The following is a 57,671-nucleotide window of genomic DNA, read 5'->3' as shown; positions in this document are numbered from 1 at the left end:
TTGGTAGTTGATCCACGGTCAAGCCACTATCATTAAAATGAAAAGGCGCATCAATATGAGTTGCGGTGTGGCAACTTGTTGTGAATTGGCCAATATTAACGGAGCCTGTCTCCGCTTTTGAAGCGGTTAAATCATAAGAAAAGGGCTCATCTTCAGGCCAAGTTGGTGTGTCTGCATTTAATGTTCTGGAAATATCGATCATTTTGGTCACTCTCCTTAAGCAATGACGTCGCGTTCATTTTGGTATTGTTTATACGTTTCGTTCGTCATAATATCTTTTAAAATCTGGACTGCTCGGTAAATGTCATGATAAGACACGTAAAAAGCAACAGGTGCCAAACGAATCACATTAGGAGCGCGGAAGTCAGGCGTGATATCACGCTCTTTTAGTGCTTTACAAATACTCGCAGCAGCGTCATGTTCTAAGCAAATATGGCCGCCACGACGCGTGGCTTCTCGTGGATTACCGATTGTGAAACCGAAGTCACTTAATTCGTGTTCAACTAAGTACATAAAATAAGCTGTTGCTTGTAGAGATTTTTCACGCACGGCATCAATTCCGACTTCCTCAAACAAAGCTAATGACCCGATTAACGGTGCAGCGCTAAATACATGAGGCGTGCCGATCTGAAAAGCTCCAGCGTCTTGAGCCTTTGTAAAAGTGTGTTCCATATCGAATTGCTTATCTTTATCTGAACCGAACCAACCTGTTAATCCAGGCGTGCGGTCGAAATGGTTTTCATGAATAAATAATCCAGCGACACCACCTGGCCCGCTATTCACATATTTATAATGGCACCAATAGGCAAAATCAACACCGTCTTCATGGAAATTATGTGGGATTGCGCCAACTGAATGACAGCCGTCGAATCCAATCAGAATGCCTCTCTCATGGGCGGCTTCTGTTAGTTTACGGATATTTAATAGCTGCCCACTACGATATAAAACAGTCGGGAGCACGATTAAGGCAACATCCTCTGTCATCGCTTGAATAATATCGTTTTCATCAATCGTCCGGCCATCACGACTGCCTACTTGAATTAAATGCTCATCAGGGTCATAGCCGTGCAAGTTGAGTTGGCTTTGCAAAGCATAAATATCTGATGGGAAATTAAGTTCATCAGCTAAAATTTTCGTGCGGTTACCCTCTGGTTGATAAAAGGTACTTACAAGTTGGTGAAGATTAGTCGTTGTTGAACCTGTGACGACCACTTCTTCTGGCTTGCCACCTACTAAGGGAGCCACACGCTCACCTAAGCTCTCTGATAAATAGAACCACGGATGTTCACTGTTCATCCAACCACCAATCGCTTCTTCTTTCCAAGTATCCATTACTTGTTGTAATGATTCTTCCGCTCGTTTTGACATGAGGCCGAGCGAATTGCCATCTAAATAAATATGGTCTTCACTTATATAAAATTCTTGTTTATATTGATTGAATGGGTCGTTTGCATCGAGCTCTTGTGCAAATGCTTCTGTCGGTTTATACATGTTCATCCCTCCTTTGTTCAATATATCATAAATGCCGTTCAGGTGAGCGAATTTTCTGTTAAAATAGAGTGAAATACTAAAGTAGGAGGCAACTGATGAGACAACCAACAGATAAAACGGTCATGCATAGTTATCCGGGCATGGTCGCGATTGTCACGGCAACATATAAGGGTCAAGACAATGTCATGGCTGCTGGGTGGCATTCGTATATTTCATTTGATCCGCCGATTTATGGCGTGGCGATTGGCCGTGAGCGTTATACATATGAGTTGATTAAACAGTCAGGTGAATTCGCGGTTCATTTTTTACCAATGGACCGAGCAGAATTCATTCAACAATCAGGTAGTTTTAGCGGGAGTGATGTGAATAAATTTGAAGTGGGTGGCATGGGATTCGATCGAGGCCAGACAATTAATGCTCCGATTTTACACGATGCATATGTGGCTTACGAGTGCCAAGTAATTGATGTGAATACATATGGTGATCATGACTGGTTTGTCGGGGATATAACACAATTTTATCGTGATGACGACTTATTTTTAGCAAATGGACTGCCAGATGATGCTCAATTAGAGATTCCATTATATTTAGGTCGTTCGATGTACACGACAACGGGTGAACGAGTGGAAAAACGAGTAGATAAAAACAATTCATTTAATCGTTAAATAACAAATAAAGGAGAGATGAGGTCATGATTGATTTACGAAGCGATACAGTAACAAAACCAACGCAGGCGATGCGAGAAGCGAGTTTTCATGCCAAAGTAGGGGACGATGTGTATGAGGAAGATCCTACTGTCACGAAACTAGAAGAAAAAGCTGCAGACATGCTAGGCAAAGAAGCAGCATTATTCGTGACCAGTGGTGTGCAAGGTAATCAGATTGCGGTCTTAACGCACACACAACCTGGGCAAGAAATCTTGCTTGAAGAAGAAGCGCATGTATTTTATTACGAAGGCGCTGCGATTTCTGCTTTTGCGGGTGTGCAGCCACGGACGATTAAAGGAACGCGAGGTGTGATGGCACCAGCAGATCTAGAAGCAGCCATTCGGCCTGAAGATGTTCATTTGCCTGAGACGGGACTTATTTTACTCGAAAACACGCATAACAGAGCAGGTGGCGCGGTGTTGCCGTTAGAGACGATGGAAGTGACCTATCAGATGGCTCAAGCGAACAATATTCCGGTTCACTTAGACGGCGCGCGGTTATTTAATGCCCAAGCAGCAACTGGTATTTCAGCAAAAACATACGCTAATCAAGCCGACACGGTACAAATCTGTTTATCAAAAGGGCTTGGTGCACCAGTTGGGTCGATCATCGCGGGTTCTCATCAATTTATCAAACAAGCACGGAAATGGCGGAAACGCTTAGGTGGTGGCTTGCGTCAAGTCGGCGTGATTGCAGCCCCAGCTATGATTGCTCTTACGGAAATGTCGAAACGATTAGATGAAGATCACAAACACGCTACGAAACTAGCGAACGGAATCGAAGAAGCGGGGTTTGAATTGGCTTATCCAGTTGAAACCAATATCGTGATTATGGACGTAGCCTCAGCTGGGATAAGTGGTGCCGATATGATGACGAGACTTGCTGATGATGGTATTCAAGCCGTTCAGTTCGGTCCAACACTCGTCCGTTTTGTGACCCATTACGATGTAAGCGAAGAAGAGATCGATGAAACGATTCTAGTGCTGAAAAAAATCAAATCTATGCTATAATAGAGTTAGAGATTTGTCGACAAAGTAAGAGGAGTGACCAATATGGTCGATTCGCGGATGTTTGAAGCGGTATTAGGCTATCAACGCGCCATGCAAAATAGCCCGTTTCAAGCAAACCAACAAAATAATCTATCGAATCAAGGCATGAGTGGTGATTCGTTTCAGCAGCTATTAACTGCCAATATGATGCCTAGTCTGGCGAGTGGTAGTGGGTCGAGTAGTGGATCAATGGCTGACGCGCTCATGCCGATGGGTGGTTCTGCCTCATCATCTAGTGGTCTAGGGTCTATGGCTAATATGATGATGCCGAATGCTATGTCTGGCAGTGGTTCGATGGCTAGTATGATGCCGGTTAGTTCTAGTAATCAAGGCATGATGACTGATATGTTTTCATCCCAAACGAATCAAATTAAACAAGCCTTAGCACAAGCTGGTGAAGAGGATCTATCAGTTGATACAAGTGATGTTGAACCATCACAGTTCGACGACATGATTCAAAGCGTTGCTGAGCGTTTTAATTTGGATCAGGACTTACTTAAATCTGTGATCAATGCAGAATCTGGTTTTAACCCGCAAGCCATCAGTGATGCAGGTGCTCAAGGACTCATGCAATTAATGCCACAAACGGCTGAAGCCTTAGGGGTGACGAACCCGTTCGATCCGCAGCAAAATATTGAAGGTGGCGCGCGTTATTTGAGTGACATGCTCAATCGTTATGACGGGAATTTAGAAAACGCCTTAGCAGCTTATAATGCTGGCCCTGGTAATGTTGATCAACACGGTGGTGTGCCGCCATTTGCGGAGACTCAAAATTATGTTTCTAAAATTCTAGGATAGGTAATAAAATAGTGGATGAATGGTGTAATTGTGTTCACTTACAGTGGGGTTAGGATGAATTTTATAAGCAGCGTACTAAATTATATAACATTTAGTGCGCTGTTTTTTATGGTTGTAACTTTGCTTTAAAAGGAAAATGCTATGTCATCATCGAAATGAGAATAGAAGTAATTAAATTTTAAGGGGTTTCAACGATGAAAGATTATTTTCACATGTATTTAAAATCTCTCAAAAAGAATTTTATGTTAGTAATCATAGCATTGGTTTTGTTAATACCCACCTTTTTTATCTGGGCTGGTATTCCTATCTTTATCATTGGGGGAGCAGTGGAAAATTTAACGACTAACTCTTCGCTAATTTATCTTAGTGTGTCACTTTCGGGAGGATTTCTGTTTTCCTTATACTTCTTGCCATTTAACTTAAAAGTGGCCAGAAATATGGCGAGCGCAATGCGTTATAACATGGTAAAAACGTTTGTTTACATACAAATATTCATTATAACGGTAAGTGCAGTCATGTTTGGAATAGCGACAACCCTCATTTTTTCATAATTATAGGTACTCAATTGAAATATGATGGGTGAGAATAGCTATAATTTATTGAATCGCGAGGTGAGTCATTTGATTTTAAATATCATAATAACTGTATTGGCTATTACTGTCATTTCTGGATCAATTTATGGGTTATCAACGGGTGAACATGGGCTTCAACCTTACATCCAACTACTTTCTGGGGTTATGTTTTTTGGTTTAGGACTAAAAATATTTCAACAGAATCAAAAGACAACGGCCATTTTCATCTTTCTTGTATCTGGATTTATCTTGTTCGTGAGTATTTATGTTTTAGTTGACTAATTGAAAAGTCGATAAACGTATTGGATATTTATATAAATGTTGAAGATTGAGTGATTAAAGAAACGAAAAGGTAAAAAAGTGTACAAATATTGATTGCGTTGTATGATTAATATAGACACATGATAAACCATACAATATTAAAGACCGCCCATGCTGTTACATGGAGCGGCCTAAATAGACCGAACCCCATCAAGAGGGGCTAGTAGGCAGCTTAAGGCAAAAATAATCTCTCAGCGCCAGTCAAACGCATGTGAGGGATTATTTTTTATGCTTAAATCCTTGTTATAAGGCTATGAATCTAGTGTTTCTATTATTTGATTCACACTTGTTCTAACGCCTGATTCAAGTCTTCCCAAATATCTTCCCATGCTTCTAAGCCGCAGGACATTCGAATTAGTGAGTCCGTGATGCCCATGTGTTCTCGGCTTTCTTCAGGAACAACTGAATGAGTCATTGTCGCTGGATGTTGAATCAGTGATTCCGCATCGCCTAAACTAACAGCGAGTTTAATAAACGATAGTTTGTTTAAAAAGGCTTGCGCTTCAGCTTTACCGCCTTCTAATTCAAATGAAATCACGCCAGCGCCTAGCTTCATTTGTTTTTGAGCGATGTGATAGTGTTCATGGTCAGGATCAAATGGATAATAGACACTTTTAATTTTCGGATGTGTTTTTAATTTATCGACGATTTTTTCGGCGTTGTCGGAATGACGGTCCATTCGTAATGGTAATGTTTTTAAACCTCGTAATAGTAACCACGCATCAAATGGTGCCATAATCCCACCAATATCTTTTTGAGTGGTCATCGCAACTTCAGAAATTAAGTCTTCTTTACCGACTAGCAATCCACCGACGACATCGCCGTGTCCGCCGATATATTTAGTTGCGCTGTGTAGGACAATATCACAGCCTAAATCAATTGGACGTTGTAAATACGGTGATGAGAACGTGTTATCGACGACAACGGGAATGTCATATTCTTTAGCAACACGCGCAACCATCTCAAGATCAATCATTTTCATGGTCGGGTTAATCGGTGTTTCGATATAAATCACTGCTGTATTGTCTTGGATCATCTGGCGGATGACGTTTTCGGATTCCATAAAGCTAAAATCTGACTGAATATTATATTTATCACGCATGATATCGAGTAATCCGAATGTACAGCCATAGATGCCGCGTGAGCATAAAATATGGTCGTTTGCTTTCGTTAAGGCAATTAGTGTGGCTGAGACAGCGGCCATACCCGATGCAAAGGCAAGCCCAGCTTCAGCATTTTCTAACTTAGCAATCCGCTCTTCTAGGTGTCTAACGGTTGGATTGCCAAGGCGCGAATAAATAAAGCCGTTATCTTCTCCTGCAAAACGTGCTTCCCCTTGTTCAGCATTCGCGAACGTATACGTTGATGTTTGGTAGATGGGTGTCGCTAAACTGTCGAAATGGTCCTTTGAGTCATACGCATGATGAATCACATCTGTTTCAAATCGATTTGTCATGAACAAGCTCCCCCTTAATCCCTTTGATAAAATTATAACACAAAATATGAAAGCGCTTTCTATTATTTGGGTAGAAATTTTACAAACGGGACACAACAGTAATTTTTGAGCTTAATAATTGAGTTATTAAATAAATTAATGAACTTTTGAAATAAATGAGCGTGATTATTTCAAATGTAGTGAGTAGCCTTAATTCATAAAACAAAACTAAGCGGGCATGATAAAGGACGATAATAGAGAGGAGTGTTTTTAATGGGTGTATTATCAACATCACCAACGAATATGGATGCGTGTATTGAAGCGTGTCAGAAGTGTTTGAGAGCTTGTGAGGAGTGCTTGACTGCTTGCTTGCAAGAGCCAGACGTTCAAGCACGGATCAATTGTATTCAGACGTTGCATGATTGTGCGGATATTTGTGGTCAAGCTACAGAGTATATGGCACGGAATAGTTCATTTTCAGTTACGCTTTGCGGCGTGTGTGCGCAAGTGTGTGAACAATGTGCTGTTGAGTGTGAGAAGATGCAAGATGATCATTGTCAAGAATGTGCGCAAATCTGTCGTGAATGTGCTCAAGCATGCCGACAAATGGTAGGTTAATCTCAATTTAAAAAGGCGAAGGACGTCGAGGGAGAGGATTCGACGTATCTTCGCCTTTCTACATATAAATTTTTAATTCAACTACGTCCATTATCCGGCTTGTCGTAAATGTTTCACGCGTTCGTATGTGTATAAAATAAGCCCGAGCCAAATCAATATAAACGTCACGGCATGGACGGATGTGAATGGTTCATTGTATAAGAAGACGCCGATCAATAACATAAGTGTTGGGGCGAGGTATTGCAGGAATCCAATTAACGATAATGGTATTCGTTTAGCCCCTTGAGCGAATAGTAAAAGAGGGATCGCAGTCGCTATACCTGCTCCAATCAAAATTAGCGTCGCTCCCCATGAAGTACCTAAAGCACCCCCGCCGGAGAACTCTAATCCTGTAATATAAATAAACGCAATAGGTGCCACAACCATTGTTTCAATAGCCAAGCCGAAAATGGCATTCAATTGAACGACTTTCTTCAACAATCCATAAATACCAAATGTCATAGCGAGTGCTAAAGCAGCCCATGGAAAAGACCCTAAATTAATCGTCATGTAGCTAACGCCAATAAACGCAAGGGCAATCGCTACCCATTGGATCGAACTAAACCGTTCTTTTAAGAAGATAAGGCCAAATAAAATACTGATTAATGGGTTAATATAGTAACCAAGACTTGCATCGAGCACGTGATCAGAGTTGACAGCCCATATGTAAATCACCCAATTTAAACTAATCACGATGCCTGCCGCACTAATCCCAAGTGCAGTTTTAGCGTTAGTAAATAAAGATTTTACTTCAGCTACGAGTAAGTGCCAACGCCGGATCACTAAAATAAATACAATCATAAAAACGAGCGACCAGAAAATTCGGTGCGCTAGAATCTCCCACGCTGGGACGTTTTCGATTAATTTCCAATAAAGAGGAAGTAGTCCCCACAATAAATAAGCGAACGTTGCATATAGAATTCCGATCCGTTCCTCAGTCATGTTGTCACCTCATTCAATCTTTTAGCGCGTTAAGGCGTTCATGAAATTTTACGATACCCGAAACAAATTTGCAATGGTTAAAGTGGAATAATTTGTTGTTTAAGCGTGTTTTCGGTACACTAACAGTAAGAGACTAGAAGGGGGTTTTAGCATGAATATTAACATAACAGATGAAGCGGTTAACTGGTTCAAAGATGAGATGGATTTAGAAGAAGGCGATGCGATTCAATTTTATCCAAAATACGGAGGCGACAGTGCGTTTCAGTCAGGCCTTTCGATCGGTATGGCCATTGGCAGTGCTAACGAACCACAGGTCACGACGGAGAAACAAGGCATTTCTTTTCAAATTGATCAAAAAGATGTTTGGTTTTTTAACGATAAAGATTTGCATGTCGGTTTGAAAGATGGCGAAGTCGCTTATTCCGACGAACCATTGAATTAAGAAAGGGAGAGTTACATGAGTTGGACACGCGAACAAGCGTATGATTTATTGAAAACCGTGTACACCGATGATGTCATGCAACAAGAGAAGCGACGTGTCTTTAAATTATTATACAATCAATTGTATGAACGTTTGGATGATTTGGCCATTAACCAAGCTATTTCAGAACAGGCAGAAAAACAATTGTATTTATTTAAAAATTTCACTTTCATGCCAGGGGATAATATTTTCCAATCGATGCGCTATATGTTCTTAATCGCAAGAGGCGAAAAAGAGCTAGATCGACAGACAACTCGAGATCATCTCGATCGGATTTATAAATCACTCTATCAGCCAGCTGGACTCAAAAACCCTGTGATTCCCGACCATTTTTGGGAAACCCCAATCGGGATCGCCTGTCACATTGCTGAAGAAGGCGTAGAGGCAGTTTATCCATTATTAGACGAGATGAACGAAACGAGCACTCCTTAAAAACTAAGGAGTGTTTTTTACGTTTCGTCATTTGATGTTCATCAAATATAACATTTGACATATATATGGTATTGTTATACAGTGCAAATAAACATTCGATTAAATTCAAAAAGGAGATTCGATAAATATGAAATATACAGTTACATTCTTAACGATGAATGATTATTTGATGTTTTTATATAGGTTGGCAAATTCCGGGAATGAAGAAATGGATGACCGGTTACAATCGATTATTCAAAATAACGAGGTAGAAAAGTGGTTACGAGACATTCAAGCCTCATTGCCTTCATCACTAATGGATGAATTGAAGGTATTCTTTCAAGCAGATAGTATGATGGCTTTATCTTTAGTGCCGACGTTATATAAACAAGGTGCCCTTGAGTCGTTGGCTGGTTTGACGAAAGGAGTGGAAAGTCTTAACGACAATGTCATACAACAAGTGGTCACTACCACAGGTTTTATTGATGAAAAGGTCGAAAAACAATCAGTCGAGAAACGGATTCAATCACTTGCAGTGCCTGAACAGGAAAAGTGGAAGTTACTCTATTTTGTGAGTAATCCAGAAGAATTGAAACAACGTTTAGTATCGCTGCTGAATAATATGTGGTCATATTACGAAGAGCACCAAAGCATGATTGAAACCTTAGGCCATGAAGCAGAGGAAACGTTTCAGTCAGAAGAGTACCAACAGTTTGCGATGGATCTAGCCGAACAATATGTTGTTAATACAGGTGACCCCAAACAATTAATCGCCATGCCATCCTATAGTTCTAATTTAGGTTTTAGCGTTATGGAAGGTGATGGTGTCATATTACTAACTGTTGGCATGGCACGATATCAAATGATTCGTAAATTTCATAACGACAAGGAAGTATTAGAATTATTAAAGCTCTTAACGGATGAAAGACGTTTTCAGATGCTTAGGCTATTGAAGAAGCGGCCTCATTATGGTTATGAAATTGCACAAGCACTTGGTGTATCGAATTCAACGGTCTCGCATCACTTAGCGTTATTACTCAACCAAGGATTTGTGAAATCAGATCGTGATGAAAATAAAGTCTATTATACATTGAACCAGGCAGAGTTAAAACAGGTGATTGAGGCATTGAATCAATTGTTTTTAGGCGAAGAATAAGGGGATGAGAATGGTGAATGAAACCAATGCTGTTTCATTAATAAGAAATAAGCTGTTCATTTATTTTTTCTTAACATTATTAGCATCGACATTAAGTGTATCGTTTTATTTATTTACGGTTAATTGGTACGTCGTTGATGAATTGCAATTAGAGGCGAAACTTGGTCTTGTATTTTTTGCTAGTTCGGTTCCACGTTTAGTATTTATGTTGATTGGTGGTGCGATTGCGGATCGTGTGAATAAAGCGACGGTTATGTTGTTATCAGATTTAACTAAAGGACTGTTATTGGTTGCTGTGATTGTTCTTTTGTTAGTTGATTTATTCTCAATAGGCATTCTTATCGGATTGTCGTTTGTGTTCGGATTATTAGACGCGTTTTTTTGGCCGTCTAGTTCATCTCTAATGCCGAGTTTAGTTAGTCGTGATCAATTAACGAGGGCTAATTCGATTGTGCAAACAACCCAACGAGCATCCACGATAATCGGTCCTTTATTGGCAGGGCTTGTGATCGGATTTGGTTCATACGAAGTGATGTTTGCGTTTGTAAGTGCCATGTTGCTATTAGCTGCTATTGTTGATTTAATCATCCGTAAAAATGTGAGTTATGATCAGGATGAATTGAATGAATCATCGTCTGTTTGGCACAATATTAAGGAAGGATTCGCCTATTTAAAACAGTCTCCATTTATGCTCGCACTGATGTTATCATCTGTATCGATGAATTTGTTTTTAAGTGGCCCTATGCAAGTAGGGTTGCCTTTATTTGCCCGTGATATTTTAAATGGTGATGAGTTTACTTATAGTTTGCTAAGCGGGATGCTTGGTGTCGGTACACTTGTTGGCGCGTTACTAATAGGTGTATTAAATGTGAGACAGAAGCGCGGTATGGTTGCCTTAACCGGTATTATGTTGTTAGGGTTGTTCATGGTTGCCTTTAGTTTAACAGATAGCTTGCTATTAAGCTTAATGTTTATTAGTTTAATTGGTTTAGTAATCTCAACGATTGATGTGCCGATTATATCGGCCATTCAAGCTCATACTGAAAAGAAGTATATTGGACGGATGATGAGTCTCATGTCATTCGCATCAATGGGATTAATTCCAGTGTCGTATTTATTAACATCATTTTTGATTTCACTCGGTCTTACAATTGATACGATTTTATTATCTAGTTCCGTTTGTTTGATGGTAGTCGGTGTTTTTGTTTTAGTATTTGCTAAGTCACTAAGGACAGTCAACTAATCAATTGATCAGGTTTAAAGCTATACAGATCACGGGAACTGATATATAATGACTAAGGCAGGAAATTTATCGAAAAGAAATGGAGCGTTTTTATGCAAGAGCAAAAAGATATTCGTAACATCGCGATTATCGCGCACGTCGACCACGGGAAGACAACATTAGTGGACCAAATGTTGCACTATTCTGGCACGTTTCGTGATAATGAAAATGTCGATGACCGTGCGATGGATACGGATGATTTAGAAAAAGAGCGTGGAATTACGATTCTCGCTAAAAATACCGCGATTAATTACGGTAATACGCGGGTCAATATCTTAGATACACCAGGTCACGCTGACTTCGGCGGTGAAGTTGAGCGGATTATGAAAATGGTAGACGGGGTTATGCTCGTTGTTGACGCTTATGAAGGAGTCATGCCGCAGACGCGATTTGTCCTCAAAAAAGCATTAGAGCAAAACTTGAAGCCAATGGTCGTACTCAATAAGATTGATCGTCCTAATGCCCGCCCTCAGGAAGTGGTCGATGAAGTATTAGACCTATTTATCGAGCTTGGCGCTGATGATGAGCAATTAGAATTCCCTGTTGCTTATGCATCAGCATTACAAGGAACTTCTGGTTATGAAGCAGATGATCAGCAAGAGACGATGGAACCGGTTTTCGAGACGATCTTAGATTATATTCCAGCACCAAAACCACTTGCAGATGAACCGTTACAGTTCCAAGTGACGTTGCTTGATTATAACGACTTCGTTGGTCGTATTGGTGTCGGTCGCGTATACCGTGGACGCATGAAAGTCGGCGATCATGTCGCAGTCATGAAGAAAGACGGTTCTGTGAAAAACCAACGTATCAACAAATTATTCGGCTTTATTGGCTTAAAACGAGTTGAAATTGAAGAAGCAGAAGCGGGTGACATTGTCGCGATCGCTGGCTTGGAGGATATCAACGTTGGTGAAACAGTCTGTGACATGAATCATCACGATCAATTACCGATTCTTCGTATTGATGAGCCAACGCTACAAATGAAGTTTGTCACTAACAATAGTCCATTTGCAGGTAAAGAAGGTAAGCATATTACCTCCCGTAAAATCGAAGAACGTTTATTAACTCAACTTGAAACAGACGTAAGTTTACGTGTTGAAGAAACAGAATCGCCAGATGCTTGGATTGTATCAGGGCGCGGTGAACTTCACTTATCGATTCTAATCGAGAACATGCGCCGTGAAGGTTACGAATTACAAATATCAAAACCACAAGTCATCATCCAAGAAATTGATGGTGTGAAATGTGAGCCTTATGAGCATGTACAAGTCGATGTACCTGAAGATTATACAGGACCTGTTATGGAATCACTTGGTGCTCGTAAAGGTGAAATGGTCGATATGATTAACCAAGGTAATGGCCAAGTACGAATCGAATTTAAAGTACCATCCCGTGGTTTAATCGGTTACTCAACTGAGTTCATGTCACAAACACGTGGTTATGGAATCTTAAACCATTCTTTCGATTCTTATGAGCCTGTTGTTCAAGGATCAGTTGGTGGCCGTCGTCAAGGTGTACTTGTCTCACAAGAAAAAGGGAAAGCAACACCATATAGTATTATGAACTTAGAAGACCGTGGTACTATTTTTGTTGAACCCAATACGGAAGTCTATGAGGGTATGATTGTCGGTGAGCATAACCGTGATAATGACTTAACCGTCAATATTACAAAAGCAAAAGAACTGACAAACGTTCGTTCAGCAACGAAAGATAATACCGTCACACTAAAAGGTACTCGTAAATTAACGTTAGAAGAAGCAATCGAGTATTTAGATGATGATGAATATTGCGAAGTCACACCTGAATCAATTCGCCTACGTAAGAAGATCTTGAATAAAGGCGAACGTGAACGTGAAGAAAAACGTAAAACAGGGAAATAAAAGCTAACTATAAAAGCACCGATGAGAACTCAAATAAATGAGTTCTCATCGGTGCTTTTTATTTGGGTGCATTTTATATATTCCTTGAAACATAAAAAAAGGCTGGCGCAATGCCAGCCTTTTTTAAAGACGTTGGTTAATAATTAGTTGTTAATTTCAACGTTCTTAAGCTGATGGATACCTAATGGATCTACAGAGTAGTTCTCTAAGTTCTCACTCGCACCTTTAAGGTGATCTTGGTGGTGAATGTAAACCATTGGTGCAATATCAGCTAGAAGCTCTTGTGCTTCTGAGTAAATTTCTTTACGTGCTTCTTCGTCTGTTTCACGACGACCTTCATCAAGTAATTGGTCAAGTTCTTCGTTTTCTACGAAAGAACGGTTACCTGTTGAACCTTGTGCACTTGAATGGAATAGAGCGTATAGACCATAGTCAGGGTCACCAGTAACAGTTGACCAACCTAGAACGAACATGTCATGTTCACCGTTAGCTGTACGCTCTAAGTAAGTACCCCATTCTAATTCTTCAACTTCTACATCGATGTTATACTCACTTAATTTATCCTGTACGTAAACAGCTGTTTCAACACGGGATTCGTTGTCGTTAGTCCATAGTGTTGTTTCGAAACCATCTTCATAACCAGCTTCGTTTAATAATTCTTGTGCACGGTCTGGCTCATGTCCAAGACCTTCAACACTATCGTCATAACCGAATACACCAGGAGCTATTGGACCAGTTGCTACTGTACCATTACCTTGGTAAATACCATCGATAATTTCTTCTTGGTTAATCGCTAGGTTAATAGCTTGGCGAACTTTCTTGTTATCGAATGGTTCTTTTTGCATGTTAAAACCAATATAAGAAAGGCTAACTGAAGGTTCTTGTTCTACACGAATACCTTCTGCTTCTTCAACACTAGATTTTTGTGTTGGTGTGATATCCGCAACGTGTGAATCACCAGTCTCTAGCTCAGCCATACGAGCACCAGGTTCAGGAACAACCTTGAAAGTTACACTATCAAGTGTTGCGTTGTCACCCCAATAATCTTCATAACGAGTAAGTGTTGTTGATTCACCTGATGAGCGGGAATCAAATTGGTAGTAACCAGTACCATAAGGGTTTTCTTGTACGTGAGTACCTACAGTTTCAGTGATTTCTCCTGAAACCTCTTCGAATTCGTCGCCACCTTCAGCGCGTAACTCGTAATACTCATCTACTGACATGTCTACTTCAGCTTCTGATAAAGCATTTTCGTAGTCAGCTGTAATAACTTCTTCACTAATCATACCACCAGCATCGTGAGCTAAGTGTGCAAGTAGTGGTGCGAATGGATATTCAGTTGTGATTTGTACTTCATAGTCACCTTCAACTGAAACATCCGTGATCATTTCATAAAGGAAAGTACGTGGAGACGCCTGTGCTGGGTCAAGTACACGCTCAAGGTTTGCTTTTACAGCAGATGCTGTAAATTCAGTACCATCATGGAACTGAACGCCTTCACGTAATGTGAATGACCAAGTTGTATCATCCACTTGTTCCCAGTCAGTTGCAAGACCTTCCTGAATTTCCATATCTTCATTTTGCGTTACAAGTGTTTCGTAAATATTACTACGAACGTTACTTGATGGAACGTCGTTGTTACCGTGCGGATCTAAAGATACAATGTCTGCTCCCATTGCAACTTCTAGGTCGTTACCGCCTGAACCAGAAGCTTCTTCATCACTGCTTCCTTCGTCACTACTTCCTTCATCACTGCTTGAATCTTCGCTTGAGCCTTCGTCGCTTGAACCGTCTTCATCGTCGGAACCGCCACCAGCACAAGCTGCTAGAAATAGTGAAAGAACTAGCATTGCAGCTACGAGCCAAAGTGTTTTGTTTGACTTCATGCTTGTGTTACCCCCTTGAAAAATTGTTTTTAATGAGTCGAACCTAAATAAATTTTTAGGTAAGCTCTCAAAGATACTATAAACCATTTTCAAACTATTAGCAAGGTTATATTTAATCTAAAATATTATTTAGCATGCAATTACAGTATAATAATATGGATAAATATCAGTTTTAATGAATAAAGTTATTATTGTAACATTATTCTGAATAGACTTAATTCAAGGTAAATTCTTGTCAGGATATGAAGATACGTTTATGATAGTTAAGAAGAAAGTAGACTCGTCGAACAAGCTTTCCAAAAACTGTTTTTACTGAAGCGCTTACAGATGTGTTAAAATGATGATTATTCAGCCGAAATTTTTGTACTATTTATGAAATTTGTAATATTTACGCACTAAAGAATATAATGGAAGCTTCTGCTTAAGCCAATCGGTTAGATCATCAAAGAAAATAATAGGTTATGAAGTTAGAAGGGGGTATATACTATGTCGAATCAACAAGTAGAGGCAGCGCCTACACAACCAAAAGTCGAAAATCCTCGTGTTAAAGCGATGAAAGATTTTTACCGACGTTTGAAAAAGAACGTTCCTGCCTTAATTGGATTTTACACGATCTTAATTTTAGTAATTTTTTCATTTATTGGACCGTGGATGCTGTCGGCAGATCCATCTGATACAGATGTTATTAACAAATTCGCTGGACCATCAGCAGAACACTGGTTTGGAACAGACCACTTAGGCCGTGATATCTTTACTAGAATTGTTCACGGTATGAAACTAACATTAGGAATTGGTTTTGCTTCTGTCTTTATGGGGGCAGCAATGGGGATTCCAATTGGTATTATTGCGGGGTATTACGGTGGTAAGATCGATGCCGTTATTATGCGTTTAATTGATATTTTACTCGCGTTCCCTGGTATTCTATTAGCACTAGCAATCGTTAGTATTTTAGGTGGTAATTTAATTAATGTAACAATTGCCGTTGCGATTTATGCTATACCTGGATTTGCAAGAATTATTCGTGGTTCTACATTAGCTGCGAAAAATCTTGAATATGTCGATGCGATTAAAGCATTGGGTGCTGGAGATGGACGTATTATCTTCAAACACATCTTACCAAACGTTTTATCACCAGTGATTGTTAATGCGACACTTTATATTGCAACAGCGATTCTAACAGCAGCGGGTCTATCATTCTTGGGTATGGGTGCACAGCCACCTCGACCAGAGTGGGGTGCCATGTTAAACGATGGTCGAAGCTATATGCGGGACGCAGGACATATTGCGTTCTTCCCTGGTATGGCAATCGTCATTGTCGTGTTGGCATTTAATATTTTTGGTGACGGTTTACGTGACGCGTTAGACCCGAAAATGAAAAAATAGGAAAGAGGTGCAAACAAGATGACTGTATATATAATTCGTCGAGTGTTGCAGCTGATTCCGGTATTACTCGGTGTATCAATTCTAGTGTTCTCTTTAATGCACCTAACTCCGGGTAACCCGGCTCAGTTGATGGCTGGTGAAAGTGCGCCACCTGATACAATCGAACAAATTGAAGAAAGTTTAGGTTTAAATGATCCTCTCCCAGTACAATATTGGGATTATATTTCCGGTGTGGTACAAGGTGATTTAGGAACTTCGATGCGCTATAATACACCGGTAGCAGATGAAGTTTGGCCTAAATTTGTAGTGACCCTAGAACTATCAATCTATTCAACGATTTTAAGTATATTTATGGGCTTGTTAGCTGGTATTATTTCAGCAGTACGCCAGTATTCAATCTCGGATATTACCATTATGATTGTCGCGTTATTTGGACTTTCGATGCCGAACTTCTGGTTAGGGTTAATGCTGATCCAATGGTTTGCGGTTAATCTTGGTTGGTTCCCGCCAACAGGTTGGGAAGGTCCAGGAAGCATTGTCTTACCAGTTATATCACTCGGTACAGCAGGTGCGGCTATTATCGCCCGTATGACACGTTCGAGTATGCTTGATGTCATCTCACAAGATTATATTCGAACAGCTCGTGCCAAAGGTGTAAAGAGACGTGTTATTATCTATAAACATGCACTGAAAAACGCCTTAATCCCAGTTGTTACCGTAGCTGGTTTGCAATTCGGTGCTTTATTAGCTGGTGCTGTATTAACAGAATCAGTCTTTGCGATTAACGGAATGGGACGTTTACTAGTCGATTCGATTATACAACGTGACTTCCCTGTTGTTCAGGCATGTATTCTTATTATTGCCGTTGTTTTCGTTCTGGTAAACTTAGTTGTCGATATTTCATATAAATTCCTTAACAAGCGAATTGACCTTAACGATTAATGAAAGAAAGTGAGGTGTAACAAGATGAGCCAAGAAACAATTTTAGAAGTTAATGATCTACGAACGTCATTTTTCGTAGAAGGTAATGAGGTAAAAGCTGTTGATGGTGTTACTTTCGATGTTCCTAAAGGTAAAACATTAGGAATCGTAGGTGAGTCCGGATCAGGTAAAAGTATTAGTGCGTTATCGATCCTGCAATTGATTGATTCTCCAGGTGAAATTGTTGGTGGAGAGATTAACTTTAAAGGCGATAACTTATTAAAATATAATGATAATCAAATGCGTAAAATCCGTGGTAACCAAATTTCGATGATTTTCCAAGAGCCGATGACATCGTTAAACCCGGTTTATACAGTGGGACAACAGTTACGTGAAGCGTTAAAAATTCACCGCGGCTTAGGTAAAGAAGCAGGTACAGAAAAAGCTGTTGAATTACTTGAGTTAGTTGGAATCCCATCACCACGTAGTCGTGTTACACAATATCCATTTGAATTGTCAGGTGGTATGCGTCAACGTGTTATGATCGCAATGGCCTTAGCGTGTGACCCTGAACTATTAGTTGCTGACGAGCCAACTACAGCACTTGATGTGACCATTCAGGCACAAATTTTAGAGTTGTTAAAAGAATTACAAGATGAATTTAATATGTCCATTATTATGATTACTCACGATCTCGGTGTTGTTGCCGAAACATGCGATTATGTTGCGGTTATGTACTGTGGTAAAGTGGTAGAATACGCTGATGTTCATACCCTTTTCAAAAATCCACGTCATCCATACACAGTTGGACTTCTTAATTCATTACCTCGTAGTGATATGGACCAAGAAGAATTAGAGCCAATTCGTGGTACAGTACCAGCACCACATGAGATGCCAGTTGGGTGTCGATTTGCGCCGCGTTGCCCATTTGCGACGGACTTATGTCATGAGAAACTACCTGAACTTGAAGATGTCGGTGATGAAGAACAAGTTCGTTGCTGGATTTACACTGATGAATGGGACGGCGATCCGGAGGTGAAAGTATATGAGCCAGAAGCAAGAACTGCTAAAGATTAATAATTTAAAACAATACTTCCCGATTAAAGGCGGCGTTTTAGGCCGAACTGTGAACCATGTTAAAGCGGTTGACGATATTTCTTTTAATATCTATGAAGGTGAAACAGTCAGTTTAGTAGGGGAATCAGGTTGTGGTAAATCAACAACAGGTCGTGCTATTTTAAGACTTGATGACCCAACCGATGGAACAGTTGAATTTGACGGACAAGATTTACTTTCGATGAGTAAGAAAGAAATGCGCGATATGCGTAAAGACTTACAAATCATATTCCAAGACCCATATGCTTCATTAAATCCGCGTATGACTGTACGCCAAACATTAAACGAAGCAATGGAAATCCAAAAAGTTGTACCACAAGATGAGCGTAATGATAAGATTGCAGAATTAATGGAAACAGTTGGTTTACAACCACACCAAGTAGACCGTTTCCCTCACGAATTTTCAGGTGGTCAACGTCAACGTATCGGTATTGCACGTGCTCTTTCGGTTAATCCGAAACTAATCGTCTGTGACGAAGCAGTTTCAGCACTAGACGTATCGATTCAAGCACAGGTATTGAACTTGCTTAAGAAATTCCAGAATGAGATGAACTTGACTTACTTATTCATTGCCCATGACTTAGGTGTCGTTCGTCACATTTCTGATCGTATTATTGTTATGTATCTTGGTAAGATTGTTGAAATGGGCGATACGAAATCCATTTTTGAAAACCCACAACATCCTTATACAAAAGCATTATTATCAGCAATTCCAGTACCAGATCCAGAGAAGAAAACAGATCGTATATTCTTACAAGGTGATGTACCTTCACCTATGGATCCGCCTAAAGGTTGTCGCTTCCACACACGTTGTCCATTCGCGACAGAAAAATGTGCAGAAGAAACGCCTGAATTAAGAAATGAAGACTATATGGAAGGCGGTCACGTAGCTGCATGTCACTACATGAAAGACATTGAAGCAGGCGTGCACCAACCAACTAAAGATACAACTACAGTACGTGGCTAATGGTTATAAAAGCAGGGAGTTTAAGACTTCCTGCTTTTTTTATGCGCAAATTAATTCGTATCACATCTACTGAATAGCTAAAGCTAATGCTTATGGGGCTATAAACTGATTAAAGTGGTAACTCAATTTATAACCCACAAAAAAACAAAACATGTTATCATATGTATGGAGTGAAACTAGCTTAGGAGGGACATTATGCCAAGTGAAACATTAGATCAATTTTTACAACAAAACTTACAAGATTTAAAAGATCAAGGACTCTACAATGAAATCGACCCTGTAGATGGTGCGAACGGTCCTGAAATAACAATTGATGGTCAAAAACTGATTAATTTATCATCGAATAACTACTTAGGTTTAGCGACGGATGAACGTTTGAAAGAAGTTGCTAAAGATGCTGTTGATTCACACGGTGTGGGTGCAGGAGCAGTCCGCACAATCAATGGAACATTAGATTTGCACGTGAAATTAGAAGAGAAAATTGCAGAGTTTAAAGGGACAGAAGCAGCGATTGCATATCAATCAGGGTTTAATTGCAACATGGCAGCGATTTCAGCTGTAATGGATAAAAATGATGCAATCTTATCCGATTCATTAAACCATGCTTCGATCATTGATGGTTGCCGCCTATCAAAGGCAAAAATTATTCCATTTGAACACAGTAATATGGAAGACTTACGTCAAAAAGCAAAAGAAGCAACAGAATCAGGCCAATATAATAAAATCATGGTTATAACGGATGGCGTCTTCTCAATGGATGGTGACATTGCGAAGTTACCGGAAATTGTTGAAGTTGCTGAAGAATTTGACTTGATTACTTATGTCGATGATGCGCATGGTTCAGGTGTTCTTGGTAAAGGCGCTGGAACAGTTAAGCATTTCGGCTTACAAGATAAAATTGACTTCCAAATGGGGACATTATCGAAAGCGATCGGAGTTGTCGGTGGTTATGTCGCTGGTAAACAAGAACTAATCGATTGGCTTAAAGTCCGCTCTCGTCCGTTCCTATTTTCAACATCACTGTCACCAGCAGATGTTGCTGCATCACGTAAAGCGATTGATTTATTAATGGAATCGACGGATCTTTACGATCAAATGTGGGAAAACGGTAATTACTTAAAAGCAGGCCTTAAAGAGTTAGGCTTTGACATTGGCCAAAGTGAAACACCTATCACGCCATGTATTATTGGGGATGAAAAAACGACGCAACAATTTAGTAAACGGTTGAACGAAGAAGGCGTTTATGCGAAAGCAATCGTCTTCCCAACAGTACCACGTGGCACAGGCCGTGTCCGTAATATGCCGACAGCAGCCCATACCAAAGAAATGTTAGATCAAGCGATTAAGATCTATGAAAAAGTTGGTAAAGAATTAGGGGTAATCTAAACGAGAAGTAGAACATAACGGGAGGAGAACCGGAGATGAATAAAATATTAATTACCGGATCATTAGGTCAGATTGGTTCGGAATTAACGATGGCTTTACGAGAACGTTATGGCCATCAGCAGGTGATTGCAACAGATATTCGCGAAGCTGACCATCCTGTTGTGACAAGTGGTCCATTCGAAACACTTGATGTAACAGATGGTGATGCGATGCAGGAAATAGCAGACCGTTACCAAGTAGATACGGTTATTCATTTAGCGGCATTATTATCAGCCAAAGCTGAAAACAATCCGCAGCTAGCATGGGATTTGAATATGAATGGGTTAATGAATGCGCTTGAAGTTGCTCGAAAACGAGAAGCGAAATTTTTCACGCCGAGCTCAATTGGTGCATTTGGTCCAACCACACCAAAAGATCAAACGCCTCAATTAACAGTCCAACGTCCAACGACGATGTATGGGGTGAATAAAGTCGCTGGTGAGTTATTGTGTGACTATTATTTTGAACGATTTGGCGTAGATACGAGAAGTGTTCGTTTCCCAGGATTGATTTCGTATGATACAGAACCAGGTGGCGGAACTACAGATTATGCGGTTGAAATGTATTATGAAGCGTTAAAACAAGGTCGATACACATCTTATATAGCAGCAGGTACTTACATGGATATGATGTATATGCCAGACGCTGTAAAAGCCATTATTGATTTGATGGAAGCGGATCCCGCTCGTCTCAAAAATCGAAATGCTTATAATGTAACAGCTATGAGTGCTGCACCAGAAGACTTTGCACGTGCAATTCAACAACATATCCCAGCGTTCGAATTGGATTATGATGTTGACCCAGTACGCCAAGCCATTGCTGACAGTTGGCCGAACTCCATTGATTCAAAAGCTGCAGTGAATGAATGGGATTTCACCATTGATTATGATCTCAACAAAATGACAGAAGATATGCTAACCCAGCTCAAACAAAAGCTAGTGTTAGACTAATTTATTCTCCCCACGAGCGTAATTACACTCGTGGGGATTATTTAATGCTCAAAGGACTAATGTGTTATGTGGATTTTGAATGTTTTAGCACTTAGTTGTTGAATTGTGAGGAGCGAAGGTGGCGACTCCTGCGGGAACAGCACGTGTCTCGAGACCCCGCAGGCCATGCTTTTTGGCCGAGGAGGCTCGAGCCGTGCCCGCGGAAAGCGTCCACCGATAGCGGATCACAATATCAACAACGGACATTAATACTGCGAATTGCTAAAAAATTTAGCCATAATCCTCATAACTTCTAAAAAGTAGCAAATAACAAGACTAGAGGATAAATAGAGCGACATACTATAGGTCAGCTATCGACAGCTTTAAAATTCGTACGTATTGCCTTAATCACTTTGCTATAAAATTTTTGACGAATAAACTCGATTAGACTAAAATTTAAGAATAATTGTGTAAAACATGTCACAAAAAAGACACAGCACACAATTCACCAAAATTACAGGAGGACAAGGATGAAGAAAAAATACTATTCCGAAGAATACTTAGGAACAGGGACGCAGTGGGGACCGTTCGCGATTAGCGGAGGATTCTTGTTATTATTTCTTATTTTAGCGTTTTTCACTCCGGATTTTGCGTCAACAGCGGTTAACAATTCATTTGATTTTTCCGCTAAGTATTTCGGTTTATTCTGGCAACTACTAATGCTTGCCACGTTAATTGTTAGTTTAATTTTAATGTTTTCACGCTATGGCCGTGTTCGATTAGGTAATAAAGAAAAGGCTCAATACGGTAATTTCCGTTGGGTCGCGATGATTGCGACGACTTTACTCGCTTCTGGTGGTGTGTTTTGGGCTTCTAGTGAGCCGATCTCACACTTTGTGACAACGCCACCTTTATTCGCGGAAGAAGGATTAAGTGATTGGAATCGCGCTGTGCCAGGTTTAGCACAAGCCTTTTTCCACTGGGGTTTCTCAGCTTGGGCGATTTTAGGTACTGTCGCAACAATTGTTATTATGTATGCGCATTACCACAAAGGAATGCCACTTAAGCCAAGAACGATGTTATATCCCGTATTTGGTGATAAGATTTTCCGTCGTTTTAATATATGGGGTGTTTTAGCCGATGTCACATCAATTATTGCTGTTGCAGCAGGTACTATTGGTGCGATTGGCTTTTTAGGTATTCAAGCTGCATACGCTTTTGAAGATGTTTTTGGTGTTCCAAGTACATTGTTCACACAAATTTCGTTTATCATTATTCTCGTAACGATTGCGAGTATTTCTGCAATCACGGGTGTTGACCGAGGTATTCAGTTATTAAGTCGATTTAATGTGAGTTTTGCGATTGTTTTAATGATTATTATTTTAATCATTGGGCCGACGATGTTTATATTAGATGCTTTCATCACAGCTGAGGCATTCCAAATGCAAAACTTCTTAATGATGAGTTTAACTCGCGGAGATGGTGCATGGCTGAGCTGGTGGACCGTCTTCTTCTGGGGTTGGTTCATTGGCTTCGGGCCGATGATGGCGATTTTCATTGCTCGTATTTCCCGTGGTCGTACAATCCGGGAACTTGTTGTCGCTGTTGCGATTATGGCGCCATTAGTGAGTAACTTCTGGTTCGCGACATTGGGTGGTTCCGGACTATCCTTTGAAATGGATAATCCAGGTGTTATTTCTGACCCGCTTAACAATGTCGGACAAGAGGCCGCTGTTGCAGCCATATTAGAACAATTGCCATTTAGTACATTCTTGGCTATTTGTTTCTTGATTATTACGGTGATATTCGTTGCGACAACAACAGACTCTATGTCTTATGCATCAGCCGTTGCTATTACAGGTAATGATGATCCAAGCAAATATGTGCGTGTATTCTGGGCCATTATTTTCGGTGCAGTAGCAGCTACACTTATTGCGATTGGAGACGGTAGTGGTGACAGTATCGGTATGTTACAGAACTTTATTGTTGTGTCTGCCGTCCCTGTTTCACTCTTACTATTACCACCTGTTTGGGACTCCGTAAAAGTTGCCAAACGTTTGGCAGAAGAACAAGGTATTAAAAAGAAAGATTAATTTAAAAAGGTTTGTGGGGTTTCCCTGCAAACCTTTTTGTTTAACTGAGTATTATACGTGTCAAAGAAGCTTACGCGTGATATAATATGAACGGTTTTCTCAAGAATAAGTAATTGAATATAAAGTGATATTCAACTAAATTTATAAATAAAGGATGATGATCATGGAAGCGAAACCGTGTATTCAATCATTAACGGTCAAAAATTCGTTCGTCCTACCACCAGATACGAACGGTCACGGAACATTATTTGGTGGCCAATTAATGCGCTACATGGATGATGTTGCTGCCATTGCAGGAACACGTCATGCGCGTACACCAGTTGTGACTGCTTCGACAGATTCTGTAGACTTCTTAGCGCCGGTGCATGAAGGTAGTACAATTTGCTTAGAGGCATTCGTTACTTGGACATCAACAACGTCAATGGAAGTGTTTGTTAAAGCAATCACAGAAAATTTACTAACAGGTGAGCGTACTGTTTGTACCACAGCGTTCTTAACAATGGTTGCCGTCGGTGAAGATGGTGTACCAGTTGAAGTGCCTCCTGTTTACCCAGAATCCAGTGAGGAAAAGTGGCTAAATGCAGGAGCGTCTGAACGTGCAGATTACCGTAAAAAACGTCGTAAAGAATCGAAAATGTTGGCTGAACGTTTTGGTGCCGACTTCCCTTGGGACCCAACGCATAACCACAAAGATTAATGAATAGTTTTAAAATGAAACGCTACTTGATGGCTTATCGAGTAGCGTTTCATTTTACATTGACTTATTTTCAAAATTGTTTTACAATTTTATTAGAAAAGTGGATGAAATGATGGTGTTGTGAATGGTTGACCAACCACATCGGCCGATTGGCAAGTCTGCGCTTCAATTAGTATTAGCCACTAGTGAAGAGCAAGAAGCGTTAGTCGAAACAATCGAGTCCGCTGGTTATCAGACGTGTTTAGGTAAGACAGGATCAATGGAATTACAAAAGGTTGTTTCAGCCATCGAAACCGCAGCTAAGCGCCAAGGATTGATTGATCAATCCTTATATCGTGAAATGCACGCATTGTATCACGCGATTTTAGAAGCCGTTCAAGGTGTTACTCGCGGGCAAGCTCAGCTTGGTGATGTGATGCGGACAGTTGGACTTAAATTTGTCATCGTCCGTGGAATAGCCTATGAAAACCAAGCTGAAGGTGAATGGATTGCTGTTGCTTTGTATGGAACAATTGGTGCGCCAGTGCGGGGCTTAGAGCATGAAACAGCTGGTTTAGGAATTAATCATATATAAATGGAGCCCATAAGTTATTAGCGAAAAGGGGGCTTATTCTTAGTATGTCTAAGAATAAGTCCCTTTTTATTATGTGTTGGAGGTGATGACATGACCATTGAGTTAAAGGGATATGATCTGACATTAGATGATATTGAAAGAATCGTGCAAAATGCTGAACCGGTAGCTATTTCAAGTGATGCCTATACCCGATTAATGAAGAGTCGTGCTCATGTTGAGGAGGCGCTAGCAGGCCATCAAAAATTGTATGGCATTAATACAGGCTTCGGTAAATTTAGTGATGTGGAAATTGATGAAACCGATTTAGATGATCTACAAAAGCATTTGATTTACTCGCATGCTTGTGGTGTCGGTGAACCGTTTTCTAAGTCGGTTAGTCGAACGATGGTATTACTACGTGCGAATGCCTTGTTAAAAGGTTATTCAGGTGTGCGTCCAGTTGTCGTCGAAACGCTTTGTCAATTGCTCAATAAACAGATCACACCTGCTATCCCGTCGCAAGGTTCGCTAGGTGCGAGTGGTGATTTAGCACCGCTTGCTCATTTAGCACTAGTGCTTCTTGGCGATGGGGAAGTATTGACAGATGACGGTCACAAGTCGGCCAAACAGGTATTAGCCCAATACGATATTCAACCTATTAAACTACAAGCCAAAGAAGGATTAGCTTTAATTAATGGAACCCAAGCCATGACAGCAGTAGGCGTCCAAACGTATTTGCAAGCTGAGCAATTGCTAAAACAATCTGAACAAATAGCTGCGATGACAATAGAAGGACTTGAAGCGATCATTGACGCCTTTGATGAGCGCATTCATGTAGCGCGGGGGTATAATGAACAAACCGCTGTAGCTAGAAGGATGCGAGATCTACTCATAGACAGTCAATTAACGACATCTCAAGGTGAAAAACGTGTTCAAGATGCTTATACAATTCGTTGTCTACCACAAGTTCACGGTGCTTCATGGCAAACAATTGAATATGTCCGGGATAAGTTAGACATAGAAATAAATGCAGCGACGGATAATCCACTCATTTTTGAAAATGGCGATGTCGTCTCAGGTGGTAATTTCCACGGGCAGCCGATAGCGATTGCCATGGACCTATTAAAAATCGGCGTATCTGAAATCGCTAACATTGCTGAAAGACGGATTGAACGACTCGTTAATCCACAACTTAATGATTTGCCCCCGTTTTTAAGTCCTGAACCTGGCTTGCAATCTGGGGCTATGATTATGCAATATACGGCAGCGTCACTCGTTTCGGAAAACAAGACATTAGCGCATCCAGCGAGTGTGGATTCGATCCCGTCATCTGCGAATCAAGAAGATCATGTGAGTATGGGAACGATTGCCGCTCGGCATGCTCAACAGATTACTCATAATGTCCAGCGTGTTTTAGCGATTGAGTTAATTTGTGCGATGGAAGCCGTCGAAGTGAAGGGCGTTAACCGAATGGCTCAGAAGACGCGCCAATTATTTGATGAGGCGAGGGAGGTCGTTCCTTCGATTACAGAAGATCGACCATTCTCATATGACATCGAAGCATTAACAACATGGTTAATGGATGATTCAAAACGTAAGGAGGTCATTTAATGGTAAAGTCAATTAAAGCACCACATGGAAAGGAATTAAAGACAAAAGGCTGGGTACAAGAAGCAGCGCTCCGCATGTTAATGAATAATTTAGATCCAGATGTCGCAGAAAATCCAGATGAACTCGTTGTTTATGGTGGCATAGGGAGAGCTGCTCGAAATTGGGATAGTTATCATACTATTGTGCGTGAATTAGAACAGTTAGAGAATGATCAAACGTTAATGATTCAGTCAGGGAAACCTGTTGCCGTTTTTCAATCGCATGCTGACGCACCGCGTGTGTTACTCGCTAATTCTAACTTAGTACCAGCTTGGGCGAATTGGGATCATTTCCGTGAATTAGATGAAGCTGGTCTCATGATGTATGGTCAAATGACAGCGGGAAGTTGGATTTATATTGGGACGCAAGGCATTCTGCAAGGAACTTATGAAACATTTGCAGAGGCTGCTAGACAACATTTTAATGGCTCTTTACGTGGGACATTGACGTTAACGGCTGGATTAGGAGGAATGGGTGGCGCACAACCTTTAGCTGTGACAATGAACGATGGCGTTGTGATTGTGGTTGAAGTCGATGAAGCTCGGATTAAACGGCGAATCGAGCATCGTTATTTAGATCAGATCGCTCATTCTTTAGATGAAGCCTTGAAAATAGCTAATCAAGCCCAATTAAATGGTGATGCGCTATCAATTGGACTTGTTGGTAATGCGGCTGAAGTGTTTCAGGCTATGGTGGAACGCGGGGTGACACCTGATTTAGTCACTGATCAGACGTCAGCGCACGATCCCCTTAATGGTTATGTTCCGATTGGCTATTCATTGGATCAAGCAGCGCTTAGACGTCAAGAAGATGAAGCGCAGTATTTAACCGTATCAAGACAAAGTATGAAGCAACACGTAGAGGCGATGTTGACATTACAAGAACGGGGTGCGGTCACATTTGATTATGGAAACAATATTCGCCAAGAAGCTTATAATGTCGGTTTAAATCAAGCCTTCGATTTTCCTGGTTTCGTTCCAGCCTTTATTCGCCCGCAGTTTTGTGAGGGGAAAGGTCCGTTCCGTTGGGCGGCATTATCAGGTGATCCAAACGACATTTACCGAATCGACCAAGCTTTAAAAGAGACGTTTCCAGGCAATGATCATTTACACCGTTGGATTGATATGGCGCAAGAACGTGTGCAATTTCAAGGCTTGCCGGCCCGTATTTGTTGGTTAGGATATGGTGAGCGAGCACGCTTTGGTCAAGTGATTAATGATTTAGTCGCATCAGGTGAGGTATCAGCTCCCATTGTTATTGGTCGCGATCATTTAGATGCTGGTTCTGTTGCTTCACCAAACCGCGAAACAGAATCTATGTTAGATGGGAGCGATGCCGTGGCGGATTGGCCAATTTTGAATGCGCTAATTAATAGTGTGAACGGTGCTAGTTGGGTGTCTGTGCATCACGGTGGTGGTGTCGGCATGGGTTACTCACTTCATGCTGGGATGGTCATTGTAGCTGATGGAACAAAGGAAGCAGAAGCTCGGCTTAACCGAGTATTAACCTCTGACCCAGGCATGGGCGTCGCTCGTCATGTTGATGCTGGTTATGAAAAAGCAAAAGAAACAGCGCGTCAAAAAGGCGTTCACATTCCGATGATTGATCACAATTAAGGGAGGGTTCTCTATGAGAATATTACTTTATCAAATCGGACAATTATTAACGATGGATGACCACGATGGACCTGTTCGTGGCAAGGCCATGCAAAAGCTATCGACGTATGAAGGTTATGCTATTTTAATAGAAGATGGAAAAGTGGTAAGAATCGCTCCAAGTGATGAGTTGGAGCAAGTTACAGCAGACGAAAAGATAGATTGTCGTGGTAAGCTTGTGACACCAGGCATTGTCGAGCCGCATACCCATTTAGTGTTTGGTGGATCGCGGGAACATGAAATGGCTTTAAAACAGCAGGGGGTCCCGTATTTAGAGATCTTAAAACAAGGTGGCGGCATTTTATCGACAGTCCGTTCGACGCGTGAAGCATCGGAAAAAGACCTTTATGATAAAGCAATGTTTCACTTAGATCGCATGGCGCAATTCGGAATCACAACGGTCGAAGCTAAAAGTGGTTATGGCATGGACCGCGAGACCGAACTTAAGCAATTACGTGTGGCTCAAAAGGTTAATCAGGATCATCCATTAGAAGTTGTGTTGACATTTTTAGGCGCACATGCGATTACAGAAGATTATCGTGATAATCCAGATGCTCTCTTGGATGAAATGGCGAAAATGTTTCCGCAAATTAAAGAAGAAAGCTTAGCTGAATTCGTTGATATTTTTACTGAGACGGGTGTGTTTACCGTTGAACAATCCAGACGTTATTTAAACGAAGCGAAGAAATGCGGTTTTGATATTAAATTGCATGCGGATGAAATTGACCCATTAGGTGGAACTGAATTAGCAGTTGAATTAGGCGCTGTGTCGGGTGATCACTTAGCCGTAGCGACGGATGAAGGCATTCGAAAACTCGGACAATCAGAGACAATTGGGGTGCTCTTACCAGGAACGATATTTTATTTAGGTAAGGGTGACTACGCTCGAGCGCGTACCATGATTGAAGCGGGCGCTGCGATTGCCTTGTCGACTGATTTTAATCCTGGAAGCTCGGTCACAGAGAATATTCAACTCATCATGTCCTTGGCAGCTTTAAAGATGAAGATGACACCTGAAGAAATATGGTATGCCGTCACAACGAACGCGGCTCATGCGATTAATCGTGGCGATACAGCTGGAAAGATCATAGAAGGTAATCAAGGCGATATAGTGATTTGGGATGCACCTAATTATCAATATATTCCCTATCATTATGGGGTTAATCATGTGAATACAGTTATGAAAGCTGGACGTATCTTATACCAGAGGGGTGGTTTAATTGGCTGATCACTTAAAGCCTGCTGGTCAGGCTAAATTTAAAGACCAGCACGTCACGAAATTTGATGAATTGCTTATTGAAGCGGACGGCCAGCACCGGCGATACGGGCTGGTTGGGGCACCTTTATCCAAGCCATCGATTAGTCATTCTGGGGCAGCCTTTGCACCAGGGGCTATTCGTCAGGCAATGAGCAGTTACTCGACCTATTCCAATGGATTAGGAATTGATTTCAATCACGAACAAGTGACTGATTTTGGTGATATCAATATGCATCCAACTGATATCCCAGGTTCACAAGACCGAATAACAGAATCTATTAAAACAATATTAAACCGTCAAGAAGTCGATGAACTCTTCTTATTAGGTGGCGACCATTCAGTGACGTACCCTTCATTAAAAGCGTATCAACAACAAGTAGGGACAATTGGTGTGATTCAATTCGACGCCCATCATGACCTTCGAAATTTACAAGATGGTGGTCCGACTAATGGAACGCCATTCCGCCGTGCGATAGAGGATCAAGTTTTAAGAGGGGATCATCTCGTTCAAATTGGAATCCATGATTTTACGAATGCTGCTGCTTATGATCAATTTGCAAAAGATCATGGTGTAACAGTTTTTACGATGGATGATGTGAAAGATCAAGGCGTTGAGGCATTAGTTGACCAAGCGATTCAGCATCTTATTGACCAAGTTAATCTAATTTATTTATCAGTCGACATGGACGTCCTCGACCAAGCATACGCACCAGGCTGTCCAGCAATTGGACCAGGTGGTATGACGAGTCATGATTTGCTTACAGGTGTGGAGCGAGCTTCAGCCTTTGAAGCCGTAAAAGCTGTGGATATCGTTGAAATAGACCCAACCATTGATTTCCGCAATATGACAAGCCGTGTGGCAGCCCATGTTATCTTTTCATATTGGAAAGGAAAAATTAAACCCTAGCAGGATTTTGTCAAAAGGTATAGAATAATATATGTAAGCATATAATGATAGTAGAATATTGGGTAGAGGTGTCAAAATGAATAATGTCAGGTGGCTGTTAATAAGTCCCCTTTTGATCATTGTCGCTTTTATGGGTTATTTTGTTGTGGATGCGAACAGTGACAAGGGTGAGTTTGTCAATGTAAGTCATACAGGTGCTCACGCCAAGGTGTTTAATGAATATCTCGATGTCTATATCGGTCACACATACAAATGGACAGGAGAAACCCTGCCAACTATTGAAGGGTTAGAAATTATTAAGGATGATGGGTCTGTCTTAACTGAAGCCGATCCTAGTATCTATATTGAAACATTCATCGACCCGAATAATCAGACGGATCTATATTACGGATTCAGTCCTGACATGCGAGAAGTCGTTGGCGAATATGAACAACCAGACGATTTCACCATGACTGAGGATGAAATGACAGTCGTATTTAAAGTAACGATCCATGAACAAAACTATCAATTTGATTTAAGTGACTTGAAGATTCAATATCAAATCAACGACGAATCCAAACAACAAACTGTCCCACTTAAAAGTTTTGTTTTTCACCATTAAGAGTCTATGATCAAAATTAATCGTGTTCCGTGCTTATCTTAATTAATGAGATGTAGCACGGATTTTTTTGCTTAAAAACGTATGAATTGCATGAAAAATCACATATCCGTTACAATAGAGTTGATTTTGTGATTGGAGTGAAAACAATGACTAAAGATGAAATTCAAGCTCAAATTGATCAATTAAAAATGGATTATATTCGAATTCAAGGCGATTTAGATAAGTTGGAAGCAAACGGAGGCAACGTCACGATGCTAGAGAAATCACTTAATCGAATTGAGGATGAACTAGCAGAATTACGCCAACAACTCGAACGAGCGCAATAATCCCACGGAAACGGATAAAACAGGTTCTAAGAGCCTACGTTAAATCATTTAATGGTTTAACGTAGGCTCTTTTTTTAATGTTTTGTTCTTTATAACGAATAAATAGGCGGAATTTTAAGAAAAAGTTAGCAAGTTGAAGTAAATAGTGTGATTTTGTTCATTATTGAGAACATAAGAGGCTATATTCAATTTTTCAAAATTATAACAAAGATATATACTTTGAATTGTTCTTAATAAAGAACATACGCATATAATAAAACGTTGAAGTAATTTAATGTGGTGGTGAAGCCCTTGAGACAAACACGTTTGACGATCAAACGACGACGGCAAATGAAACGGAATTTGTATATAAAACCGCTAGTCACGGTGTACATTGCATTTCTACTATTAGCCTTGACGGTTGATGGAACAGCAGCGAAATTTAATGATATCACATCCGTTGAAGGGGCATTTCAGGTAGGGGAATGGACGCCGGATATACCGGATGACGGTGAGGGTTGGGATAAAAGTTCACTGACTTTCGAAGGAGGGGCTAATGGAAGTTGTGAGCAAATAACGGCTACGGTTAAAAACACAGGTGAAGATATGACATCCCCTTGGAAGTATCATGTGTATCGTGCGGCTAACCTTAAAGGGAAACCGGATTGGCAGCGGATCTCAGGTTTTGAAGGCAAGACAGAGTTACTTGGTAAAGACGATACAGATGAACTGACTTTTAACCCTGACAAAAATGGTCGTTATCGCTTTAAGTTTGTTCGACCAGACGGACATCCAGGCGGTGACAACGGTGGTAAAAGCGGAGCAATTAAACTTAAAGATTGTGAAGAAGAGCAATCAGCAAATAGCAAAGATGAACGCCGTACGGATAAAAAAGAAAACAATAATGGCAATGGCCAAAAAGATAGAGATAACAATAACGAACAAAAAGAAAACAAAGTATCATCTAATGACACATCTAAATCTAAAAATAACCAAGAATCCGATGAAGAAAATGTAACGAACGAATCAGGAAATGATAGTAAAGAAAACACTGAAGACAAACAACAAGAGTCAAAAGATCAAGATAATAAAGATGAAGAGACAAAAGAGGGTTCCGAGGATTCATCAACTGACGCTTCAGATGAAAAGGAAGACCAACAAAATACCAAGAGTGATCAACAGCAAGATCCTAAACAAGAAAAAGAAACTTCTAAAACTGACTCAACTGATGACAAGCAACAAGAAGATCAGACATCAAAAACTCAAGATTCAAAAGATGATGACACTCAAGTGAAAGAAGAAGAATCATCAAATGATAATCAAAACGAGAATGATTAAGGGTGATGTTATGAAAACAAAAACGCTTAAATGGCTAAGTCGAACGATGAACATAATTTTAGTGAGTTTGTTATTAGTCGTATTCACAATGGTCATCACGAACGTTACGTCAAATGGAGAACCGACTATATTTGGGCAAGAGTTAAAAGTAGTCTATTCCGGGTCAATGGAACCTGAGATTCAAACAGGGTCAGTCATTGGTATTAACCAAAACTATGATGTTCGTAATCTAGCAGAAGGCGACATCATTATGTTCCAGGAAGATAATCAAACGTTTGTCACACATCGAATTACCGATGTTTTAAATAATGATGGTCAATTGATGTTCCGAACTAAGGGTGACAACAATGATGCAGCTGATGCAAATGCTGTATTACCAGAAAATATCTACGGCAAGTTCGGTGGCATTAATGTACCGTATATAGGTTATGTTATGGATTTTGCGAATTCGAGTATGGGAGTCATGTTACTTCTTGTGATCCCAGGTTTATGGTTAATTGGTTGGTCGATTAAAATGATCGTTACAGCTTTTAAAGAAGAGAAGAAACAGAAACGAATGGATCGACCAAAGCTGAATGAAGAAGTTTCCTAATGCTTTTATCGAAGCTTACTAAGTTTCGATGAAATAAATATCACAATCTCTATTAAGAGAAACAATCTAAGGAGGAATTTTATTATGGGTTTTAAATCAAAATTGGGTGTAGGTGTCATGACAGGAGTTCTTGGCCTATCTTTAATCGGAGGAGGAACGTATGCAGCATTTAATGATGTTGAAGAAGTGAGTAACACGTTTAAAGCTGGGACATTGGATTTAGCGGTTGATGAATCGGAAAGTTTTCAATTCGATATTTCTAACTTAAAACCGGGTGACTATTTTGAAAAGACTATTGTATTAGAAAATAAAGGATCGCTTGATATTAATAAGATTTTGACTCAAGTATCAGCTGATGGATGGGAAAATGAGGATGTATTAGATTTGGAAGACAAATTTGGTGAAGAAGCTGATAATAATATGGATGACTTTTTAAGTCAATTTAAGGTGTATATTAACGGTTCTAAAAATGGTATTCCATTAAATACTATGGTTAATCATAACAATCCGGAAGATATTACAGGTTCAGGGAATGAAGTTGGTTTAAAAGCAGATGAAAGTTTGGAATACGATGTGAAAATAAAATTCGTTAATAATCCTGAAACAATTGGTGACTCACGTTATCAAATGCAAAACATATACCAAGGCGAAGGCGCAACTTTAAAGTTCGATTTCGAAGCAACGCAAATGGGTGGCGATGACAGAAGTAATGACGAAGTAGAGCCAGAGTAATTAGTTCATTTATTGGAGGTATTAGTTAATGGCTATAAAAAAGAAGCTCACTGTTAGCGGTATTGCTGGAGCAATGGGCCTTAGCTTAATCGCTGGTGGTACTTGGGCAGCGTTCAATGATGTAGACGCGACAACAGGCAGTGTTGAAGCAGGGACGCTAAAAATGGATTTGTCTGAGGATGAAGGACCTTATACGTTCGACATTACTGACCTGAAACCAGGTGATCACATGACACGTTATATTCAATTTGATAATAACGGTAGTCTTGCCATTAAAGATGTATTGATGACGATTGAAGATGTAGAATTCACGGATTATGTACCTGAGCAAGGCGATGCAGGTTACGGTGATACGTGGACTGAAGATACTGACTATAGTGTGCTAGATTATTTGGACCAATTTAAGGTTGAATTTTTACAAGTAGGTCGTGAAGGTGACAATAATAACTATCCGAAAGATGTTTTTCTCAATGTCTCTCTTAAAGATTTATATCTAGCATCTGATTCGTTAGGTAACCAGGTGGGTACGCAGAGTGAGATTGATGATGCACGTCTAACTCTTGCAAATGCAGTCGATGGTGACCGTTTAGTTGACAATCGTTTGAAAGTCTCGACAACGGCTAATGAAGGCTGGGAAGGTATTCCTGTAGATCCTTCTGACGAAGACCAAATGGGTGTCAAAGTGAGGTTCGTTAAAGATGACGAAACTTACAATGATGGCACTTATAAACAAAACAAATTCCAAGGCGATTCGGCTGATATCACACTCTCATTCGAAGCTCGCCAATGGGATGGTCAAGAATATAATGGCGATGGTAACATTGACGAGAACGGAAGAACAGATACAAACCGAGACGGTTCAAAGACAGAATAAATCCATAAAAGATAAGGGGGGTGGCCTCCTTATCTTTTTTTCGCAAGATAGAAAGGAGTGACGTCATGCGTTCGTTATTCGTCACCTTTATCATATTGTTAATGTTGAGTATTCAACCAATCGTGTCACAAGCTGATGATGATCTGTTCAGTGTTAGTCCAGACGATGTCATATTTGAGGTGGATCAATTAAAGCCTGGTGATTATATGACCGAAACTGTTCGTGTTGAAAATCACCATGAAGCACCATTGGTGGTAACTGGGGATGCCAAATACTTACATGGGTCTAATTATATATATGAACAGTTGGATTTAACGGTGAAAAACGATCAGCAAAAAGTAATTTATCAAGGTTCGTTAGCCAATTTTATAGAGTCGGAAATGGTTACATTAGATGTTGAAGATGAGGAAGAGCTTCTGTTTCACGTAGAATTTCCCATGGAATCTGATAATTCGTATCAAGGGCTAAATGTTGGCGTTCAGTTATCATTTTCAGCTCAAATAGAAGAGAATGCTGAGTCTGTCGCAAGTGATGAAGATCGCCTCTTACCGTTCACAGGTGGTTCATTACCTGGTGGATTACTTCCGCAAACGGGTGAAACAATTCCATATCTATATTATGTCATCGGAACCTTATTGGTCTCATCGGGTATATGCTTATTGTTGTGGCATAAACGTTTGAAACAGATGTGGGTGAGTGATTGATGGTCAGGTTAGTTGCTGTTGGTTTGATCGTGATTGGACTTATGGTGATGGCGTGGCCTGATTTACAACAAGCAGAGCATATGCAAGAAGAGCAGGGTTTAGTCGAAAGTTTTCAGGCTATGAATGACCATTTAAAAGTGGAAGCACAAACGGCAAGTACGCCTATGAATCAAACTTTTCGGGATGAAGACGTTTATGGCTTGATTCATATTGAAGAGTTAGGGTTAACCCTGCCATTATTAGATGATATTTCTACCCAATCGTTAGATATTGGAGCGGGATTAATCCGACAAGGGAATAGGTTTGGAGAGCCTGGAAATATTGGAATAGCAGCTCATCGTTCACGAACGGAAGGAAGACTATTTTCAAGGCTAGATCAAGTAGAACGTGGCGATGAAATTACGATTGAAACGAGAGACAAGATGGTTGAATATGAAGTGTTTCAGATCACTGTTGTGACGCCTGAAGACATTGATATTCTTCAAGATAAAGGTGACCAATCTATTATCACCTTAATCACGTGCACAACTGACGGAGAAAAACGACTTATTGTGCAAGCGAAAAACACCCGTTTATAACGAGTTAATAAGTTATAAACGGGTGTTTATTTATATGGAGTTGATTATTCATTTTGGTTGTTGTTCTTCCATTTATTAAACTCGATAAATTCACGGAATTCATCTTTTGAAACACCGGAATCCATGGCTTCTTTTACTAATTCTTCCCAATCACCATCAAGTGATTCATCTTTAATGAGTTGGTCGATGTCGATGTTTAATACAGCCGCTACTTTTTCAAGAAACTGAATGGAAGGATTGTGCTGTAAGTCTCGTTCAATTGCACTAATATAAGATTTAGCGACTCCAGCCTCTTCCGCGAGTTGAGACAGGGTCATTCCAGCTTCTTTGCGGTATTTTTTAACTCTTGAACCAATCATTATACATGCTCCTTCATCGATTGCTTGGATGATCAATACGTCTAATTTTAATATAGCATATTTTATGATCGAATGCTTTGTAAATTGTCGATGAATTATTAATTTAATGGATTTTTAAGATAATAGTCCTGACTTTGGTTAATCATCATTTGGTCATTGGGTCCTAATATTTTTTAATTGATTCTCCGTCTTAATATGGGTATGATAAGACTACTTTTATTAAGTGAAACCAACGCCTGAACACTGTCATGGCAATAGGTAGAAGTTTTCGATTGACGGTGGCATAACACATATTTATAATGGCAGGGTATCTTGTGCCAAAAATACTAAAGGATGTGTCATGACAAGTACATCATCCTTCTTGTTTAATATAACAGGCGTTAGGGGGAATCAGAATGGAACATATCTTAATGGTGCTCATGTTAATCGGTGGCTTCGGTGTTTTCTCACAATGGTTAGCTTGGCGCACGCGTATGCCTGCCATTGTAGTCATGTCAATTGTCGGACTGATTGCTGGGCCCGTATTAGGAATTATGAATCCTCAAGAGGACTTGGGGGAATTGTTTCGACCATTAATTTCGATTGCCGTCGGGATCATCTTATTTGAAGGAAGCCTTAATCTTGATTACCGAGAAATTCGTGGCATGCGAAAACCCGTATTTCGCATTGTAACAATAGGGGCAATGCTAGCCTGGATATTAGGTTCCCTAGCAGCGCATTATATCGCAGGATTGTCCTGGGCGGTGTCGTTCGTAATTGGTGGCATTCTTATCGTGACAGGTCCTACTGTCATCTTACCTTTATTACGCCAAGCAAAATTAAAGCCGCGTGCTGCAGCCGTCTTAAAATGGGAAGGTATTATTGTTGATCCATTTGGTGCTTTAATTGCTGTATTCTCGTTCGAATTTATTCAGTTTTTAACAACGGAATCAGTTGAATTTAGTGCTGTCTTAATGTTCCTGCTTGCTTCATTAGTTGCAGCGATTATCGGCGGCTTATTCGGTTATATGATTGGTTGGTCATTTGAACGAGGAGCAGTACCGGAGTTTTTGAAATCACCAGTGGTTCTTGTGACTGTTATTATGGCCTTTGTGATTCCCGATATGATTATGCATGAGACTGGATTGTTAGCCGTTACAGTCATGGGTATTGTGATTGCCAATATGCATATTGCTTCGATTAATGATATGCGTCATTTTAAAGAAAATATATCTGTTTTACTCATTTCAGCGATTTTCATTATGTTAACAGCATCGCTCGACCGTGAGACGTTATTATCGATTTTTGATCCGAATATTTTATTATTTATAGCCATGATGTTGTTTGTGATTCGTCCGGCAACCATTTTCCTTTCAACGATTGGAACGAATTTAGAATTTCGTGAAAAACTGCTCGTTGGTTGGATTGCACCTCGAGGTATTGTGGCGTTAACCGTGTCAGCTTATTTCGCAAGCATTCTGTTGGATGCAGGTTATGAGGATGCTAGTATATTGACCTCTCTAACGTTCGGTCTGGTATTTTTCACCGTTGTTGCACATGGTTTTTCGATTGGATGGCTATCACGCAAGTTAGGGCTTTCCATGGATGATAAACCAGGCGTTATCTTTGTGGGATCGAATAAATTCTCAACAAGTTTTGCTAAAACATTGCAGAATTTAGATATTCCTGTGATCGTTACGGATGCTTCGAGCAGTAGATTGACCCACGCGAAGCAAGCGGGCGTGCCACATGAACATGAAGAAATTCTGTCAGAACAAATGGAATACCAACTTGATATGACACCTTATGATTTCATGTTAAGTGTCACAGAATACGATTCTTATAATACGCTCGTTAGCTCAACATTTAAGCCTGAGTACGGTAAGGAAAAACTTTATCAATTACCACTTCAATCAGATGCTGGTGATACATTGAATGATGTGAGTCACCATATTAGTGGTACGGTATTATTCAGTGATGATATTACGTGGACGACATTAAACGAGAAGATTAATCGAGGGTTCATTTTTAAGAAGAAACTAATTACGAAAGAATACTCTTATAATGATTTCTTAGATGATTGTGATGCGGAAGATGTATTACTTGTCATGTTAAGACAATCAGGTATGTTAGATTTCTATTCACCAGAGAAGCAAACATTAATTGGTGAACCTGGCGACTTAGTCATAAGTTTAGCGAAACCAGATGTTAATTAAAAAACCGCTCTTTGTAGGCTTTGCTGCAAAGAGCGGTTTTTGTGTTTAGAAAGTAATAGCTTGTTCTTTATATGAATATATGTTAGAATATTAGCACAATTCAAACCCCGCAGAATAACCTACAGATTCCCTCTTATTCACCTAAAATCTAGAAGTCAAACAGCAAATTTTTAGTTATAAGGATTAATTAAACGAAATAGACATTATTAAAAAGAATGTAAAGGATAAGCCATGTAGAATAAGAATTCACCATAAATTATTCATCTATTTCTGAAAATTCAGCGTTTGTAGTAAACCATTTTTCTTCGATACTATTTTAGTATGACTTTTTAATTACAAAATGTAACTAGATTTTTCAATAAGTTGTTTAACGATGAAAATTTTAGGTTGAATGCTGTTTACCTTAATGCCTACCAAACGAGGAGGAACAACGTGAAAGAGCAATCGTTTTGGCAAAATCCAGTGTTTAAAGCAATTGGTAAAGGTCTTCGTGCAATAGATTATGCTTTTTTAAAACTAGAAGAATTTATCTTAAGTGCTGCCATTATTGTTATTGCTGTCATGATCGGCGGCAATGTGATCAGTCGGGAATTCTTTGGCCCAAGCATATGGTTCCATGCAGAAGTATCTTTATTCGCGGTTGTCATCGCTACGTTTATGGGGATTAGCTATGCTGCTCGTAAAGGTCGACATATTAGTATGTCAGCCATTTACGATACAGTGCCATGGAAAGTTCGAAAGGCAATGGCAATTTTTATTCCAGCTGTCACGTCAGGGGTACTGTTTTACTTGTCGTACGTATCATATGAGTACATGCTAACAGTGGTTGAGTCTGGTAGAACAACTACTTCTTTGCAAGTTCCACAGTGGTGGTTGTATTTATTTATCCCACTGGGCTTCTTGACTGGAGCAATTCAGTTCTTACGTAATTTAATTGTGAATTTAATCAATAAGGAAGTCTATATCGGAACTGACGCAAAAGATTATAATGATGCGGATCCTGAACAGCGTAACGTAGATGAAAGCACACAACTATAAATAATGAAGTGAGGAACAAGCTATGTTAACAGCGCTACTTGGAATAATGTTTGTTCTCTTGATGCTTAATTTTCCAATGATGATTCCGTTAATTATTGCACCTTTCATTGTGGCGATCTTCTATTCACCACTTTTGGATACATCGATGATGGTGCCTCAATTAATTACTGGAATTGAGACTTATGAGCTCTTATGTGTGCCGTTGTTTATTTTTGCGGCCGATATTATGACATCAGGGAGAACATCTGAGAGATTACTAGATTTTGTTGGTTCATTCGTTCGTCATATCCGGGGAGGGTATGCGGTTACGACAGCTGCAGCCTGTACGATGTTTGGTTCCATTTCTGGTTCGACACAGGCGACAGTTGTTGCAATTGGCCGTCCGATGCGCGAACGTATGTTAAAGGCCGGCTATAAAGACTCGAGCGCTATGGCCTTAATTATTAATGCTAGTGACGTGGCATTACTCGTGCCACCAAGTATTGGCCTAATTATTTATGGTTTAGCATCAAAAGAATCGATTGGAGATCTATTTCTTGCTGGTATTTTACCGGGTATCTTGGTTTTTTTAGCTTTTGCTACATACAGTATTATTTTTGCCAAAGTCAAAGATATACCTTTAGCACCTAAGGCTGATTGGAAGGAACGCTTTCATACATTCCGTAAAGCTCTTTTACCTTTAGGTTTTCCAATCCTAGTGATTGGTGGTATTTACTCAGGTTACTTTACTGCCACTGAAGCGGCAGGGGTATCGGTATTATATGCTTTATTATTAGAAGTGATTATTTATCGTTCTATTCATATTAAACGAATCCCTAGTATTGCATTATCAACTGGGCTTGTGACTTCAGTTGTGTTCATACTAGTTGCTGGTGGGCAAGTTTTTACTTTTTTAATTAACTTGGAAAATATTCCACAAATGTTAACAGATGCAGTATTAGGATCTGATCCATCAGCTATATATGTTTTAATAATCGTCAGTATTTTCTTCTTCGTAGGTTGTATGTTTGTTGACCCAATTGTGGTGATTTTAGTTTTAACACCAATCTTTTTACCTGCGGCAGAAGCGGCGGATATTGACTTGGTTCACTTAGGTATTATTATTACATTCCAGGCGGCATTAGGATCAGCGACACCACCATTTGGCGTCGATATATTTACAGCGAGTGCCGTGTTTAATAAACCGTATATGGAAGTTATTAAAGGAACGCCGCCATATATACTGATGATGATTGCTATATCAGTTTTATTAATCTTGTTTCCACAGATTTCTCTTGCACTTGTACCAGAGTAAGAGGATCTTTAAAACACTATATAATTACAATTTAGGGGGTAATGATCATTTTTAACAAGAAAAGTTTTATCTTAGCTTTAATGATCTTTTTAACATTAGGTTTACTAGCTGCTTGTGGCGGTGGTGACGACACGAGTAGTGAAGGGGAAGGTTCAGATGATACAGAAGAATCATCTGATAGTGAAGAAAGTAGTGATAGTAGTGAAGGTGGCGACACTGAATTTGAAGAAGATACGTGGCGCTTTGTAACAGAAGAAGTTGAAGGTCAAGTTCAGTATGTGTATGCAGAAGAGTTTGGTAAACGTATTTCTGAAAAGACAGATGGTGCGATTACAGTTGAGCCGTATGAATTCGGTGGACTAGGTAGTGAAACAGACCAAGTTGACCAATTGATGCAAGGAACAGTTGAAATGGCTGTTATGTCACCAGGTTTTACAGGTAATATGGTAGATGAAGGACAATTATTTGCTTTACAGTTCTTGTTCCCAACAGACCAAGCTACAACACAGGAAATTTTAAATAATAGTGAAGCCTTAAATACAGATTTACGTGAACAGTATGAAGAGCATAGCATTACACCATTGTCATATTGGACAGAGGGTGCCATGCAGTGGACGTCAAATGATCATCCATTAAGATCACCAGAGGATTTTGAAAACTTCCAAATGCGTGTTCAAACATCACCATTAATCATGGAATCTTATGATAAATATGGTGCGGATCCTCAAGAAATGAGCTGGGGGGAACTTTACACAGCGCTTGACCGTGGTACAGTTGAAGGTCAAGAGAATCCAATTTTCTTCATTGGTGACGCATCATTCCACGAAGTTCAAGATTATCTAACATTGTCTAACCACAATAATTATGTGGCGATGACAACGGTTAATACTGAGTGGTTTAATGGCTTAGATGAAGAAGTACAAACGATTGTTGAGGAAACAGTAACAGAAATGCAAGACTGGGTCTTCGAAGAACAGCAACGTCAAAATGAAGAATACCTACAGATTATTGAAGAAGACGAAGATAACCCAACAGAAATTGTTGAGTTAACTGATGAGGAAGTCGAAACTTTCCGTGATGCAGCAATGGAAGTTCGTGAATTTTACCGCAACGAAGTATCAACAGTAGATGGTGCGATTTTAGATAAGCTTGAAGAAGAAATCGCAGAATATACCGAATAACAGAGTGAATCTGTGGACGATGCAGGCGATGCCATAATAGGTATCGCCTGTTTTCGTGTATTTAAGAATTGAAAATGACCATTCTGGAAAAGCTAATCGTTGTGATCCTAAGACTACTAAGGAGCGACAAATATGGAATGGTCATTAATATTAGAATATAGTTGGGTATTAGTTATATTGGTCGTATTAGAAGGGGTGTTAGCAGCTGATAATGCCATGGTTTTGGCGATCATGGTTAAACATTTACCTGAAAAACAACGGAAAAAAGCGTTGTTTTATGGGTTACTAGGTGCTTTCATCTTCCGGGTCGGTTCTTTATTTATTATTTCATTACTAGTTGATTTTTGGTTTATTCAGGGTCTAGGGGCTTTGTATCTATTTTTTATAGCTGGTAATCATTTAGTGAAGAAATTTATTTTAAGGCGTGATAGTCAAGAAGACAAAGAGCAAAAAGCTAAAAAAACAGACGGCGCAGGCTTCTGGATGACAGTCGTCAAAGTGGAATTTGCGGATATTGCCTTTGCTGTTGATTCTATATTAGCGGCTGTTGCAATTGCTATGGCATTACCACCAACGCCTATTCCGGAAATTGGTGGGATGGATGGTGGTCAATTTCTCGTGATTTTATTTGGTGGACTGATCGGCGTCATTATTATGAGGTTTGCCGCCACATATTTCGTGAAGTTAATTAAACGACGCCCAGGTTTAGAGACAGCAGCCTTTATGATTGTTGGTTGGGTGGGTGTGAAATTACTTGTTATCACCTTAGCACATGAAGACTTAGCCATCATACCGTATGACTTTGCTCATTCAACACTTTGGAAGATTATCTTCTATGCAGTATTAGTGGGGATTGCGGTAACAGGTTGGTTCGCAAGTGACAAAAAGGATCCCGATGATTCTGATACAGATGAAATGATGAGTGTGATGAAATCATAATAAGTTCTGTGCCAAGCCTTTTTCACATATAGTGTTGATAGTAGTGAAGGAGGGGTGTCATGGCACAATTCGATTATTTCATGGGAGGAACAACGGCTAAAGGTTATGTGCAGTTTTATGACAATGCAGTTGAGCAGTTAGATCATGTTATTTATTTAGATGGTGGTTTTACAACGATTATAAGTCCATTACTTGAGCGACTGGCGAATGATTATTCAAGTTTGACGGCTGTCGAGACTGTTCGCAGTCATCTGATGCCGACATGTTTTGAAGCGGTGATTTTACCAGATTACCGGATCGGTATTTTTGACCGGACGAAGATGCAACAAAAGCGTTTGTCACTTCCGGGATTAAAAGAGCATCTCATCTATTTCGGCGATGGGTATGAATTTAATCGATTGAATCAACACCATCAGCAATTGTTGGATTTGAAAAAAACGATTCACGATATTCATTATACAGCGATACAGCATTTTGAACGGGCGCTTGATAATCATGAAAAAGTTGAATCAGTTTATAGTGACTACTTGAATATTCGACGGGCCAATGAACATACGAATGAATTATTGGATGCATTATTAAAAGATAAACAACAAGACCGTGTCGCTTCAGTGAAGCATCGGTATTTAGGAGCTGCGACACCAGATGGGCCTGTAGATTATGTCTTGGATTTAACCGAAGATATAAAGAATCGTTATTTCATTAAAGGCCGGTCAGGAACAGGAAAATCAACGATGTTAAGAAAGATCGCACATGAAGCTCATGACCGCGGCTTTGATGTTGAAGTGTATCATTGTGGATTTGACCCGGGGAGTTTGGATATGGTGATTGTTAGAGAACTTAACTTTGCGATTTTTGATGCAACACCCCCGCATCAACATAAACCCGCTCGCCAAGGAGATTTGATATTTGATGTCTATGAACGGTTTATAGACGGTCATCCTGATGCCTTGCACCGTGAAAAATTAATTAAATACAAACAGATGTATCAAGAGGAAATGGCTGAAGCGAAAACACAGTTAACTAAATTACAAGAGAAACAACAGGAGTTTGAAACGATTTACCGTGAAGCGTTAAGTGAAACATTTTTTGAAGAGAGTTATCACCGTGTGCGTCATTGGGTTGAAGAAGCGAAGCCCTATGCGCCTTTATAAGGGTGGAAATTTTGGCAGATAACTTTTTAATTGTTTGAAAATATGAAATAATAGATTTGTCGAACATTGAAGAAGGAGTGGGAGTAATGGCTTTTCCAACGTCGGAACAATTATCGAAGTATGCAAAATTAGCAGTTCAAATGGGTGTTAATATTCAAGAAGGGCAGGCGCTTTTAATTAACGCACCGCTTGAAGCGCGTGAATATGTGCACCATGTGGTTGACGAAGCTTATGCAGCTGGTGCTGAGGATGTGCAAGTCAATTGGGCAGATGAAGTTTTGACACGTAAACGTTATGAGAATGAACCACTTAGCGTTTTAGAAAATGTCCCTAAATGGCAAATCGAACGCGTATTAGGCCATGCACAAGATGGCGGTGCTGTATTGAATATCTTAGCGCCTAATCCAGATTTACTAGAAGGCATTGATGCTGAACGCGTTGCTAAGGCTAATAAAGCCCGCAGTGAAGCGATGAAAGATTATAAGAAGTATATCATTAACGATAAAATCCAGTGGTCCATTGTGTCAGTCCCAACTGAAAAATGGGCGAAGAAAGTGTTTAACACTGATAATGGCGAGCAAGCAGTAAATGATTTATGGGAGCAAATTTTTAGTATTGTTCGCGTGGATCAAGAAGACCCGATTGCAGCTTGGAAGAAACATAATGAAACGTTATTTGAGATTCGTGATTTCTTAAATGAAAAGCAATATGACCATTTAGAATATCAGTCAGACTATGTTGATTTGACCGTCAAGTTACCAGAAAATCACGTCTGGGCAGGTGGTGGAGCTGTGGCAGAAACAGGTGCTTCATTCAATCCAAACATGCCAACAGAAGAAGTGTTTACAGCTCCAGATTACCGTGGCGTTAATGGAACCGTGAAGAATACGAAACCGCTAAATTATAATGGTAATTTAATTGATGATTTTGAATTAACGTTCAAAGATGGGCAAGTGGTTGAAATGAAAGCTGGTACTGGTGAAGAAACCTTTAAACATCTTCTTGAATCAGATGAAGGAGCTAAATATTTAGGTGAAGTTGCCTTAGTACCACATTCATCACCGATTTCCCAATCAGACCTAGTCTTTTTCAACACACTTTATGATGAAAATGCTTCATGCCATTTAGCACTAGGCTCAGCTTACCCAACTAATGTTCAAAATGGTGAGAAATTGAGTGATGCTGAGTTAAACGAAATTGGTGTTAATTCAAGTATCATTCATGAGGATTTCATGGTAGGCTCAGCTGATTTGACGGTTTATGGCGTAACAGCTAATGGAGAAAAAGAACCGATTATTGAAAATGGTGAGTGGGCAATTCCCCGCTAGGTGAAAGCGATGAGCGTATTAGGACAAGCGCTTAGAGTCCACCGAACGAATCAAGGGCTAACACAGGACCAGCTAGCCGAGAAGATTTGTTCGGTGGCATATTTAAGCAAATTAGAAAATGGAAAAGCTGAACCCGACCGACAGACAATCGAATCAATCTGTCGTCGATTAAGTGTGAGCTCATCACCATTTATTGCAGAATCAGATTCTACAGTTCATAAAGCCATATCCCAGTGGCTTTATGAAATACATATTTTTCATATAACAGAAGTAGATAAACAATCTCCTGCAATTTTCGGAGACATTGATCAGATTGAGGCTATATCTGAGCAATGTTTATATGATTTAGCTTTATTAGGCTATTATTTGTTGAAAGATCGATTGCTAGATGCAACTGATCAATTTGATTATGTACAAAAAAGAGTATCGCTGTATCTAGCATGTGACGCTTTTAGTTATTACAAATTTACAGGGCTATATTACCAGCGAAAAGGTATGTATAGTCATGCTATTGAACAGCTTGAGGAAGCTAACTCACTTACACAAGATCAGCCGGATGCTGAATTATATTTAGCGATGGCTGCAGTTTATAGCCAGTTGAGTAATATCGTTGTTTCGAATAAATATGCACAATTAGCTTTTGCGATATTCCAAGAAAAACTGTTTTATGTTCGAATGATTGATTGTCAAATTGTTTTGGGCTTGAATTACAGTTTAGTTGGAGACTTCTATTCAGCTGAAACATATTTCAATCAGTTATTAGAAGTAGACGGGGAGCATTTGTTAGATAAGACGCGGGCTAATATCTACCATCATATCGGATATATTCATTTTCGCAAACAAGAGTACGAGCAAGCGAAAGCGTCGTTTAATACGGCACTAAGATTCGATACAATTGAAATGGATTTTCTTAATTCGAGGTATTGGCTTGCGTACATTGCGATGCTTGAAGGTGATCATCAGAAAGCTAAAGAACATATCCAAAACGGATTGTTAGTGGCTTATCGATATGAGCATCCACAATATGATATGAAATTTCGCGTGTTAAATTATCGTCTGGATGGACGAGAAGAAGAATTAATGGTGTATTTAGAGCATGATGTTATTCCTTTTTTTGAGAAAAATGGAGAAGCCGTTGAATTAAAACATTATTATTATTTGTATGGGACTTTGTTATTTGAACGGAATAAATACAAACGTGCTGCTGAATGTTTTAAATATGCATCGGAAGATTTTCTATTGTAAAATAATGTTTGAAATACAAGAAGCCGGGCGATTCAATTAGAATCGCTCGGCTTCTTGTATTTAAAAAATAATATGAGCCATGGCTACGATGACTGGTAGTGTAATCACAGTACGTAATAGGAAAATGATGATCAGTCGTTTGAAATTAATAGGAACATTTGAAGCGAGTAAAACGCCCCCGACTTCTGATAAATAAATCAACTGCACAACACTCAATGCAGCAATAACAAAGCGTGTCATGTCACTGGCGACGGACTCAATTAATAACGCTGGTAAAAACATGTCCGTAAAACCAATTAAAATCGTTTCTGAAGCGGCTTTAGCTTCAGGGATTTGCATGAGTTCTAGTAGCGGAACAAAAGGTGCACCAAGCCAAGTGAATAAAGGCGTCGCATTCGCAACGACTAACCCAATGGTCCCGACAGCCATAACAATCGGTAATACACCAATCCACATGTCGAGCACATTTTTAGTAGCAATCTTCATGTAACCCTTAATTCCAGGTGACTGCTTTGCACGTTCAACTGCTTGTTTATAGCCCCACGAAAAGACGTTATAGCCTTTAGGAATAGATTCATCGAGTTGTTTAGATTGTTCCTGATATAAATCATCTGGAATTCGTGATAATGGTGGAATGCGTGGCATGATCAGAGCTGCCACTAAACCAGCTACAAAGATTGTTCCGTATAAAGGTAAGAACATATTCATTAAATCGACTTGTTGAATGATTGAGATCGTAAATGTAATCGAGACAACAGAGAAAGTCGTTCCAATCACAGCTGCTTCACGTTTTGTGTAATAGCCTTGTTCATATTGTTGGTTGGTTAATAGGACACCAACTGTGCCATCACCGAACCAAGACGTTAAATTATCGACAGTTGATCGTCCCGGCAATTTAAATAACGGGCGCATAATTTTCGTGAATAATGAACCAATTAACTCCATTAGTCCGAAGTTTAAGAGTAATGGTAATAATAATCCTGCAAATAGAAACACAGTTAATAAGAAACTGAGCAAGCCATCATCGCTTAAAAGCATGCCACCGTTTTCTCCATTATAAATCTCTCCCCAACCTAATTCGAAATAGGTTATGAACGCGATAACCATTCCGATTAAGCGAATGGTGAGCCAAACAGGACCAACGTTAAATAAACGGCCTAATAATGTATCTTCAGGAATTTGATTTTTCTTAGTGATTGATATAATTAATGATCCAATAGCTGAAATAGAAATTAATAATAAGACAAGTAAGGTTGCACCATGTCCTAAGAAAACTTGAAGTTCTTCAGCTAAAACAGCAACTGGTATATTCGTTTGTCCCTTGTATTGAATGGGTGTCATGAATAAGAAAATCCCAATCAACGACAAGATAATAAACTTTAAATGATATTCTATGTTAATAGTGTTTTTACTCATCGAAGTTTACCTCCTTAGTCGATTTACATTATGACACATTCATGATTATGCAACAACATGCAAAAACATAAAGTTAATATTAGTAATTGCCTGTCAATTTGGATGATATCATAAAGTTTACTATATGAACATAACATTGCTAATTTTCAAAAAACTGTTTACCAGTGAATATAACTGTAGTATAATGTGATTTGTATTCTTCATAGTATAACGAGAATGTTATATAGGGGGTTGTGGGGATTGATTAATAAACAATACGAGCGTTGGGTGAGTCAATTCGAGTCAGAATTAGGTAGACATTTAAAAGATAAAGAAAAGCACTTAATCTATTGGATGTGTGAACAACAGAAAAAAAGTAATATTAGTTAGTCATAAAACAACTCCCTGATACACTGCGCCTGTGGCAATTAAGCAGTGTATTTTTATAATGCATAATTTTATTGGTTTAAAGTATTGACACATAAAAGGGGTGGGGTGGTAGAATGAACAATCATATTTCTTTGTCTGAATGATAAACTAAATATAATGATGGATTAGGAGTGAACATGATGAGTCAGCAAAGTGGCATTGGCCATGATCAATGGAAATCACGATTTGGTTTCATGCTTGCAGCTATGGGATCAGCAGTAGGGTTAGGTAATATTTGGCGCTTTTCTTATGTTGCAGGCGAAAGTGGCGGTGCAACGTTTTTACTTATATATCTTGCTTTTGTACTGTTAATCGGGATTCCATTATTACTAACAGAATTCAGCATTGGAAAAGCTGGTAAAATGGACGCCGTCGGTTCATTTAAAAAATTAGCCCCTAATACTAAATGGCATTTAACGGGCATTATGGGTGTTATTGGCGGCATTCTAATTTTAAGTTTCTATAGTGTTGTATCAGGTTGGTCTTTATTTTATTTATATCAATATATTACAGGTAGTTTTTGGACTGAACCGGATGGCGGTTTTGGTGCAGCTTTTGATGCTTGGATTTCAAATCCGATCGCTCCGCTATTCTGGCAAGCATTATTTTTAATTGTGACGATTGTTATTGTGATGCGTGGTATTGGTTCAGGTATTGAGAAAGCTAATAATGTGTTAATGCCTGCTTTAGCATTACTCATGATTTTTATGGCTGGATATGGGCTGACGCTAGATGGCGCAAGTGAAGGATTAGCTTTTCTATTTTCACCCGATTGGTCTAAGTTTGGTGATCCCAATGTTTATTTAATGGCATTAGGGCAAGCCTTTTTCTCATTAAGTATCGGGATTTGTGGCATGTTGACGTATAGCAGTTACTTGAAAGATAAAGATAAATTACCAGCTGCCACAGTTGGTGTCGGCTTATTAGATACATTGTTTGCTGTGATTGCAGGTATTATGGTGTTCACGGCTGTATTTAGCTTTGGTGTTGAACCACAATCAGGTCCACCATTAGTGTTTATTATCTTACCGAGCATTTTCGAAAGCATGCCAGCAGGTGGTGTCATTGGGATAGTCTTCTTTGTGTTATTGACGATGGCGGCTCTTTCATCTGCCTTGTCATTACTCGAATTACCTGTTGCTTACATTCACCGAACACTTGGTTTCACTCGAAAAGCAGCGACATTCATTGCTGGTTCGATTATTTTCGTTTTAGGTATTACGGCTTCGCTTGGATTTGGCATTTGGAGTCATATTCAAGTAAATGGCAACAATATTCTCGATATGATGGACAATATTACGGCGAACGTTATCTTGCCACTTGGAGGCTTATTAATGGCCGTTTTTGTCGGTTGGTATTTAACGCGCGAGAAGGCTGTTCAATTTAGTGAAATTGAAACACCGATTTTGCAGGTCATTTGGTTAGCGATTATTCGTTTTATTGCTCCGATTGTGTTATTAATTATTATGATCACGTCTCTATTAGGCATTTAGAGATTATGCTATAATAGTTTGTGGTGATCATAATGTCAGTGTCTTATCAACAAATAATTGAAAAAATGAAAATTGAATTACAATCTGTTGATGCTTCTTCTAATGAAGCTGATTTACGTGCTAAAATGTATGCAATTCGGTCGTTAGCAGATGTGGTGCTAGCTGATGAGGCGAAGGAGGAACAGACCAAGTCTTTTGTTCAATCCGAGATAAAACAATCATCTAGCGAAACATCTGATATTTCGCCATTAGAAGCTAAAATGATGGGAATTGAACAACCGTCTAAGTCGTCGAAACCGACATGGCATGAAAGTGATGCGAACGGTGAATCAATTTTTGATTTCTAAAGGAGCGTTAACAGATGAAATTATTATTAATAATCGGCGCCATTAGTGGTTTTATTACCGTTGCCTTAGGGGCATTTGGGGCGCATGGTCTTGAAAGTCGTTTGAGTGCGAAAATGATGGACACATGGGAAAAAGCTGTGCAGTATCAGATGTTCCATACCACGGCAATCTTTGTCGCGGCGATTTTAGCATTGAGGGCAGATGTTGCCATGTTCCAAACCGCTGGGTGGTTTTTCATTGTCGGTATTTTAATCTTTTCTGGTAGCTTGTATATTTATTCGCTATCAGGCCTGAAAGTATTCGGCATGATTACGCCTATTGGAGGCTTAGCCTTTTTAGTTGGTTGGGCGATCGTGGCTTATGCTGTCACTAAAATCGTCGTTTAACTGATTAGCTCTCACAAGAATGTGGGAGCTTTTTCTATGGTTTTAAGGTGTCTGTTTGGTCTTGTAATTAAATTAGGTTTTGTTAGTATTTGAATGATTTAGCATTGAGTTGTTGAATTGTGAGAAGCGAAGGTGGCGGCTCCAGTGGGAACAGCACGTGTCTCGAGACCCCACAGGCCACGCTTTTAGGCCGAGGAGGCTCGAGCCGTGCCCCACGGAAAGCGTCCACCGAAAGCGAATCACAATATCAACAACGGACATTCATAAAGTGTAAATTAAAACACTTTTCATATGGAACGATTTTGCTATATGATATAAGAAGATTAATAAGTGAAGGGGATTAGTGATGAATAAAGTAAAAATCACTTTAATAGTCGCGCTGATAACGACTTTTTTTGTCCCGCTGTTCGTACAAGCAGACGGTGAAGCAGATAGAGTGGAGCAATATCGCATCGCGGTGGGGAATGAATGGTATCCAGTGCAAGATGAATATGACAAAATTGAAATGCCTTATTTATCATACACATTTGACGCTGTTTTTACAGATGACGAAGATGAACGTGAGATGCTAACAAATCAAATTGACCAGGAAGCCGCTGATGAGTTATGGCACTTCTTTAACCGAGACTCCGTAAAGGAACTTCCTTATACAGATGAAGTGCTCGATTATTTAGATTCGAATTTTGATGTCGATCAGGACGACGGCGGATTTTGGAGCTGGTTTGGCAGCTTGTTTAGTTGGATTGGGAACCTATTCGCATAGCCCTTCCTTTTAATAAAAGTGTGAATGTGGCAAAATGGAAGTGAAACATGTGAGGAGGTGCAACGCATGACTGATGAACAGAATAATCAGAAGAAAACGAATCAATTTACGATTATGAAAGACGATCCGATAGATGGTCACCCAGGCTATAGTGGCGGTGGCGGTGCATTCAGTTTAGAAAACATGTCACCTGTCATTGTTGACCCGAACGAAGACCGTGTATTCGTCGATATGGGTGCGATGCATGCCCGTAGTGAAGTCGAAAAACGGATTAAATTTGTGGCGGATAAGGAAGAAGTCCCGAATGGCAAACCTTATTGGATCGTATGGGTAACTGTTGAACAAAGTGAAGTAGGACCGTATTATCATGGGGTAGCGGCTTGCTTTTTAGAAGTAGACCGCGAAGCACGCCGTGGATATAAAATCTTAGCAGAACACGTCAATCGAATGGATAAATCGCTTAAAGGTCGAATCATTTTAGAACACATGGATGATCATTCAAAAGCATTGTTGCGTGATTTCCTTAAAGATTTCAATGAACAATATTGGGAATTAGCTTCAGATGAATTGAAAGAAGTGCTTGCTTAATTTTGAATGATTTATGAACAATCAATCTCATGATTGTGCAAAACGTCATTTCCTTGTAAAATAGAATTAAACATGGGCAAAGACATGTTTATTAGGACAAAAAATAGGTTAGTCGGATTTTCCGGCTAACCTATTTTTTATATATAAGCTCAAGTTTTGAAATAAATTCTTTAATTTATTTCAAAACTCACCTCATTTATTTAATTAATCGCCCAAATTATCTCATAACTTCAGCAAGTTATTTCAAAACTTAATGCGCTTCGCAATAGGTGGTGGGTTCGGTTCCTTCGATATAATAGGTCAATCTAGAGCGTTCTGCACACGCATCAGTTGCCAGTTTTCCTGTCACGGGGTCGACCTCAACACCGACAACACCGTTTGGCACTGAAAATGGATCAGCGGGCAATTCCGCATGGAGTTGGTTCATGTATTGGCCCCAAATCTGTTTCGCCGCTTGTGTTTCCGAACGTGTTTCAAGTGGTTGATTATCGTCATAGCCTGTCCAGATCGCAGTCGTATAGTGAGGGCTGTACCCGATCATCCATGCGTCAACGTCTGTCGTACCTGATTTCCCAGCATAAGCTTGATTAAGTTGATGGCTAATCGGTGACCCAGTTACAGATAAGTAACCACTTAAGCGATTATCAAACATGCCCGTTAACAAATGGGTTAATACAAAAGCGTAACGTTCATCTAACACCGTTTCTTCTTCAGGCGCTTCGTGTTCATAAACGACTTCACCGTTAGGATCTTCAATTTTCTCAATAATATAAGGTTCAACCTTTTTCCCTTGATTAGCTAATAAACTATAAGCGCGCGCCATCTCATAAACGGATGCCGATTCAGTCCCTAACGCCATTGCCAGACCAGGATCTGCATCTGATTCAATACCAAATAATGAAGCTGCTTCTGCTAAATTATCCGGCTCAATAAATTGATTCGTTTTGACGGCATAGATATTATCCGAAACGGCTAGAGCTTGGGATAATGTAACGGGTCTGTCAGCATAAACATCACTCACATTTGATGGTTGATAATCTTCATCATTATTTAAAGCAAAACTTGTTTCAGTACTTTCGAGAGTCGTTGAGGGCGTGAAGCCATAAACTAAAGAAGCGTAATATAGAAATGCTTTAAACGTTGACCCCGTCATTCTCTCAGCTTGTATTGATCGGTTATAAGTCGATTGGTCGAAATCACGCCCGCCTTGCATGGCGACAATAGCGCCTGTTTCATGATCGAGTGTCATCGCACCAATCTGATAATTCTCTTCATCTGGTAATTGCTGTTCAGTCGTTTCTTCTAATTGAGTTTGAGCCCGTTCTTGTACCGTCGTATAAACTTTATAACCCGATGTTGTGAGTTGCTCTGGTGTGATATCTAACGTAGATGCCGCTTGTTGAATCGCATAATCCACTGCATATCGCCCTTGCTCAGACTCATTCGTTACAGGTCGTGTTAATCGAACAGGCTCATCTAATGCCTGGGCTAATTGATTGTCATCAATAAACTCACTATCTTTCATTTGCCTTAAAATCCACTCTTGTCGTTCCATTGCCCGTTCTTTATGATCAATAGGAGAATAAAGCGATGGGCCTTTCGGAATGGCTGCTAATAACGCCCCTTCAGTCACGGATAAATCACTTGCTGATTTATCAAAATAATATTGACTGGCCGCTTCAATCCCATACTGACCATGACCGAAATAAATCGTATTTAAGTAACTCGTTAAAATTTCGTCTTTGTCCCAAAACATTTCTAAGCGAATCGCAATTAATAACTCCTCAATTTTTCGGTGCCATGTTTTATCATGAGTTAGAAATAAATTTCGTGCTAATTGTTGGGTAATGGTGCTCGCCCCTTGGCTTCGATCACCTGATAATATATTTTGATAAGCAGCCCCTGCAATACGTTTAGGATTAAATCCTAGGTGATTATAGAATTGCTGGTCTTCTGCAGCGATTACGGCTTCTGTTACATGGGGTGAAATAGCTTCTAAATCAACGGCATAACGGCTTTTAAGTCCATGTTGCTCAGCTAAAATAGCCTCATCATCACTATAAATGACGGTATTTTCATCTAATTGAATAGCCGGTGCCCCTTGAAGCCAAAGCCATATCAGAACCGTGCTAATACAACCAATAGCAAAAGAACCACTTATAATAAAAAAGAGCATTAAACGTTTGATCCATTTAACCATCACACCACACCCCTTCAACGTTTAGTATGGGCGTTTAAAAGCGTGGTTAAACGTGTGATGAATCTTTACTTCTCTTTTGTGATAAAATTCGTTATAATATATGCTTGGAAGTGTTATGATTGTAAGTGAAAGAAGGTTGAAATAGCGTGACAAATCAAGCTTTAACCGTAGATATTACGGTCGATACAGAAATTAAAGACCCGAATGGAGTCGATGAATGGATCCAACGTGAAGAAAAAGGATCATACGTTCAGCGCGGTGGTGTCCATTTACTTAAATATAATGAGGATATGGATGGCGCTGGAACAGTTAAAACGTCGATGATTATTACTGATGATAAAATTACATTAAAACGCGAAGGTGCTATTAAAATGCATCAAGTGTTTCGAATCGGATCAAGTACAGAAACGGTGTACCGTCATCCATACGGCCATTTTCGAATGGAAACGACGACGAACCGAATGGAATATATAAAAGGATCAGAAAATCGATCCGGGAAAATTTATTTGAATTATCATGTTGCTTTAAACGATGATGAGCCACGTGAACACGTACTCGAATTGAGTTTCGCAGAGGAGGATGCTTGAGTTGAACGTAGTAGAACAGGTTGAACAACAGTTAAAACAAGCGATCGAACAAGCCGTATTAGCTGCTAATTTAGCTAATCAAGACGAGCTGCCAGAAGTTATTTTAGAAACACCTAAGGACAAAAATCACGGTGATTATGCGACGAATATGGCGATGCAACTAGCACGAATCGCAAAGAAACCACCACGTGCTATTGCCGAAGAGATCGTAAAACAAGTAAATCAAGAAGAAGCGTCCATTAAGTCGATTGAGATTGCTGGCCCTGGATTTATTAATTTCTTTATGGATACGTCTTATTTAACAGATGTGGTTTCGACCATCTTTGAACAAGGCAAGCATTACGGAGAGACGAATGATGGTGGCGGCGAACAGGTGCAGATTGAGTTTGTATCAGCGAATCCAACTGGCACGCTTCACTTAGGTCATGCACGTGGTGCTGCTTACGGTGATACTTTAGCTAATGTTATGACGAAAGCTGGTTATGAAGTTGAACGCGAGTACTATATTAACGATGCGGGTAATCAGATTGATCAATTAGCCTTATCGATCGATGTTCGCTATGCTCAAGCTTTTGGTGAAGATAAGGAAATGCCTGAGAATAGTTACCGTGGTCAAGATATAATTGATTTAGCGAATCAGTTAGCAGAAGAGTATGGACGTCAATTTTTAGAGATGCAAGAATCTGAACGTCTAGCAGCTTTCCGTGAACACGGGCTTAATCATTTACTTGAACAAATCAAACAAGACCTAGAAGCATTTCGTGTTCCGTTTGATACTTGGTTCTCGGAACGGTCATTATATGATGAAAATCGTGTGACAGGCGCCGTCGATGCTCTTCGTGAGCGTGGTTACGTCTATGAATCAGAAGGTGCCGTCTGGTTCCGTTCAACTGACTTTGGCGATGACAAAGATCGTGTATTAGTTAAGAACGACGGTAATTACACGTATCTTACACCAGATATTGCTTACCACCAGGATAAAATCAGCCGTGGCTTTGATCAGGTGATCAATATTTGGGGTGCTGACCACCACGGTTACGTAACTCGGATGAAAGCGGCGATTCAAGCACTAGGTTACGAAGATTTACTCGATATTAAAATCACGCAAATGGTGAATTTATTCGAAAACGGAGAAAAAGTGAAGATGAGTAAGCGGACAGGGAAAGCCGTGATGATGAAAGAATTGATTGATGAAGTAGGCGTTGATGCGACCCGTTATTTCTTCATCATGCGTTCTAACGATGCTCATCTCGATTTTGACATGGATTTGGCACGTTCAGAGTCGAATGATAACCCAGTCTATTATGTCCAATACGCTCACGCCCGTATTTGTAGTATGTTACGTCAGGCTGAAGAAAAAGACGTGGATATTGATGCGACACCTGATCTATCGCTGTTAACAGCTGAGAAAGAAGTTGACTTACTCAAGCGATTAGGTGACTATCCGCAAGTAATTTCTGAGGCAGCAACAAGAAAAATGCCACACCGCATTCCACAATATGTCTTTGACTTAGCATCTGATCTACACAGCTTTTACAATGCGGAAAAAGTAATCGATACAGACAATATGGAATTAACCCAAGCACGGATTGCCCTCATGCAAGCAACGCGTGTTGTCATTGAAGATGCCCTTAACTTAATCGGTGTTCACGCACCTGAAAAAATGTAATAAAACCCGGTGAGCCTTTCGCGCTCACCGGGTTTCACTTTGAACTCGATGGAAAATGAGGTCAACTCGATGGAAAGTTGCATCAACTCGATGGAAAACGACCCAGACTCGATGGAAACTCAAAGCTACTCGATGATAAACTCAAATTCGCGATAGAAAAGCCTCACAACTCGATGGAAAGCACTCAAAACTCAGTCAAGTCCATAATTATGTGTAAAATACATGGCAATGAAATTCAACTCTTGTCATTGATTATTTATGTGTTATCGCGATGAGGTGGGGATGGCGAGGGACGAGCCATCCCCACCTCATCGCGTCATTTCATTTGTTTTCCCAGATCCTAAATTTTTTAGGATTATGTTTGATGATTTCTTCATACGCCATTAATGTTGCCCCAACCAGACGGAAGGCTGATTGTGTATTCGGAAAAATACGAATGATTTTTTCTCGTCTTCGAACTTCTTGGTTTAAGCGTTCTAATGAGTTTGTACTTCTAACATGTGTTTTAAAGTTTTCAGGGATGGCATCGCCTAGATATTGAATTGCATCTTCAAATCCTTCATCTAAAACCTCACAAGCCTTCTGGAATGATGGTTGATCACCATAGTCATCGAGAAACTGATCTTTAAGTTGTCGCGCTTCCTTCTGCGACGAGGCATCAAATATTTGTTTCAATAACTTAATGGCTTCTTTTTTGCCTTCTTTAGGCATTTTGACGATGATATTTCGTTT

General features: G+C 39.8%; 56 protein-coding genes (1 of these 56 running past the window's edge). 47 read left to right on the top strand and 9 right to left on the bottom strand.

What is annotated here, in order from left to right; genetic code table 11:
* Together kynB and kynU are read right to left on the bottom strand one after the other, a co-directional pair.
* Positions 1–202, bottom strand: the 5' end (the start) of a protein-coding gene (gene kynB / locus J2S77_RS00280; RefSeq protein ID WP_306973561.1) for an arylformamidase. The gene continues 413 nt to the left of window position 1, outside the view; 202 of the gene's 615 nt are visible here — the first part of the coding sequence; the start codon lies at positions 200–202; the stop codon falls past the left edge of the window.
* A gap of 14 nt (positions 203–216) precedes the next feature.
* Entirely contained in the window at positions 217–1,491 is a 1,275-nt protein-coding gene (gene kynU, locus J2S77_RS00275; protein ID WP_370871753.1) for a kynureninase, read from the bottom strand.
* Positions 1,492–1,586: 95 nt separating this feature from the next.
* Between kynU and J2S77_RS00270 the strand changes: the two genes are divergently transcribed.
* The 5 genes from J2S77_RS00270 (at position 1,587) to J2S77_RS00250 (ending at position 4,899) form a co-directional block, all read left to right on the top strand.
* Positions 1,587–2,156 carry a flavin reductase family protein gene (locus J2S77_RS00270; RefSeq protein ID WP_306973556.1) on the top strand — a complete coding sequence of 190 codons (570 nt, stop codon included), beginning with the start codon at positions 1,587–1,589 and terminating at the stop codon, positions 2,154–2,156.
* A 26-nt stretch (positions 2,157–2,182) separates the two neighbouring features.
* Positions 2,183–3,208, top strand: a complete 1,026-nt coding sequence (locus J2S77_RS00265) for a threonine aldolase family protein (RefSeq protein WP_306973554.1) — start codon at positions 2,183–2,185, stop codon at positions 3,206–3,208.
* 42 nt (positions 3,209–3,250) lie between these two features.
* Positions 3,251–4,045 carry a lytic transglycosylase domain-containing protein gene (locus J2S77_RS00260; RefSeq protein WP_306973552.1) on the top strand — a complete coding sequence of 265 codons (795 nt, stop codon included), beginning with the start codon at positions 3,251–3,253 and terminating at the stop codon, positions 4,043–4,045.
* 194 nt (positions 4,046–4,239) lie between these two features.
* On the top strand, positions 4,240–4,596 hold the full coding sequence (locus J2S77_RS00255; RefSeq protein ID WP_306973550.1) for a hypothetical protein: 357 nt from the start codon (positions 4,240–4,242) through the stop codon (positions 4,594–4,596).
* Between the two features lie 69 nt (positions 4,597–4,665).
* Positions 4,666–4,899 (top strand): DUF3953 domain-containing protein, encoded by a 234-nt coding sequence (locus tag J2S77_RS00250; protein WP_306973549.1) that lies wholly within the window; start codon positions 4,666–4,668, stop codon positions 4,897–4,899.
* Positions 4,900–5,218: 319 nt separating this feature from the next.
* Here J2S77_RS00250 and megL read toward each other — a convergent pair whose 3' ends face one another.
* Positions 5,219–6,394 carry a methionine gamma-lyase gene (gene megL, locus J2S77_RS00245; protein WP_306973547.1) on the bottom strand — a complete coding sequence of 392 codons (1,176 nt, stop codon included), beginning with the start codon at positions 6,392–6,394 and terminating at the stop codon, positions 5,219–5,221.
* Positions 6,395–6,646: 252 nt separating this feature from the next.
* Between megL and J2S77_RS00240 the strand changes: the two genes are divergently transcribed.
* Positions 6,647–6,991, top strand: a complete 345-nt coding sequence (locus J2S77_RS00240) for a four-helix bundle copper-binding protein (RefSeq protein WP_306973544.1) — start codon at positions 6,647–6,649, stop codon at positions 6,989–6,991.
* 90 nt (positions 6,992–7,081) lie between these two features.
* On the opposite strand, the gene rarD is transcribed toward J2S77_RS00240, so the two are convergent.
* Complete coding sequence (gene rarD, locus J2S77_RS00235; protein ID WP_306973542.1) at positions 7,082–7,972, bottom strand: EamA family transporter RarD; 891 nt, start codon at positions 7,970–7,972, stop codon at positions 7,082–7,084.
* Between the two features lie 151 nt (positions 7,973–8,123).
* Here rarD and J2S77_RS00230 point away from each other — a divergent pair, with 151 nt between their 5' ends.
* From J2S77_RS00230 to typA, 5 genes are all read left to right on the top strand, one after another.
* Positions 8,124–8,414 carry a HesB/YadR/YfhF family protein gene (locus tag J2S77_RS00230; protein ID WP_306973540.1) on the top strand — a complete coding sequence of 97 codons (291 nt, stop codon included), beginning with the start codon at positions 8,124–8,126 and terminating at the stop codon, positions 8,412–8,414.
* A 15-nt stretch (positions 8,415–8,429) separates the two neighbouring features.
* Positions 8,430–8,885 (top strand): hypothetical protein, encoded by a 456-nt coding sequence (locus J2S77_RS00225; protein ID WP_306973538.1) that lies wholly within the window; start codon positions 8,430–8,432, stop codon positions 8,883–8,885.
* 127 nt (positions 8,886–9,012) lie between these two features.
* The gene (locus J2S77_RS00220; RefSeq protein ID WP_306973536.1) at positions 9,013–10,020 is read left to right on the top strand and encodes an ArsR/SmtB family transcription factor; all 1,008 of its coding nucleotides are present in this window, start codon (positions 9,013–9,015) and stop codon (positions 10,018–10,020) included.
* A gap of 10 nt (positions 10,021–10,030) precedes the next feature.
* Positions 10,031–11,263, top strand: a complete 1,233-nt coding sequence (locus J2S77_RS00215) for an MFS transporter (RefSeq protein ID WP_306973534.1) — start codon at positions 10,031–10,033, stop codon at positions 11,261–11,263.
* 92 nt (positions 11,264–11,355) lie between these two features.
* A complete protein-coding gene (gene typA, locus J2S77_RS00210) occupies positions 11,356–13,185 on the top strand; it encodes a translational GTPase TypA (protein WP_306973533.1) in 1,830 nt (609 codons plus the stop codon).
* A gap of 143 nt (positions 13,186–13,328) precedes the next feature.
* Here the strand turns inward: typA and J2S77_RS00205 are convergent, their stop codons facing one another.
* A complete protein-coding gene (locus J2S77_RS00205) occupies positions 13,329–15,071 on the bottom strand; it encodes a glutathione ABC transporter substrate-binding protein (RefSeq protein ID WP_306973531.1) in 1,743 nt (580 codons plus the stop codon).
* A gap of 486 nt (positions 15,072–15,557) precedes the next feature.
* Between J2S77_RS00205 and J2S77_RS00200 the strand changes: the two genes are divergently transcribed.
* The 21 genes from J2S77_RS00200 to J2S77_RS00100 all read left to right on the top strand — a co-directional run bounded on the left by J2S77_RS00200 (position 15,558) and on the right by J2S77_RS00100 (position 36,349).
* Positions 15,558–16,454, top strand: coding sequence for an ABC transporter permease (locus J2S77_RS00200; RefSeq protein WP_306973529.1), 897 nt, complete (start codon positions 15,558–15,560; stop codon positions 16,452–16,454).
* Between the two features lie 18 nt (positions 16,455–16,472).
* Complete coding sequence (locus J2S77_RS00195; RefSeq protein WP_306973526.1) at positions 16,473–17,396, top strand: ABC transporter permease; 924 nt, start codon at positions 16,473–16,475, stop codon at positions 17,394–17,396.
* A gap of 24 nt (positions 17,397–17,420) precedes the next feature.
* A complete protein-coding gene (locus tag J2S77_RS00190; RefSeq protein WP_306973525.1) occupies positions 17,421–18,452 on the top strand; it encodes an ABC transporter ATP-binding protein in 1,032 nt (343 codons plus the stop codon).
* Positions 18,421–19,458: an ABC transporter ATP-binding protein gene (locus J2S77_RS00185; protein WP_306973523.1), complete on the top strand. Its 1,038-nt coding sequence runs from the start codon at positions 18,421–18,423 to the stop codon at positions 19,456–19,458. The genes J2S77_RS00190 and J2S77_RS00185 overlap by 32 nt, the downstream gene beginning before the upstream one ends.
* Positions 19,459–19,653: 195 nt before the next feature.
* Positions 19,654–20,844 (top strand): glycine C-acetyltransferase, encoded by a 1,191-nt coding sequence (locus tag J2S77_RS00180; RefSeq protein ID WP_306973521.1) that lies wholly within the window; start codon positions 19,654–19,656, stop codon positions 20,842–20,844.
* Positions 20,845–20,879: 35 nt separating this feature from the next.
* Positions 20,880–21,833, top strand: a complete 954-nt coding sequence (locus J2S77_RS00175; protein ID WP_306973519.1) for an L-threonine 3-dehydrogenase — start codon at positions 20,880–20,882, stop codon at positions 21,831–21,833.
* Positions 21,834–22,342: 509 nt separating this feature from the next.
* Positions 22,343–23,905, top strand: coding sequence for a BCCT family transporter (locus J2S77_RS00170; RefSeq protein WP_306973517.1), 1,563 nt, complete (start codon positions 22,343–22,345; stop codon positions 23,903–23,905).
* Positions 23,906–24,068: 163 nt separating this feature from the next.
* The gene (locus J2S77_RS00165) at positions 24,069–24,602 is read left to right on the top strand and encodes an acyl-CoA thioesterase (RefSeq protein WP_306973515.1); all 534 of its coding nucleotides are present in this window, start codon (positions 24,069–24,071) and stop codon (positions 24,600–24,602) included.
* Between the two features lie 124 nt (positions 24,603–24,726).
* Positions 24,727–25,176 carry a histidine utilization transcription antiterminator HutP gene (gene hutP / locus J2S77_RS00160; protein WP_306973513.1) on the top strand — a complete coding sequence of 150 codons (450 nt, stop codon included), beginning with the start codon at positions 24,727–24,729 and terminating at the stop codon, positions 25,174–25,176.
* Between the two features lie 90 nt (positions 25,177–25,266).
* Positions 25,267–26,766 (top strand): histidine ammonia-lyase, encoded by a 1,500-nt coding sequence (gene hutH, locus J2S77_RS00155; RefSeq protein ID WP_306973511.1) that lies wholly within the window; start codon positions 25,267–25,269, stop codon positions 26,764–26,766.
* On the top strand, positions 26,766–28,421 hold the full coding sequence (gene hutU, locus J2S77_RS00150; protein ID WP_306973509.1) for a urocanate hydratase: 1,656 nt from the start codon (positions 26,766–26,768) through the stop codon (positions 28,419–28,421). Before hutH ends, hutU begins: the two co-directional genes overlap by 1 nt.
* A 13-nt stretch (positions 28,422–28,434) precedes the next feature.
* The gene (hutI, locus tag J2S77_RS00145; protein WP_306973507.1) at positions 28,435–29,688 is read left to right on the top strand and encodes an imidazolonepropionase; all 1,254 of its coding nucleotides are present in this window, start codon (positions 28,435–28,437) and stop codon (positions 29,686–29,688) included.
* Positions 29,681–30,625 (top strand): formimidoylglutamase, encoded by a 945-nt coding sequence (hutG, locus tag J2S77_RS00140; protein ID WP_306973505.1) that lies wholly within the window; start codon positions 29,681–29,683, stop codon positions 30,623–30,625. The genes hutI and hutG overlap by 8 nt, the downstream gene beginning before the upstream one ends.
* Before the next feature lie 76 nt (positions 30,626–30,701).
* Entirely contained in the window at positions 30,702–31,226 is a 525-nt protein-coding gene (locus J2S77_RS00135) for a hypothetical protein (RefSeq protein ID WP_306973503.1), read from the top strand.
* A gap of 146 nt (positions 31,227–31,372) precedes the next feature.
* Positions 31,373–31,552, top strand: a complete 180-nt coding sequence (locus J2S77_RS00130) for an SE1832 family protein (RefSeq protein WP_306973501.1) — start codon at positions 31,373–31,375, stop codon at positions 31,550–31,552.
* A 291-nt stretch (positions 31,553–31,843) separates the two neighbouring features.
* Positions 31,844–32,869, top strand: a complete 1,026-nt coding sequence (tapA, locus tag J2S77_RS00125) for an amyloid fiber anchoring/assembly protein TapA (RefSeq protein WP_306973499.1) — start codon at positions 31,844–31,846, stop codon at positions 32,867–32,869.
* Between the two features lie 10 nt (positions 32,870–32,879).
* Positions 32,880–33,461: a signal peptidase I SipW gene (sipW, locus tag J2S77_RS00120; protein WP_306973497.1), complete on the top strand. Its 582-nt coding sequence runs from the start codon at positions 32,880–32,882 to the stop codon at positions 33,459–33,461.
* An 84-nt stretch (positions 33,462–33,545) separates the two neighbouring features.
* Positions 33,546–34,193 carry a TasA family protein gene (locus J2S77_RS00115; RefSeq protein WP_306973493.1) on the top strand — a complete coding sequence of 216 codons (648 nt, stop codon included), beginning with the start codon at positions 33,546–33,548 and terminating at the stop codon, positions 34,191–34,193.
* Positions 34,194–34,221: 28 nt separating this feature from the next.
* A complete protein-coding gene (locus tag J2S77_RS00110) occupies positions 34,222–35,067 on the top strand; it encodes a TasA family protein (RefSeq protein ID WP_306973491.1) in 846 nt (281 codons plus the stop codon).
* A 65-nt stretch (positions 35,068–35,132) separates the two neighbouring features.
* Positions 35,133–35,771, top strand: a complete 639-nt coding sequence (locus tag J2S77_RS00105; RefSeq protein ID WP_306973489.1) for an LPXTG cell wall anchor domain-containing protein — start codon at positions 35,133–35,135, stop codon at positions 35,769–35,771.
* Positions 35,771–36,349: a class D sortase gene (locus J2S77_RS00100; RefSeq protein WP_306973487.1), complete on the top strand. Its 579-nt coding sequence runs from the start codon at positions 35,771–35,773 to the stop codon at positions 36,347–36,349. The genes J2S77_RS00105 and J2S77_RS00100 overlap by 1 nt, the downstream gene beginning before the upstream one ends.
* Before the next feature lie 44 nt (positions 36,350–36,393).
* Here the strand turns inward: J2S77_RS00100 and J2S77_RS00095 are convergent, their stop codons facing one another.
* Positions 36,394–36,708 (bottom strand): helix-turn-helix domain-containing protein, encoded by a 315-nt coding sequence (locus J2S77_RS00095; RefSeq protein ID WP_306973486.1) that lies wholly within the window; start codon positions 36,706–36,708, stop codon positions 36,394–36,396.
* 395 nt (positions 36,709–37,103) lie between these two features.
* Here J2S77_RS00095 and J2S77_RS00090 point away from each other — a divergent pair, with 395 nt between their 5' ends.
* From J2S77_RS00090 to J2S77_RS00055, 8 genes are all read left to right on the top strand, one after another.
* Positions 37,104–38,903, top strand: a complete 1,800-nt coding sequence (locus J2S77_RS00090; protein ID WP_306973484.1) for a cation:proton antiporter — start codon at positions 37,104–37,106, stop codon at positions 38,901–38,903.
* Between the two features lie 432 nt (positions 38,904–39,335).
* Positions 39,336–39,941: a TRAP transporter small permease gene (locus J2S77_RS00085; RefSeq protein WP_306973482.1), complete on the top strand. Its 606-nt coding sequence runs from the start codon at positions 39,336–39,338 to the stop codon at positions 39,939–39,941.
* Positions 39,942–39,963: 22 nt separating this feature from the next.
* A complete protein-coding gene (locus tag J2S77_RS00080; RefSeq protein WP_306973480.1) occupies positions 39,964–41,235 on the top strand; it encodes a TRAP transporter large permease in 1,272 nt (423 codons plus the stop codon).
* Between the two features lie 41 nt (positions 41,236–41,276).
* Positions 41,277–42,416, top strand: a complete 1,140-nt coding sequence (locus J2S77_RS00075; RefSeq protein WP_306973478.1) for a DctP family TRAP transporter solute-binding subunit — start codon at positions 41,277–41,279, stop codon at positions 42,414–42,416.
* 132 nt (positions 42,417–42,548) lie between these two features.
* Positions 42,549–43,355: a TerC family protein gene (locus J2S77_RS00070; protein ID WP_306973476.1), complete on the top strand. Its 807-nt coding sequence runs from the start codon at positions 42,549–42,551 to the stop codon at positions 43,353–43,355.
* A 59-nt stretch (positions 43,356–43,414) separates the two neighbouring features.
* Positions 43,415–44,509, top strand: a complete 1,095-nt coding sequence (locus J2S77_RS00065) for a hypothetical protein (protein WP_306973474.1) — start codon at positions 43,415–43,417, stop codon at positions 44,507–44,509.
* An 86-nt stretch (positions 44,510–44,595) separates the two neighbouring features.
* A complete protein-coding gene (locus J2S77_RS00060; RefSeq protein WP_306973472.1) occupies positions 44,596–45,837 on the top strand; it encodes an aminopeptidase in 1,242 nt (413 codons plus the stop codon).
* Between the two features lie 9 nt (positions 45,838–45,846).
* Positions 45,847–47,082 carry an XRE family transcriptional regulator gene (locus J2S77_RS00055; protein WP_306973469.1) on the top strand — a complete coding sequence of 412 codons (1,236 nt, stop codon included), beginning with the start codon at positions 45,847–45,849 and terminating at the stop codon, positions 47,080–47,082.
* 60 nt (positions 47,083–47,142) lie between these two features.
* On the opposite strand, the gene J2S77_RS00050 is transcribed toward J2S77_RS00055, so the two are convergent.
* Positions 47,143–48,498, bottom strand: a complete 1,356-nt coding sequence (locus J2S77_RS00050) for a YjiH family protein (protein ID WP_306973467.1) — start codon at positions 48,496–48,498, stop codon at positions 47,143–47,145.
* Positions 48,499–49,046: 548 nt separating this feature from the next.
* On the opposite strand from J2S77_RS00050, the gene J2S77_RS00045 reads away from it, so the two are divergent.
* The 5 genes from J2S77_RS00045 (at position 49,047) to J2S77_RS00025 (ending at position 52,483) form a co-directional block, all read left to right on the top strand.
* Positions 49,047–50,399: a sodium-dependent transporter gene (locus tag J2S77_RS00045; RefSeq protein ID WP_306973465.1), complete on the top strand. Its 1,353-nt coding sequence runs from the start codon at positions 49,047–49,049 to the stop codon at positions 50,397–50,399.
* Between the two features lie 32 nt (positions 50,400–50,431).
* The gene (locus J2S77_RS00040; RefSeq protein ID WP_306973463.1) at positions 50,432–50,746 is read left to right on the top strand and encodes a YwdI family protein; all 315 of its coding nucleotides are present in this window, start codon (positions 50,432–50,434) and stop codon (positions 50,744–50,746) included.
* A gap of 14 nt (positions 50,747–50,760) precedes the next feature.
* Positions 50,761–51,132 (top strand): DUF423 domain-containing protein, encoded by a 372-nt coding sequence (locus tag J2S77_RS00035; RefSeq protein ID WP_306973462.1) that lies wholly within the window; start codon positions 50,761–50,763, stop codon positions 51,130–51,132.
* Between the two features lie 346 nt (positions 51,133–51,478).
* Complete coding sequence (locus J2S77_RS00030) at positions 51,479–51,895, top strand: hypothetical protein (protein WP_306973460.1); 417 nt, start codon at positions 51,479–51,481, stop codon at positions 51,893–51,895.
* A gap of 66 nt (positions 51,896–51,961) precedes the next feature.
* Positions 51,962–52,483, top strand: a complete 522-nt coding sequence (locus J2S77_RS00025) for a YwhD family protein (RefSeq protein ID WP_306973458.1) — start codon at positions 51,962–51,964, stop codon at positions 52,481–52,483.
* Positions 52,484–52,733: 250 nt separating this feature from the next.
* Here J2S77_RS00025 and J2S77_RS00020 read toward each other — a convergent pair whose 3' ends face one another.
* The gene (locus tag J2S77_RS00020; protein ID WP_306973456.1) at positions 52,734–54,683 is read right to left on the bottom strand and encodes a transglycosylase domain-containing protein; all 1,950 of its coding nucleotides are present in this window, start codon (positions 54,681–54,683) and stop codon (positions 52,734–52,736) included.
* Between the two features lie 146 nt (positions 54,684–54,829).
* Here J2S77_RS00020 and J2S77_RS00015 point away from each other — a divergent pair, with 146 nt between their 5' ends.
* Both J2S77_RS00015 and argS read left to right on the top strand, forming a co-directional pair.
* Positions 54,830–55,270 (top strand): YwiB family protein, encoded by a 441-nt coding sequence (locus J2S77_RS00015; protein WP_306973455.1) that lies wholly within the window; start codon positions 54,830–54,832, stop codon positions 55,268–55,270.
* Position 55,271: 1 nt separating this feature from the next.
* The gene (argS, locus tag J2S77_RS00010) at positions 55,272–56,939 is read left to right on the top strand and encodes an arginine--tRNA ligase (RefSeq protein WP_306973453.1); all 1,668 of its coding nucleotides are present in this window, start codon (positions 55,272–55,274) and stop codon (positions 56,937–56,939) included.
* A 321-nt stretch (positions 56,940–57,260) separates the two neighbouring features.
* Here argS and J2S77_RS00005 read toward each other — a convergent pair.
* Positions 57,261–57,671, bottom strand: a 411-nt coding sequence (locus J2S77_RS00005; protein ID WP_306973452.1) for a transposase, incomplete at its 5' end; no start/stop codon positions are given.

Origin of the sequence: Alkalibacillus salilacus (assembly GCF_030812915.1) — a bacterium.
Classification (GTDB): Bacteria; Bacillota; Bacilli; order Bacillales; family Alkalibacillaceae; genus Alkalibacillus; species Alkalibacillus salilacus.
Note: the sequence above shows the minus strand (reverse complement) of the source record. Positions and strands in the feature narration are given on the sequence as shown.

Bases quoted from the DNA above. Each gene is read 5' to 3' on its own strand.
- kynU (WP_370871753.1), bottom strand. From the start codon at position 1,491: ATGTATAAACCGACAGAAGCATTTGCACAAGAGCTCGATGCAAACGAC.
- J2S77_RS00270 (WP_306973556.1), top strand. From the start codon at position 1,587: ATGAGACAACCAACAGATAAAACGGTCATGCATAGTTATCCGGGCATG.
- J2S77_RS00265 (WP_306973554.1), top strand. From the start codon at position 2,183: ATGATTGATTTACGAAGCGATACAGTAACAAAACCAACGCAGGCGATG.
- J2S77_RS00260 (WP_306973552.1), top strand. From the start codon at position 3,251: ATGGTCGATTCGCGGATGTTTGAAGCGGTATTAGGCTATCAACGCGCC.
- J2S77_RS00255 (WP_306973550.1), top strand. From the start codon at position 4,240: ATGAAAGATTATTTTCACATGTATTTAAAATCTCTCAAAAAGAATTTT.
- megL (WP_306973547.1), bottom strand. From the start codon at position 6,394: ATGACAAATCGATTTGAAACAGATGTGATTCATCATGCGTATGACTCA.
- J2S77_RS00240 (WP_306973544.1), top strand. From the start codon at position 6,647: ATGGGTGTATTATCAACATCACCAACGAATATGGATGCGTGTATTGAA.
- rarD (WP_306973542.1), bottom strand. From the start codon at position 7,972: ATGACTGAGGAACGGATCGGAATTCTATATGCAACGTTCGCTTATTTA.
- J2S77_RS00230 (WP_306973540.1), top strand. From the start codon at position 8,124: ATGAATATTAACATAACAGATGAAGCGGTTAACTGGTTCAAAGATGAG.
- J2S77_RS00225 (WP_306973538.1), top strand. From the start codon at position 8,430: ATGAGTTGGACACGCGAACAAGCGTATGATTTATTGAAAACCGTGTAC.
- J2S77_RS00220 (WP_306973536.1), top strand. From the start codon at position 9,013: ATGAAATATACAGTTACATTCTTAACGATGAATGATTATTTGATGTTT.
- J2S77_RS00215 (WP_306973534.1), top strand. From the start codon at position 10,031: ATGGTGAATGAAACCAATGCTGTTTCATTAATAAGAAATAAGCTGTTC.
- typA (WP_306973533.1), top strand. From the start codon at position 11,356: ATGCAAGAGCAAAAAGATATTCGTAACATCGCGATTATCGCGCACGTC.
- J2S77_RS00205 (WP_306973531.1), bottom strand. From the start codon at position 15,071: ATGAAGTCAAACAAAACACTTTGGCTCGTAGCTGCAATGCTAGTTCTT.
- J2S77_RS00200 (WP_306973529.1), top strand. From the start codon at position 15,558: ATGTCGAATCAACAAGTAGAGGCAGCGCCTACACAACCAAAAGTCGAA.
- J2S77_RS00195 (WP_306973526.1), top strand. From the start codon at position 16,473: ATGACTGTATATATAATTCGTCGAGTGTTGCAGCTGATTCCGGTATTA.
- J2S77_RS00190 (WP_306973525.1), top strand. From the start codon at position 17,421: ATGAGCCAAGAAACAATTTTAGAAGTTAATGATCTACGAACGTCATTT.
- J2S77_RS00185 (WP_306973523.1), top strand. From the start codon at position 18,421: ATGAGCCAGAAGCAAGAACTGCTAAAGATTAATAATTTAAAACAATAC.
- J2S77_RS00180 (WP_306973521.1), top strand. From the start codon at position 19,654: ATGCCAAGTGAAACATTAGATCAATTTTTACAACAAAACTTACAAGAT.
- J2S77_RS00175 (WP_306973519.1), top strand. From the start codon at position 20,880: ATGAATAAAATATTAATTACCGGATCATTAGGTCAGATTGGTTCGGAA.
- J2S77_RS00170 (WP_306973517.1), top strand. From the start codon at position 22,343: ATGAAGAAAAAATACTATTCCGAAGAATACTTAGGAACAGGGACGCAG.
- J2S77_RS00165 (WP_306973515.1), top strand. From the start codon at position 24,069: ATGGAAGCGAAACCGTGTATTCAATCATTAACGGTCAAAAATTCGTTC.
- hutP (WP_306973513.1), top strand. From the start codon at position 24,727: ATGGTTGACCAACCACATCGGCCGATTGGCAAGTCTGCGCTTCAATTA.
- hutH (WP_306973511.1), top strand. From the start codon at position 25,267: ATGACCATTGAGTTAAAGGGATATGATCTGACATTAGATGATATTGAA.
- hutU (WP_306973509.1), top strand. From the start codon at position 26,766: ATGGTAAAGTCAATTAAAGCACCACATGGAAAGGAATTAAAGACAAAA.
- hutI (WP_306973507.1), top strand. From the start codon at position 28,435: ATGAGAATATTACTTTATCAAATCGGACAATTATTAACGATGGATGAC.
- J2S77_RS00135 (WP_306973503.1), top strand. From the start codon at position 30,702: ATGAATAATGTCAGGTGGCTGTTAATAAGTCCCCTTTTGATCATTGTC.
- J2S77_RS00130 (WP_306973501.1), top strand. From the start codon at position 31,373: ATGACTAAAGATGAAATTCAAGCTCAAATTGATCAATTAAAAATGGAT.
- sipW (WP_306973497.1), top strand. From the start codon at position 32,880: ATGAAAACAAAAACGCTTAAATGGCTAAGTCGAACGATGAACATAATT.
- J2S77_RS00115 (WP_306973493.1), top strand. From the start codon at position 33,546: ATGGGTTTTAAATCAAAATTGGGTGTAGGTGTCATGACAGGAGTTCTT.
- J2S77_RS00110 (WP_306973491.1), top strand. From the start codon at position 34,222: ATGGCTATAAAAAAGAAGCTCACTGTTAGCGGTATTGCTGGAGCAATG.
- J2S77_RS00105 (WP_306973489.1), top strand. From the start codon at position 35,133: ATGCGTTCGTTATTCGTCACCTTTATCATATTGTTAATGTTGAGTATT.
- J2S77_RS00100 (WP_306973487.1), top strand. From the start codon at position 35,771: ATGGTCAGGTTAGTTGCTGTTGGTTTGATCGTGATTGGACTTATGGTG.
- J2S77_RS00095 (WP_306973486.1), bottom strand. From the start codon at position 36,708: ATGATTGGTTCAAGAGTTAAAAAATACCGCAAAGAAGCTGGAATGACC.
- J2S77_RS00090 (WP_306973484.1), top strand. From the start codon at position 37,104: ATGGAACATATCTTAATGGTGCTCATGTTAATCGGTGGCTTCGGTGTT.
- J2S77_RS00080 (WP_306973480.1), top strand. From the start codon at position 39,964: ATGTTAACAGCGCTACTTGGAATAATGTTTGTTCTCTTGATGCTTAAT.
- J2S77_RS00075 (WP_306973478.1), top strand. From the start codon at position 41,277: ATGATCATTTTTAACAAGAAAAGTTTTATCTTAGCTTTAATGATCTTT.
- J2S77_RS00070 (WP_306973476.1), top strand. From the start codon at position 42,549: ATGGAATGGTCATTAATATTAGAATATAGTTGGGTATTAGTTATATTG.
- J2S77_RS00065 (WP_306973474.1), top strand. From the start codon at position 43,415: ATGGCACAATTCGATTATTTCATGGGAGGAACAACGGCTAAAGGTTAT.
- J2S77_RS00060 (WP_306973472.1), top strand. From the start codon at position 44,596: ATGGCTTTTCCAACGTCGGAACAATTATCGAAGTATGCAAAATTAGCA.
- J2S77_RS00055 (WP_306973469.1), top strand. From the start codon at position 45,847: ATGAGCGTATTAGGACAAGCGCTTAGAGTCCACCGAACGAATCAAGGG.
- J2S77_RS00050 (WP_306973467.1), bottom strand. From the start codon at position 48,498: ATGAGTAAAAACACTATTAACATAGAATATCATTTAAAGTTTATTATC.
- J2S77_RS00045 (WP_306973465.1), top strand. From the start codon at position 49,047: ATGAGTCAGCAAAGTGGCATTGGCCATGATCAATGGAAATCACGATTT.
- J2S77_RS00040 (WP_306973463.1), top strand. From the start codon at position 50,432: ATGTCAGTGTCTTATCAACAAATAATTGAAAAAATGAAAATTGAATTA.
- J2S77_RS00035 (WP_306973462.1), top strand. From the start codon at position 50,761: ATGAAATTATTATTAATAATCGGCGCCATTAGTGGTTTTATTACCGTT.
- J2S77_RS00030 (WP_306973460.1), top strand. From the start codon at position 51,479: ATGAATAAAGTAAAAATCACTTTAATAGTCGCGCTGATAACGACTTTT.
- J2S77_RS00025 (WP_306973458.1), top strand. From the start codon at position 51,962: ATGACTGATGAACAGAATAATCAGAAGAAAACGAATCAATTTACGATT.
- J2S77_RS00020 (WP_306973456.1), bottom strand. From the start codon at position 54,683: ATGGTTAAATGGATCAAACGTTTAATGCTCTTTTTTATTATAAGTGGT.